Origin of the sequence: Acinetobacter sp. YZS-X1-1, assembly GCF_000804305.1 — a bacterium.
Taxonomy (GTDB): Bacteria; Pseudomonadota; Gammaproteobacteria; order Pseudomonadales; family Moraxellaceae; genus Acinetobacter; species Acinetobacter variabilis.
The window spans coordinates 1-57,671 of the sequence record NZ_JWHB01000018.1; the positions used below are offsets into that span (position 1 = coordinate 1).

49 protein-coding genes and 1 pseudogene (1 of these 50 running past the window's edge) are annotated in these 57,671 nt (G+C 42.9%); 20 read left to right on the forward strand and 30 right to left on the reverse strand.

The window, feature by feature from the left end; translation table 11 throughout:
* Positions 1-29: 29 nt before the first annotated feature.
* The 5 genes and pseudogenes from RJ01_RS10335 to RJ01_RS10355 form a co-directional block, all read right to left on the reverse strand.
* Positions 30-881 (reverse strand): annotated as a pseudogene (locus RJ01_RS10335) (MFS transporter); the annotation flags it as partial.
* A gap of 239 nt (positions 882-1,120) precedes the next feature.
* The gene (gene gcvH / locus RJ01_RS10340) at positions 1,121-1,495 is read right to left on the reverse strand and encodes a glycine cleavage system protein GcvH (RefSeq protein ID WP_034171005.1); all 375 of its coding nucleotides are present in this window, start codon (positions 1,493-1,495) and stop codon (positions 1,121-1,123) included.
* An 82-nt stretch (positions 1,496-1,577) separates the two neighbouring features.
* A complete protein-coding gene (locus RJ01_RS10345; protein WP_034171006.1) occupies positions 1,578-2,606 on the reverse strand; it encodes an AraC family transcriptional regulator in 1,029 nt (342 codons plus the stop codon).
* A 377-nt stretch (positions 2,607-2,983) separates the two neighbouring features.
* On the reverse strand, positions 2,984-4,840 hold the full coding sequence (locus RJ01_RS10350) for an ABC transporter ATP-binding protein (protein ID WP_034171007.1): 1,857 nt from the start codon (positions 4,838-4,840) through the stop codon (positions 2,984-2,986).
* Positions 4,841-5,084: 244 nt separating this feature from the next.
* On the reverse strand, positions 5,085-6,344 hold the full coding sequence (locus RJ01_RS10355; protein WP_034171008.1) for a mechanosensitive ion channel family protein: 1,260 nt from the start codon (positions 6,342-6,344) through the stop codon (positions 5,085-5,087).
* A 407-nt stretch (positions 6,345-6,751) separates the two neighbouring features.
* Between RJ01_RS10355 and RJ01_RS10360 the strand changes: the two genes are divergently transcribed.
* Entirely contained in the window at positions 6,752-7,081 is a 330-nt protein-coding gene (locus RJ01_RS10360) for a hypothetical protein (protein ID WP_034171009.1), read from the forward strand.
* A 317-nt stretch (positions 7,082-7,398) separates the two neighbouring features.
* On the opposite strand, the gene RJ01_RS10365 is transcribed toward RJ01_RS10360, so the two are convergent.
* From RJ01_RS10365 to RJ01_RS10385, 5 genes are all read right to left on the reverse strand, one after another.
* Complete coding sequence (locus tag RJ01_RS10365) at positions 7,399-7,935, reverse strand: DUF2058 domain-containing protein (RefSeq protein ID WP_004785589.1); 537 nt, start codon at positions 7,933-7,935, stop codon at positions 7,399-7,401.
* Between the two features lie 15 nt (positions 7,936-7,950).
* The gene (locus tag RJ01_RS10370; protein WP_005235831.1) at positions 7,951-8,625 is read right to left on the reverse strand and encodes a YoaK family protein; all 675 of its coding nucleotides are present in this window, start codon (positions 8,623-8,625) and stop codon (positions 7,951-7,953) included.
* A gap of 42 nt (positions 8,626-8,667) precedes the next feature.
* Entirely contained in the window at positions 8,668-9,864 is a 1,197-nt protein-coding gene (gene sstT / locus RJ01_RS10375; RefSeq protein WP_034171010.1) for a serine/threonine transporter SstT, read from the reverse strand.
* Positions 9,865-10,177: 313 nt separating this feature from the next.
* The gene (locus RJ01_RS10380; RefSeq protein ID WP_034171011.1) at positions 10,178-11,926 is read right to left on the reverse strand and encodes a SulP family inorganic anion transporter; all 1,749 of its coding nucleotides are present in this window, start codon (positions 11,924-11,926) and stop codon (positions 10,178-10,180) included.
* 206 nt (positions 11,927-12,132) lie between these two features.
* A complete protein-coding gene (locus RJ01_RS10385) occupies positions 12,133-12,453 on the reverse strand; it encodes a metalloregulator ArsR/SmtB family transcription factor (RefSeq protein WP_004785598.1) in 321 nt (106 codons plus the stop codon).
* 291 nt (positions 12,454-12,744) lie between these two features.
* Between RJ01_RS10385 and cysK the strand changes: the two genes are divergently transcribed.
* The 4 genes from cysK (at position 12,745) to RJ01_RS10405 (ending at position 17,301) form a co-directional block, all read left to right on the forward strand.
* Complete coding sequence (gene cysK / locus RJ01_RS10390; protein ID WP_004785600.1) at positions 12,745-13,743, forward strand: cysteine synthase A; 999 nt, start codon at positions 12,745-12,747, stop codon at positions 13,741-13,743.
* Positions 13,744-13,925: 182 nt separating this feature from the next.
* Positions 13,926-16,616: a heavy metal translocating P-type ATPase gene (locus tag RJ01_RS10395; protein WP_034171012.1), complete on the forward strand. Its 2,691-nt coding sequence runs from the start codon at positions 13,926-13,928 to the stop codon at positions 16,614-16,616.
* Positions 16,616-17,050: a Cu(I)-responsive transcriptional regulator gene (gene cueR / locus RJ01_RS10400; protein ID WP_034171013.1), complete on the forward strand. Its 435-nt coding sequence runs from the start codon at positions 16,616-16,618 to the stop codon at positions 17,048-17,050. Before RJ01_RS10395 ends, cueR begins: the two co-directional genes overlap by 1 nt.
* Before the next feature lie 53 nt (positions 17,051-17,103).
* Positions 17,104-17,301 carry a heavy-metal-associated domain-containing protein gene (locus RJ01_RS10405; protein ID WP_034171014.1) on the forward strand — a complete coding sequence of 66 codons (198 nt, stop codon included), beginning with the start codon at positions 17,104-17,106 and terminating at the stop codon, positions 17,299-17,301.
* 53 nt (positions 17,302-17,354) lie between these two features.
* On the opposite strand, the gene RJ01_RS10410 is transcribed toward RJ01_RS10405, so the two are convergent.
* Positions 17,355-17,963 carry a TetR/AcrR family transcriptional regulator gene (locus RJ01_RS10410; protein ID WP_005235816.1) on the reverse strand — a complete coding sequence of 203 codons (609 nt, stop codon included), beginning with the start codon at positions 17,961-17,963 and terminating at the stop codon, positions 17,355-17,357.
* 520 nt (positions 17,964-18,483) lie between these two features.
* Here RJ01_RS10410 and RJ01_RS10415 point away from each other — a divergent pair.
* Together RJ01_RS10415 and RJ01_RS10420 are read left to right on the forward strand one after the other, a co-directional pair.
* The gene (locus RJ01_RS10415) at positions 18,484-20,265 is read left to right on the forward strand and encodes an acyl-CoA dehydrogenase C-terminal domain-containing protein (protein ID WP_034171015.1); all 1,782 of its coding nucleotides are present in this window, start codon (positions 18,484-18,486) and stop codon (positions 20,263-20,265) included.
* 78 nt (positions 20,266-20,343) lie between these two features.
* Positions 20,344-21,519, forward strand: coding sequence for a thiolase family protein (locus RJ01_RS10420; protein WP_171248468.1), 1,176 nt, complete (start codon positions 20,344-20,346; stop codon positions 21,517-21,519).
* Between the two features lie 131 nt (positions 21,520-21,650).
* Here RJ01_RS10420 and RJ01_RS10425 read toward each other — a convergent pair whose 3' ends face one another.
* Positions 21,651-22,739 carry a putative zinc-binding metallopeptidase gene (locus RJ01_RS10425; RefSeq protein ID WP_004785614.1) on the reverse strand — a complete coding sequence of 363 codons (1,089 nt, stop codon included), beginning with the start codon at positions 22,737-22,739 and terminating at the stop codon, positions 21,651-21,653.
* Positions 22,740-23,368: 629 nt separating this feature from the next.
* On the opposite strand from RJ01_RS10425, the gene RJ01_RS10430 reads away from it, so the two are divergent.
* Positions 23,369-24,256: a DMT family transporter gene (locus RJ01_RS10430; RefSeq protein ID WP_004785615.1), complete on the forward strand. Its 888-nt coding sequence runs from the start codon at positions 23,369-23,371 to the stop codon at positions 24,254-24,256.
* A 50-nt stretch (positions 24,257-24,306) separates the two neighbouring features.
* On the opposite strand, the gene pcaD is transcribed toward RJ01_RS10430, so the two are convergent.
* The 12 genes from pcaD to RJ01_RS10490 all read right to left on the reverse strand — a co-directional run bounded on the left by pcaD (position 24,307) and on the right by RJ01_RS10490 (position 35,566).
* On the reverse strand, positions 24,307-25,086 hold the full coding sequence (pcaD, locus tag RJ01_RS10435) for a 3-oxoadipate enol-lactonase (protein WP_034171017.1): 780 nt from the start codon (positions 25,084-25,086) through the stop codon (positions 24,307-24,309).
* Positions 25,087-25,183: 97 nt separating this feature from the next.
* Entirely contained in the window at positions 25,184-26,389 is a 1,206-nt protein-coding gene (pcaF, locus tag RJ01_RS10440; RefSeq protein WP_034171018.1) for a 3-oxoadipyl-CoA thiolase, read from the reverse strand.
* A 163-nt stretch (positions 26,390-26,552) separates the two neighbouring features.
* The gene (locus RJ01_RS10445; protein ID WP_034171019.1) at positions 26,553-27,206 is read right to left on the reverse strand and encodes a 3-oxoacid CoA-transferase subunit B; all 654 of its coding nucleotides are present in this window, start codon (positions 27,204-27,206) and stop codon (positions 26,553-26,555) included.
* Positions 27,207-27,227: 21 nt separating this feature from the next.
* Positions 27,228-27,899, reverse strand: a complete 672-nt coding sequence (locus RJ01_RS10450; RefSeq protein ID WP_034171020.1) for a 3-oxoacid CoA-transferase subunit A — start codon at positions 27,897-27,899, stop codon at positions 27,228-27,230.
* Positions 27,900-27,941: 42 nt separating this feature from the next.
* Positions 27,942-29,156 (reverse strand): benzoate/H(+) symporter BenE, encoded by a 1,215-nt coding sequence (benE, locus tag RJ01_RS10455; protein WP_034171021.1) that lies wholly within the window; start codon positions 29,154-29,156, stop codon positions 27,942-27,944.
* Positions 29,157-29,212: 56 nt separating this feature from the next.
* Positions 29,213-29,998, reverse strand: coding sequence for a benzoate diol dehydrogenase BenD (gene benD, locus RJ01_RS10460; protein ID WP_034171022.1), 786 nt, complete (start codon positions 29,996-29,998; stop codon positions 29,213-29,215).
* A 17-nt stretch (positions 29,999-30,015) separates the two neighbouring features.
* Positions 30,016-31,032, reverse strand: a complete 1,017-nt coding sequence (gene benC, locus RJ01_RS10465; protein ID WP_034171023.1) for a benzoate 1,2-dioxygenase electron transfer component BenC — start codon at positions 31,030-31,032, stop codon at positions 30,016-30,018.
* A 91-nt stretch (positions 31,033-31,123) separates the two neighbouring features.
* The gene (gene benB, locus RJ01_RS10470; protein WP_004785632.1) at positions 31,124-31,615 is read right to left on the reverse strand and encodes a benzoate 1,2-dioxygenase small subunit; all 492 of its coding nucleotides are present in this window, start codon (positions 31,613-31,615) and stop codon (positions 31,124-31,126) included.
* Positions 31,612-33,000, reverse strand: a complete 1,389-nt coding sequence (gene benA, locus RJ01_RS10475; RefSeq protein WP_034171024.1) for a benzoate 1,2-dioxygenase large subunit — start codon at positions 32,998-33,000, stop codon at positions 31,612-31,614. Before benA ends, benB begins: the two co-directional genes overlap by 4 nt.
* 75 nt (positions 33,001-33,075) lie before the next feature.
* Positions 33,076-33,996 (reverse strand): catechol 1,2-dioxygenase, encoded by a 921-nt coding sequence (catA, locus tag RJ01_RS10480; protein ID WP_005235786.1) that lies wholly within the window; start codon positions 33,994-33,996, stop codon positions 33,076-33,078.
* 154 nt (positions 33,997-34,150) lie between these two features.
* A complete protein-coding gene (gene catC, locus RJ01_RS10485; RefSeq protein ID WP_034171025.1) occupies positions 34,151-34,441 on the reverse strand; it encodes a muconolactone Delta-isomerase in 291 nt (96 codons plus the stop codon).
* A gap of 15 nt (positions 34,442-34,456) precedes the next feature.
* Complete coding sequence (locus RJ01_RS10490) at positions 34,457-35,566, reverse strand: muconate/chloromuconate family cycloisomerase (protein ID WP_034171026.1); 1,110 nt, start codon at positions 35,564-35,566, stop codon at positions 34,457-34,459.
* A gap of 115 nt (positions 35,567-35,681) precedes the next feature.
* Here RJ01_RS10490 and RJ01_RS10495 point away from each other — a divergent pair, with 115 nt between their 5' ends.
* From RJ01_RS10495 to RJ01_RS10505, 3 genes are all read left to right on the forward strand, one after another.
* Positions 35,682-36,593 (forward strand): LysR family transcriptional regulator, encoded by a 912-nt coding sequence (locus RJ01_RS10495; RefSeq protein WP_034171027.1) that lies wholly within the window; start codon positions 35,682-35,684, stop codon positions 36,591-36,593.
* A 229-nt stretch (positions 36,594-36,822) separates the two neighbouring features.
* Positions 36,823-38,193: an MFS transporter gene (locus tag RJ01_RS10500; RefSeq protein WP_034171028.1), complete on the forward strand. Its 1,371-nt coding sequence runs from the start codon at positions 36,823-36,825 to the stop codon at positions 38,191-38,193.
* Between the two features lie 112 nt (positions 38,194-38,305).
* On the forward strand, positions 38,306-39,649 hold the full coding sequence (locus tag RJ01_RS10505; RefSeq protein WP_034171029.1) for a DcaP family trimeric outer membrane transporter: 1,344 nt from the start codon (positions 38,306-38,308) through the stop codon (positions 39,647-39,649).
* A 41-nt stretch (positions 39,650-39,690) separates the two neighbouring features.
* Here RJ01_RS10505 and RJ01_RS10510 read toward each other — a convergent pair whose 3' ends face one another.
* Entirely contained in the window at positions 39,691-41,112 is a 1,422-nt protein-coding gene (locus RJ01_RS10510) for a PLP-dependent aminotransferase family protein (protein ID WP_034171030.1), read from the reverse strand.
* 189 nt (positions 41,113-41,301) lie between these two features.
* Between RJ01_RS10510 and RJ01_RS16395 the strand changes: the two genes are divergently transcribed.
* The 5 genes from RJ01_RS16395 (at position 41,302) to RJ01_RS10535 (ending at position 46,518) form a co-directional block, all read left to right on the forward strand.
* Positions 41,302-41,463 (forward strand): hypothetical protein, encoded by a 162-nt coding sequence (locus RJ01_RS16395; RefSeq protein ID WP_162835335.1) that lies wholly within the window; start codon positions 41,302-41,304, stop codon positions 41,461-41,463.
* 258 nt (positions 41,464-41,721) lie between these two features.
* Positions 41,722-43,359: a long-chain-fatty-acid--CoA ligase gene (locus tag RJ01_RS10520; RefSeq protein WP_005235773.1), complete on the forward strand. Its 1,638-nt coding sequence runs from the start codon at positions 41,722-41,724 to the stop codon at positions 43,357-43,359.
* A gap of 318 nt (positions 43,360-43,677) precedes the next feature.
* Positions 43,678-44,700: a flavin reductase family protein gene (locus RJ01_RS10525; protein ID WP_034171031.1), complete on the forward strand. Its 1,023-nt coding sequence runs from the start codon at positions 43,678-43,680 to the stop codon at positions 44,698-44,700.
* Positions 44,701-44,740: 40 nt separating this feature from the next.
* Complete coding sequence (locus RJ01_RS10530; protein WP_034171032.1) at positions 44,741-45,907, forward strand: acyl-CoA desaturase; 1,167 nt, start codon at positions 44,741-44,743, stop codon at positions 45,905-45,907.
* Positions 45,908-46,167: 260 nt separating this feature from the next.
* Positions 46,168-46,518, forward strand: coding sequence for a hypothetical protein (locus RJ01_RS10535; RefSeq protein WP_034171033.1), 351 nt, complete (start codon positions 46,168-46,170; stop codon positions 46,516-46,518).
* A 67-nt stretch (positions 46,519-46,585) separates the two neighbouring features.
* Here the strand turns inward: RJ01_RS10535 and RJ01_RS10540 are convergent, their stop codons facing one another.
* Positions 46,586-47,296, reverse strand: a complete 711-nt coding sequence (locus RJ01_RS10540; RefSeq protein WP_034171034.1) for an HAD family phosphatase — start codon at positions 47,294-47,296, stop codon at positions 46,586-46,588.
* A 405-nt stretch (positions 47,297-47,701) separates the two neighbouring features.
* Between RJ01_RS10540 and mtlD the strand changes: the two genes are divergently transcribed.
* Positions 47,702-49,828 (forward strand): bifunctional mannitol-1-phosphate dehydrogenase/phosphatase, encoded by a 2,127-nt coding sequence (gene mtlD, locus RJ01_RS10545; RefSeq protein ID WP_034171035.1) that lies wholly within the window; start codon positions 47,702-47,704, stop codon positions 49,826-49,828.
* 68 nt (positions 49,829-49,896) lie between these two features.
* Here mtlD and RJ01_RS10550 read toward each other — a convergent pair whose 3' ends face one another.
* Together RJ01_RS10550 and RJ01_RS10555 are read right to left on the reverse strand one after the other, a co-directional pair.
* On the reverse strand, positions 49,897-50,901 hold the full coding sequence (locus RJ01_RS10550) for an ABC transporter substrate-binding protein (protein WP_034171046.1): 1,005 nt from the start codon (positions 50,899-50,901) through the stop codon (positions 49,897-49,899).
* A 10-nt stretch (positions 50,902-50,911) separates the two neighbouring features.
* Complete coding sequence (locus tag RJ01_RS10555) at positions 50,912-51,490, reverse strand: ANTAR domain-containing response regulator (protein WP_004785667.1); 579 nt, start codon at positions 51,488-51,490, stop codon at positions 50,912-50,914.
* Positions 51,491-51,765: 275 nt separating this feature from the next.
* On the opposite strand from RJ01_RS10555, the gene RJ01_RS16320 reads away from it, so the two are divergent.
* Together RJ01_RS16320 and RJ01_RS10560 are read left to right on the forward strand one after the other, a co-directional pair.
* The gene (locus RJ01_RS16320; RefSeq protein WP_152606030.1) at positions 51,766-51,966 is read left to right on the forward strand and encodes a hypothetical protein; all 201 of its coding nucleotides are present in this window, start codon (positions 51,766-51,768) and stop codon (positions 51,964-51,966) included.
* A 478-nt stretch (positions 51,967-52,444) separates the two neighbouring features.
* Positions 52,445-54,610 carry a TonB-dependent receptor domain-containing protein gene (locus RJ01_RS10560; protein ID WP_034171036.1) on the forward strand — a complete coding sequence of 722 codons (2,166 nt, stop codon included), beginning with the start codon at positions 52,445-52,447 and terminating at the stop codon, positions 54,608-54,610.
* 67 nt (positions 54,611-54,677) lie between these two features.
* Here RJ01_RS10560 and RJ01_RS10565 read toward each other — a convergent pair whose 3' ends face one another.
* Positions 54,678-55,286 (reverse strand): MarC family protein, encoded by a 609-nt coding sequence (locus RJ01_RS10565; RefSeq protein ID WP_034171037.1) that lies wholly within the window; start codon positions 55,284-55,286, stop codon positions 54,678-54,680.
* Positions 55,287-55,314: 28 nt separating this feature from the next.
* Entirely contained in the window at positions 55,315-57,351 is a 2,037-nt protein-coding gene (locus RJ01_RS10570; protein ID WP_034171038.1) for a choline transporter, read from the reverse strand.
* 270 nt (positions 57,352-57,621) lie between these two features.
* Here RJ01_RS10570 and betI point away from each other — a divergent pair, with 270 nt between their 5' ends.
* Positions 57,622-57,671, forward strand: the beginning of a protein-coding gene (betI, locus tag RJ01_RS10575; RefSeq protein WP_034171039.1) for a transcriptional regulator BetI. Its footprint extends 529 nt past the window's final position; the window shows 50 of its 579 coding nt (coding positions 1-50); its start codon is at positions 57,622-57,624; its stop codon lies beyond the right edge, outside the window.

Here is a 57,671-nt window from a genome sequence, read left to right on the forward strand (position 1 = left end):
AAACCAATTCTTCAAATGAGGACACGCCCTAATAGCGCAGGATAAATCACATATTGTGGACCTTTGCGATCGTAAATTTTTCCGGTAATCGGACGTAAACTCATCATGGAAATGGCGAATACGACAAAGAATAAACTGGCATAAGCCATCAGGTTTTTACTGGCAGCAAAAGGTGCAATAAAAGATATGATGCTGGCATAAGAGAAAGAAATCAGAGCTGCCAGAACAGCAACAGGCAATGCTTTCTTTTCTACAACATCAGACAACGCCAGTCCTTTTTTCTCAGGAATAGTTTGAATGATGTGCTCAGGCTCTTTGACCGGAATCATTAAGCAGAAAGCAAATCCGATAAAAACTAATGCAATAAGCAGCGTTGTGATCTGAAAATAAGACCAGTATTCGATCAGACTTAAGCCAATCAATGGTCCTAGAACAATACCCAGATTGACTGACATGACGTAATAGCCCATGCCTTCGCCTTTACGCTGTTCTGGAATAAACTGATTCACTACAGGGACACAGACTGTAGTTAAAATACTAAACCAGATCCCATGCAAAAAACGGATGATAAATAAGGTCGTCAGCTGATCGGCAAGCAAATAGGCTAGGGAAAATAGACTGAAAAAGATTCCAGAAACAATCAGGGTTTTACGGATACCCAATTTTTCAATAATTAAGCCGCTAAATGGACGTACCGCAATCGCTGAAATCATAAACAAGGTCATGGCCAGACCAGCTTGGGCTAAGTTTCCGCCTAATTCTTTCAGGATATAAATTGGTAAAATTGTAGTTTGTGCAAAATAGAAAATAAATAAAAACAGGTTATTGGCCAGACAAAGGATAAATGACTTGGTCCATAATGGCACTGCATTGGCGTTCATGATTTTCCTAAAATGATATGCTGTAAGACGCTGGGCTCAGCATGGGAAATTATTGTTATAAATAAGCGCGACCTATTCAGGAGCGAAGTGAATATGATCAAGACTTTAGGAAAAATAAGTGAAAAATACAATGATATTTCATGATAAATACATGAAATTTAATTTGAACTAGGAAATGCGGCGATTGATCTTTAATAAAAAAATCAGCCCGAAGGCTGATTTTCTAAATTTAAACCGGCTTAGAGACCAGCTTCATATTCTGTATTGGAAAGCAGCTTTTCAACATCTGCCATATTGTCCGGTTTGATTTTATAGATCCAACCTTTGCCATATGGGTCGTCATTAATAAAATCAGGATCATCTTCAAGCGTAGCATTGATTTCAACGACTGTACCAGAGACAGGCGCATGAATATCAGAAGCGGTTTTCACTGATTCAACCACGCCAGCCTGTTCGCCCGCAGTAATATGTGAGTCAAGATCTGGTGCTTCTACATAAACCAGATCACCTAATGCATCCTGTGCATGGTCGGAAATACCGGTCACAACAAGATCACCCTCAATGCGTACCCATTCATGTGTACTTGCGTACTTTAATTCTGCAGGATGATTCATTGATAACTCCCTAAAAATCTTAAGATCATTTTTGATATGTTTTATACATTCTTTTTGGCCAAAACAAAAGGTTTATCCTTGCTTATAAATAAGGATCTTTACGCCAGTTGCTCGGGCTACGACCACTCCAGCGCTTAAACGCCCGACTAAAATTGGCCACATCACTATAGCCAAGTTCATCAGCGATCTGCTCCAGAGTAAAGTCTGTACGGGATAATAAGGAAGTGGCATGCCGGTAGCGTACTTCATCCACCAGCGTAGAGAAAGAAGTACCTTCAGCGGCCAACTGACGCTTTAAGGTTCGATCTGACATATGCAGGCGTTCAGCTACGCTTTCAATACTCAGATAATGCTGTTCGGAATGAGTCAGGATATCCCGTACCCGCATGGCAATCCGGTGCCGTTCCCCTAGGGCTGATAATTCGGCTTCACACTGGTTAATCGCAATCTGGCTGGCAATTGGATCAGCATGTACCAGCTTGTTCATCAGGTAACTTTTATCAAAGCTTAAAATTAAATGGGGCTGTTCAAAACGGAACTGATGCGTAGGAAATTTTGCCATAAAGCGCTCAAAACCTTCCGGCTTTTTAAAATCAAAGTCGATTTCTCCGGTTGCATCGTTAACCCCTGTAATAGCCTTAGCCATACTGATCAGACCAATCATCAGGGCAATCGAAATTTCTGTACGAAGCGGTTCAAGCTGAATATCAGTTTGCAGCTGTACCGTTGCCTTAGCGCCAAAGGTCGAGAAAAATAACTGCAGGAAGGGTAAACGTAACTGAATGAATCGGTTCGCCAGCACCAGAGCTTCGGTAATATTATTCGCCGTCATGATGGCATAACCGATAAAGCCATGAATCGAAATCCGCATCTGGGTACCTAAGTGATAACCCAATGTCGGTTCACCAGTGAGTTTCAGGGCATGCTTGACCAGTTCATTGGCCACTGGTGTCGGAATACGGTAATCAGGATCTGCCAACTGTTCACTGGTCAGGCCAAAAGGTTGAAAAAGCGACTCATTATTATACCCCCAGCGGGAAATGACATCGAGAAGCAAGAGACCGTATACACCTGGAATACCTTGGTCTTGGCGTGGAGCTATTGTTTTCATGCGCGATCCGTTGCACTCATTTAAATTTTTTTATTTTCACTTCATATTGGTATGAAAAAGCCATTTTCTTGATAAAAATTGTTGGACAAAGCTGCGGCTATTTCCACAAGAAAATTTCAATCAACTTCAAGCAGAGTAGCCTAATTTAAAGTTGAAAATCAATTTAAACCAGAGATATTTTAGGTATTTAATTTTAAGGCTACAGATTTCTATTAATTCAGAATAGGGCTGTTTTTTGAATAATCTGGAATTTAAAAATGCCTGTGGAATAGTTGATATTCCCATAGAAAGCAAACCAAAGCATTACTATTCAAGTGACTCAAATAGAATGCTTCGGTTTTTGTTGTAGAGCTTAGCTACTACTGAATAGAGAGCAATTATGCTTCATGTAAGTTATCAGATTTGGCATGTTGCTGTACTAAAAAGCCGCCAGTTTGACGTTGCCATAGCTGCGCATAAATCCCGTTTAAGGCAACCAGTTCATCATGCGTACCTTGCTCAGCAATTTTTCCTTGATCCATTACAATCAGACGGTCCATCTGGGCAATGGTAGAAAGACGATGTGCAATGGCAATAACCGTTTTACCTTGCATCAAGTCATCCAGACTATTCTGAATAGCTGCTTCGACCTCAGAATCCAGAGCACTGGTGGCTTCATCCAGAATCAGAATCGGTGCATCTTTCAGGAATACCCGGGAAATGGCAATACGTTGGCGCTGTCCACCAGAAAGCTTCACGCCACGTTCACCCACATAGGCGTCATAGCCTCTACGACCACGCAAATCAGTCAGATTCGGAATGAATTCTTCTGCTTTGGCCTTGCGTACAGATTCAAACATTTCTTCATCAGTCGCATCTGGACGACCGTATTTAATATTTTCAGCAACGGTACGATGCAGCAAAGACGTATCCTGAGTGACCAGCGCAATATTTTTACGCAGACTGTCCTGAGTGACATCGGCAATATCCTGGCCATCAATCAGAATACGGCCCTGATTCAGATGATAGAAATGCAGTAACAATTGAATCAGAGTTGATTTACCGGCACCGGAACGACCCACGATGCCGATTTTTTCACCCGGACGAATGGTCAGATTAAACTGGTCAATGACCGGTTTTTCATTATAGGCAAAAGTGACATTATCGAATTTAATCTCACCGTGTTTCAGTTGCAGTTCTTTCGCATCTTCTTTGTCTTGAATATTGATTCGACGACCTAGAGTTTTCATCCCGTCCTGAATAGTACCGACATTTTCAAACAGGGCAGAGGTCTGCCACATCATAAACTCGGCAATACTATTCAGCTTTAATACCATTGCTGTAGTGGCTGCAATAATCCCTAGCTGCGCCTGACCTTGCATCCAGAGCCAGATCGCAGTTCCCAGCACACCTGCATATAGCACAACACTCAGCATCAGAATGCTGATTTCGTATTGAGCGCCCAGACGCATCTGTTTATACACCGTAACCATAAATTCCTGCATGGAGGATTTGGCATACTGACTTTCGCGACCTGCATGCGCAAACAGTTTTACGGTTTGAATATTGGTATAGGCATCAGTCACACGTCCGGTCATGACTGCACGTGCATCCGCTTGTAAGGATGAAATCTTGCTTAATCTTGGAATAAAATAGCAGGCAGCACAGATAAATAGTAATAGCCAGACCATAAGCGGCAAAATAAGTAAGGGTGAAATGGCACCCAAAACAATATTAATTGTGACGAAATAAATCAGCACATAGGCCAGCATATCGCCCAAAATCACCCAGAATTCCCGGATCGCTAGCGCCGTTTGCATAACTTTGGCCGATAAACGTCCGGCAAAATCATTATGGAAGAAGTCCAAACTCTGTTTGAGCAATAAATTATGGAAGCGCCAACGCAGACGCATCGGGAAATTACTATATAAAATCTGATGCTTGATCAGGGACTGGGCACTGGCAAACAGGATATTAGCCAGCAAGATAATACTTAATAAGGTCAGGTTGCTGGCATGTTGATCTAAAAAAGTTTCTGGCTGACTTTGACTCAACCAGTTCACCAGATCGCCAATTTTTGAATACAGTAAGGCCTCAAAACTGGCTGCACCCGCGGTACATAGCACCAAAATCAGTAAATAACGGCGTACCCCATAGGCTGCTTGCCAGACAAAGGGAAAAAACCTGGTGGGTAAAGGTTGATTCAGGTTTTTGGTGGGATAGGGATCTACCAGCCGTTCAAGCCATCGAAACATTCACGTACTCTTATCATGTATTTTCTTTGCGGAAATTATAAAGGATTCTGCTTTTTAAGTCTGAATTTGAGTGAAATTGCCACAAATGTTTAACCAAATCAAACTTTAGGTTGCAGAGCAAAAACTCATGCCAGATTTATACCAAATAATATGAAGACCAAAAATAAGAGATTGAATTCATTTTAAATACTGAATAAAAAGCCCGAAATAAGAGATTATTTCGGGCTTAAGTTGAGAGGTTAGTTTAAGTGATAATCGGAGATGAAGAACTCGCATTAAAAGATTCCTTAAAATCACTTCCAGAAGGCGCCTGATACACCTTCAATCCAAATTCCGGAATAATCGCCAGAATGTGGTCCATGATATCTGACTGGATATTTTCATACTCTGCCCAAACTGTAGTATTGGTGAAAGCATAAATTTCCAGTGGTAAACCTTCACTGGTCGGTTGTAACTGACGCACCATTAACGAGAAATTTTTGGCAATACCGGGATGCTGTTGTAGATAAAATTCCAGATAAGCGCGGAACGTACCTAAATTGGTCAGACGACGCTGGTTGTATTGTGAATGATGCTGGAGCTGCTGGTTAAATTTATCCAGCTCTTCTGATTTGGTATTTAGATACTGATCCAGCAGGATAAAATTTTTCAGCTTGTTCTGTTCTTCAGCCGTCATGAAATGTACGCTGGTTTGATCAATATGAATTGAACGCTTGATTCGACGGGCACCCGCTTCCTGCATGCCGCGCCAGTTTTTGAATGTATCAGTCACCAGTTTATTGGTTGGAATGGTGGTCACTGTCTTGTCAAAGTTCTGCACAGTCACTGTATGTAATGACATATCAATGACATCACCATCGGCATTTAGGGTCGGCATTTCAATCCAGTCACCAATACGTACCATGTCATAAGATGAAATCTGAACCGAAGCGACCAGTGACAGAATCGTATTTTGAAAGACCAGCATCAGGACAGCAGCCATCGCACCAAAACCGGCAAGTAAGGTGAATACATCTTTTTTCAGGAAAGTGCCTAAAATCATCAAGCCACAAACAATGAAGATGATCAGCTTGACCAGCTGTAAATAACCTTTAATCGGCTTGTTGCGTGACTTGGGATTACGCTGATAAATCAGGTTAAAGATATTCAGTAACTCACCGAGCGCCAGAGCAATGGTCAGGAAAATAAACGCCTGAGCACCCATTTGTACAAAAGTTTGTACTTTATCGGATAAATGCGGGACAGTGGTAATCCCGTTCATGATCACGATTGCCGGAACAATATTGGAAATCCGGCGAATCACACTATGTTCAGCAAAAATCTGATTATTGGCAAAGGGCATTTTGGAAATCAGTTGACGGATGCCACGTACAACAATCTGTTTGGCAAACACATTGGCAAGAATGGCCAGTAAAATCACAATACTCAGTGAAGATAACATTTCCAGCCATGGGTACTGATCGGCCCAATCTCGAATATTCTTAATAAAATTAAACTGTTCCAACTGATCTTTCTCTTTAACTCAAAAAATTTGTTAGAGTTTATAGGTTTAAACGCAATTTTTTAATCTTGGATAACCTTTTAAAACATATCTTTCTTAGAGGATGCGAACTTAATCACTATTCAGACATTTATTTCTTCCTTCAGGTTAATTCAGATTAAATAGATCAATGGAAATTGATTGGTTAATGGCTAGGAAACGTGAAAAATCGATAGAACAGCCTAACTTGGTATTCCTATACTTCTTTTTAAACTTTAAAAAATTAAAAAGGTCAAAGTGAATTAAAAGAATTTGGTATAGCGTTTATTATGTTAATTCAACATAACTTAATGTTTATTTTAAATTTTATATACTTAATTTTTATAGGGGATAGTGCTAGGATTAAAATCATATAATCTTAATCATTAAAAATGAAAAATCTTCAAATAGTTATAGCACAAGCTCTACATTTCTATGAACTGGAACATATTGAGCAATCAATAAGCTATGAAATTAATAACACTATATTAGAGATAGTGGTTAATGATGAATCTTTTGAAAAAATTAATTGTTACTTGTATTCAAAAAAAGATCCGAAAAAAATTCTTAAAAGCTCTATATATTATGTAATAGCACTCTTAGAAAGAGCAAAGTATAGGGTAGAAAAAGCTCAGCAAAATAACGTGAGTCCTTTGCATATCTGCTTATACGTTATTAAGAAAATTGAGGGATTTATTGCATATTTACAGACTAAATTTTAGTTATTAGCGCTTTCATTTAAGGCTAGTTATATGAAAACTGAAGTTTCCAAAGGCTTTGTTGCATAAAGATTTTGTAAGCTTCTGATTTAAATAGGTTTGTATAAATTTCAACCTAAAAATTGAATGAACAAAATCAGTTGGTTATGTATTTATGCAACAAAGCCGTTTCCAAATAAGATTTAAATTGAGTGAAATTTGCTATCTATTAAAACAAGAATATGCAAAAGGCAAGCTGACATAAACTTAATGAAACAGATTAAAAAAACCGGCAAATATGCCGGTTTTTTATTTATGCTTTCCTTTTAAGGAAAATGTGCTTACCACATTAAATCATCAGGAATCACATAAGCTGCATATGGGTCTTCTTCATCAGTGGTTTCTTCATTTTTCTCTGAATTATTCACAATGATAAAGCCTTCCATTTTTGAATTGATGCGATCCGCCAGAGCTTTAGGCAGGAAGGCATAACTCTCATTTTCACGTGCAATCACCAGACTGCCAGCGACCAGTGCATTATAAATCTGCTGGTTGATATAAACTTTCTTGATCTTGCTGTCATCAATAAACTGATAACTGATCTCACCATCCGTATCGCGGATTTTATGCTGATTAATCATCTGCATGATGGCCGCTTTGAGTTCTTTTTCCTGCAACTGGACTTTTTTCGCCTGTTCAATCGCTTGGTCTTTAGCCAGCTTTTCCTGTTTGTCCTGCTCAATCTTTGCCTTGATTTCGGCTTCTTTACTGTCGCCTGTGCGCTTTTCATGTACAGCCTGTTTAGACAGTTTTTTGGCTTTTTTATTATCGACCAGGCCTGCCTTTAACAATTGTGCCTGTAATGCATTTTTAACCATGAGAGTTTCCAGAAATTAGTCGTGTTGATGTCGATAACGTAAATAGATCACCCAATAGGTCAGGCTAAGCAGCAGGCTTAACGCTGTAGGGACTAGGAATGCATTTAATTTTAAATAAGGATAAATCCAGCTGGCAAGTATGCCACCCATTAAAAAGCCGACCAAGATCAGCATATGCAGGATCACTTTACGGGATTCTACTACCAGACCACGCAGGCGATAGCCCATAGCCAGACCTAAATCTGTCAGTACACCAGACAGATGTGTGGTCCGGATAATGGCACCTTTATAGTGGCTGACCATGGCATTTTGTACACCCATCGCGACACAGGCCCATAACAAGGCATAACGCGGGAAATAGGGCAATAATAGCCAGCAAATGAATATAAAAAAAGCCACCAGGCTTAAAGGATAACCATACAGGCGCCCCAAGCGAAAGTGACTATTTCCTAAAATCAGCCCGCTATACATCGAGCCAATCACATAACAGAGCGTAACCAGAATCAGATACAAAATCTGGCGTGGTTGCCAGTCCAGCAGCGCCATCGCCAGCATACTGACGTTACCGGTCATATGTGAAACGGACTGATGCAACACGGTCACCAGTCCTAATACATTAATCATTCCGGCATTTACCGCAAGGAAGAATGCACCCAGTTGAACCCACGATGGTAAACGCTGTAATGGCATGGCAATATCATTAGCAAAACATCTTGATTCTTCAATATAAAATCAATCTGTAGCGCGGTCTACTGCTGTAGTAAATAAAACATCGGTAGATGAGTTGAGTGCAGTCTCCGTAGAGTCCTGCAATACACTGATCACCATACCAATTGCCACCACTTGCATTGCGATATCTGAAGAAATCCCGAACAGACCACAAGCCACGGGAATCAGCAATAGTGAACCACCTGCCACACCTGAAGCACCACACGCAGACACAGTTGCCACGATAGAAAGAATTAGCATAGTGGTGAAGTCAACATTAATACCTAAAGTATTTACTGCAGCTAAAGACAACACGGTAATCGTCACTGATGCACCAGCCATGTTAATTGCTGCACCTAAAGGAATTGCTACGCTTGAAGTAGTCTCTTTCACACCTAAGCGTTTTGCCAAGTCCAGGTTTACCGGAATATTGGCAGCAGAACTGCGGGTAAAGAATGCGGTAATACCACTTTCACGTAAGCAGGTGAACACCAGTGGATACGGATTGCGACGGGTAATGAAACCCACCATTAACGGGTTAATCACCAGGGCTACAAATACCATGGTACCCAGCAGAACAGCTAATAAATGCGCGTAACTAGTCAGAGTATCTAGACCGGCTTCAGCAAAAGTCACGGCAACCAGGCCAAAAATACCCACAGGTGCAAAGCTGATCACCAGACGAATTACATAATTGATTGCATTGGCAGCGTCATTCAGACAGGTTTTAGTCGTATGCGATGCATGACGGAAGGCAATCCCTAACGCAATTGACCATGCCAGAATCCCAATAAAATTCGCTTCAGCAATGGCAACCACCGGGTTCGCCACAAAGCTCAGCACCAGATTTTTGAGAATTTCACCTAGGCTGCCTGGTGGCTGTAAATCACCTTGCGCTGCAATATCCAGGAACAATGTACTTGGAAATAAAATACTGGCGATGACAGCGCTTAATGCTGCCAGGAACATGCCGACAGCATACATCAGCATAATAGGTCTTATCGTTGAATTGGTCTGGCCAACCTGAAAATTTGCAATTGATGCAAGTACCAGAATGAAAACCAGAACTGGCGCGACGGATTTTAGTGCCTTAATAAACAGATCACCCAACAGGCTTAAGGAAGGTGCAGCTTCAGGAAATAACAGAGCCACACCAACGCCTAGAATAATGGCGATGATGATTCGGGAGACTAAACTCAGACGCAATAGGGCAGAAAACATAAGGTTGCCTTGTGAAAATTACGAGGGCTAAATGCGAAAAAAATTTGCGTTATTTTATACTTAAATTAAGGATCGCTTAAAATATATTTTTAGATAATATTTAAGTGACTGAAAATTAATAAATAATTAAGATGGTTTTTTATCTTGATCGTATTATTTCCATACAAAATTCTTAGAAATAGCCAGATTTACTGATTGGTTTTTAATCTTTGTTTTTTAGATGAATATAGAATTTAAATCAATCATTTCCAGTTATATTTCAGTTGAATTCTTTGCATGACAGCATGTCTATCATGCAAAGAATTGAAAAATCTTAAATCATATAATGCTGAGGCTTTTCGAAAATTTCCGGAGCCAGATCCTGAATTGCCTGAAAATGGGTTAGATAAATCCGTCCACTCAAATGTGTCATGAGTTTGGAGGCCTGCAAGCGATCGAATACCGGGCCTTTCACTTCTGCAAAATGCAGACGAATATCCAGTTTGGACAATTCAGCATTGAGCTCTTCCAGCGTTTCCAAGGCACTCAAGTCAATCGCACTGATACTGGAGCAGTTCAAAATCACATGCTCTAACTTGTCATTTAAACTTAACTGATTAATCAGATAACCTTTTAAGGTATGCGCATTTAAAAAACTTAGGTTTTCATCAATACGCAGAGACAGTACCCGATCAGAAGTCATCACCTGATGACGCTGGATATTCCGGAAATGCTGGGTCCCTTCAACCAGACCCACAACAGCAATATGAGGACGGCTGATGCGCCATAGCATAAGAATAAAAGTCGAAATAATCCCGACGATCAGGCCAGTGGTGATATCCAGTAATACCACACCAAAAAAGGTAATCCACATGGCAATGCCGTCAGCTTTGGAATAACGCCAGGCATCGACGAAAGGCTGGAAATTGACCAGTTTCCAGATAGATACAATAATGGTTGCAGCCAGAATGGTCAGTGGTAGATCCTCAAAGAAGCTGGTAAAGAACAGACTGACCACGACAATCAATAAAGAAGACAATACGCCAGCCAAAGGTGTTTTGGCGCCAGCGTCAGCATTAACCACAGTACGTGATAAACTACCGGTTACAGGAAAGGCGGAATTGATTCCGGCACTGATATTGGCTACACCGAGCGCAATCAGTTCCTGGTTGCTATTTAAATTACTACGCTGCTGTAGCGCCGTTGCCTGAGCAATAGAGAGAGATTCCACAAAACTGATCATGGCAATCATGCTGGCACCCGGTAATAAGGTCATCACCAGTTCCCAGTTCCAGTGTGGGAAAGACAAAGGCGGAAAGCCTGAAGGAATTTCTCCGACAGTTTTAATTCCCTGAACTTTTAAGTCTAAAAAAAGAACGGCTGCAATACCGAGAAAAACCAGAATCAGTGGAACTGCCCGAACCAGAAAATCAGTCGAACCGATCCGGCTTTGTATGGCTTGGGATTTTAATAGTTTCGGCAGATAAACCAGTAAACCGATAGAAAGCAGGCCAAAGACCAAACTCGGGAGATGCAAAAGTGGCAAATATTCAATCAGGCTTTTCACCAGCTCGGGAATATTATTGGCTTTTAAAGGTAAATCCACCAGAAACTTGAACTGACCAAAAGCAATCAATAGAGCCGAAGCAATAATAAAACTCTGAATGACGGGATGGCTGATCAGTTGAATTAAAAAGCCGAAACGGAACACACCCAAAAGCAGGGAAATAATGCCGACCATCAATGCCAATAAAGTTGCCGCTTCAATATAGACCGGAGAACCCACTTCAAATAAAGGATTCAGTGTGGCAAAGGTCATCATGGAAATGATCGCCACTGGTCCAATCGATAAAGTCGTACTGCCGCCCAATAAGGCATAAATGATCATTGGCAGAATACTGGCATAGAGTCCCATAATCGGTGGCAAACCTGCCAGCATGGCATAGGCCATCCCTTGTGGTACCAGCATCGCAACGACAATCAGGGCAGCCAATACATCCGATTTTAATTTCACCGGGTTGTACTGACTTAACCATGACCAGGCAGGGAGTTTATTGAGCAGTCTAGACTTAAAATTTGGCATATACAGGTCTAAATCACAAATATAGATATATTATGCACAAATTCTGCTAAGAAGTCTTAGGATATAAATAGGTGATCATTCACATTTTAAAAAATGAATGAGGAGACAAAGGATCTAGGCAAAAGACTTAAAACGCTCAATAGAGAAAATTTAAATCAGGTAGATCGCTTTAAAATAAAACAGGACGAATGAGGTAAATTACAGCTTTAAGCGACTGCTTGATTTACACAGTAGATTTGATAAAGCTTGTTTAACATTTCTACCAGATTCTGGTCTTTGATTGAATAATAGATCTGTTTACCGTCTCGACGGGTATTTACCGCATCGCTTTTACGCAAAATCATGAGCTGCTGAGACAGGGTTGGCTGTCTGATCTCGGTAATCTCTTCAATTTGAGAGACATTCAGTTCATTTTGGGAGAGATGACATAAAATGAGCAGTCGGTCCGTATTGGCCATTAACTTTAAAATACCGACAACCTGTTGAGCTGAATCCCGCATCGCGGCAATTTCAAGATCGGTTTTCATTTACTATGTCCATTTATACAATTACAGCCCGCGAATTATACGACTCGAACATCGTGAATTGATGGATAGAAAGCGTGAATTACTATGGTTTTTAATGAATTGTGTTATCAAGAATAGTTATAATTTACTAATTAAAATATAAGATAATTTTATCGTGTTCCGGTTTTTTGCGAAGAAGATTTTTCATTTCAAACTGCTATCGTGATCCCATCTTGTTTCAGGCATCTACAAAGCCGGAAAATGCTTGTATCATGTAAATACATCTTGGCGAATAATATCAAGGATATTCTAATGACTACAGATTCAGCTTTTCCAACACCTGCCAATTTAGGTATAGCGGTTTATAGCAATAATGCAGAGGCGATTGGTAATACCCCTCTGGTTCGTATCAATCGTGCCATTTCTGGTGGAGCGACTGTACTTGCGAAAATTGAAAGCCGTAATCCGGCATTTTCGGTGAAATGCCGTATTGGCGCAGCCTTGATTGCTGATGCAGAAAAGTCAGGTAAATTGAAGCCGGGCATGCACATTGTCGAGCCAACCAGTGGTAATACCGGTATTGCGCTGGCATTTGTAGCAGCGGCTAAAGGCTATGATATTACCTTAACTATGCCATCAAGCATGAGTATAGAACGCCGTAAAGTGGTTAAGGCTTTAGGTGCCAATCTGGTACTGACAGATCCAGCCAAAGGTATGAAAGGTGCCGTAGAAGAAGCACAACGTTTGGTGAATGAAAATCCTGAACTGTATTACCTGCCACAACAGTTTGAAAATCCAGCCAATCCGAAAATCCATGAAGAGACTACCGGTCCTGAAATCTGGGAAGCGACTGGAGGTAATGTCGATATTCTGGTAGCGGGTGTAGGCACAGGCGGTACGATTACCGGTATTTCACGCTTTTTTGAAAAAGTGAAAAACAAGCCGATTTATTCAGTTGCTGTAGAGCCGGCTGAATCTGCCATTATTGGTCAGGCAAAACGTGGTGAGACACTCACTCCAGGACCACACAAAATTCAGGGTATTGGCGCGAACTTTATTCCAAAGAACCTGGATCTGGATCTGGTCGATGAAGTGATTGCCATTACCAGTAGCGATGCAGTGGAATGGGCACGTAAAACTGCAACTCAAGAAGGTATCTTGGTCGGTATTTCAAGTGGTGCTGCAATGGCTGCAGCTGCGCAATTGGCTGCACGTCCTGAAAATGCAGGCAAAAATATCGTAGTGATTCTGCCAGATGGTGGTGAACGCTATTTATCTTCAATTCTTTTTGAAGATATTTCGGCTGAGTAAACTATTAACCAAGCAATTTCTTTAAATCTCAAAAAGCCTGAAGTCATCTTCGGGTTTTTTTATTGGACTTTATGCCTTCATATAATGAAAGATCAAGAATTTAAAGCAGAAGCTTGACCTTCCCATTATGGTAATGTTTAAGCTATAGCATAGGCAGTGAATGGGTAAATGGAGAGCGCAGAATGAATACACCAGCAACCACACAGTTGTACGAACAGCAGGTACAGATTTCAGGAATGACCTGTGCCTCTTGTGTCGCACGTGTGGAAAAAGCCTTAAAGAAAATTGAAGGTGTGGTGGAAGCGAATGTCAATCTCTCCACTGAACAAGCTTTTTTAAAAAGTGAACAACCCATTCCTGCAACGCAACTCGTTAATGCTATCAATAAAACCGGTTTTGAAGCCGTGATCCAGCAGTTTGATTTAAATATTGAAGGCATGACCTGTGCCTCTTGTGTAGCTCGTGTTGAAAAAGCCTTGAAAAAAGTCGATCAGGTACTGGATGCGCAGGTTAATCTGGCAACCGAAAAAGCTCATGTCACTGCAATTCGTCCTCTCGCTGTTTCTCAATTGATCAAGGCTGTACAAAAAGCGGGCTTTGATATTCAAACCGACCGAATTGAACTGGCTATTGAAGGAATGACCTGTGCCTCCTGCGTAGCACGTGTAGAAAAGGCCTTGAAAAAAGTCGATCAGGTAAGTGAAGCACAAGTCAATCTCGCCACTGAAACAGCTTCGGTCAAGGCGCCGCGTAGTCAGCTTCCAGCTTTAATTGCTGCCGTCGAAAAAGCTGGATATAACGCTCATGCAAAATTAGATGCACAGGCTACCGATACCCAGACGGCATTTCAGGAAAAGAAAACCGCTGAAACTGAACAGCTAAAACGTGACTTATGGTTGGCGCTAATTTTAGCTGTTCCGGTGTTTATTCTGGAAATGGGTTCACACCTGATTCCGGCTTTTCATCACTGGATTGCACATACGCTAGGTACCCAAAACAGCTGGTATATCCAGTTTCTGCTGACTACTCTGGTCTTACTGATTCCAGGACGGCGGTTTTATCAGCATGGGATTCCGGCATTGTTGCGACTGGCACCCGATATGAATTCTCTGGTTGCCGTGGGAACAATAGCCGCTTATGGATTTTCCTGTATTTCCACGTTCTTTCCGCAATTATTGCCGCAAAGTACTGTACATGTGTATTTCGAAGCGGCGGCTGTGATTGTTGCCTTGATCTTACTGGGACGTTATCTGGAAGCTCGAGCCAAAGGTAAAACCTCTGAAGCGATTCAATATCTGGTTGGCTTGCAGCCAAAAACTGCTCGAGTACAACAAAATGGAACCTGGGTTGATCTGAAAATTGCTGATGTACAGCAGGGCATGCTGATCGAGATTCGTCCGGGTGAGAAAGTCGCAGTTGATGGTGAAGTCGTTTCTGGTCAAAGTTATATCGATGAAGCCATGATCAGCGGTGAACCTTTAGCGGTGGCTAAACAGGCTGGAGATCGGGTGATTGGCGGAACGGTAAATCAGAATGGTACCTTACAGATCAAGGCGACAGCAGTCGGACAAGATTCAGTTCTAGCTCAGATTATTCATATGGTGGAACAGGCACAAGGTGCAAAGCTTCCCATTCAGGCGGCAGTCGATAAAGTGACCTTATGGTTTGTGCCTGCTGTGATGCTGCTCGCGACTTTGACTTTTATTGTCTGGTTCCTGTTGGGTCCTGAACCGAATCTGACTTATGCACTGGTCAATGCTGTTGCAGTACTGATTATTGCCTGTCCTTGTGCAATGGGCCTGGCTACGCCAACATCTATTATGGTCGGCACCGGCCGGGCAGCAGAGCTGGGTGTCTTGTTCCGTAAAGGCGAAGCATTGCAACTCTTGCAGCAAACCAGAGTTGTGGCGGTGGATAAAACCGGAACCTTAACTGAAGGGAAACCAGCCCTAACCGATTTTGAAGTGACATCTGGTTTTGAGCAGCAAACAGTATTGCAAATGGTCGCAGCAGTGGAAGCCAAGTCTGAACATCCCATTGCCCATGCGATTGTGGAAGCTGCGAAAGCACAACAGCTGCAACTACCTGAAGTCAGTGATTTTGATTCAATCACTGGTGCAGGCGTGAAAGCTCAAGTTTCAGGTCAGCAAATTCATATTGGCGCAGAGCGCTTAATGCAGCAATTGGGTTTAAGTGTCGATATTTTTAAAGAGAAAGCACAACAGTTAGGCGAGCAGGGACGCACGCCTTTATATGTCGCGATAGATCAGCAGTTGGCTGCCATTATTACTGTGGCTGATCCGATTAAAGCCACAACCTATAGTGCGATTCAGGCCTTACATGATCAAGGCTTAAAGATTGCCATGATCACCGGTGATAACCAGCATACTGCACAAGCCATTGCTAAACAGTTGAAAATTGACCATGTCATTGCTGAAGTTTTACCTAATGAAAAAGTCGATGCGGTACATCAACTCCAACAGCAACATGGCATCGTCACTTTTGTCGGTGACGGGATTAATGATGCACCTGCCTTGGCTCAGGCCGATGTCGGGATGGCAATAGGAACTGGTACGGATGTCGCAATTGAAGCAGCAGACGTGGTGCTGATGTCTGGAAATTTACAGCATGTAGCAACCGGTATTGGCCTAAGTCACGCAACCATGCGCAATATCAAACAGAACCTGTTTTGGGCCTTTGTTTATAATATTGCCTTGATTCCGATTGCTGCAGGTCTACTATATCCATTCTTCGGTATTTTGTTATCACCGATGTTTGCAGCAGGTGCAATGGCCTTATCCTCAGTCTTTGTGGTCAGCAATGCGCTTCGTTTAAAGACTTATCAGCCGATCCAGTTGAAGGAGGCAGTGTAATGAATATTGGACAGGCCGCGAAACGCTCCGGGATCTCGGCCAAAATGATCCGTTACTATGAAGATATCGGTTTATTACCCAATCCTAAACGTAGCGACTCGGGTTATCGCGTCTATAGTGACGATGACATCAAGACTTTAAGTTTTATTCAGCATGCGCGTGAATTGGGTTTTTCTTCCGAGCAGATGAAAGAGTTGCTCGGCCTGTGGCTGAACGATGCCAGACACAGCCGTGATGTCAAACAGTTGGCGCAAAAGCATATCGAGTTACTGCAACAGAAAATTGCGGATATGCAAAATATGATGAAAATTTTGCAGCAATCGGTTGCGCAGTGTGCTGGAGATGAACAGTCTGATTGCCAAATCCTGAAACAGATTGAGCAGGGTGTGTCACATGGGAAAACTGCGCATACGCCTATCAAAGCAGATCAATAGACTTGAACTTATATCACTTAACCCAAATTTAAACTGATCAAAGGGAGATCAAGATGAAATTCCGTATTGAAAATATGACTTGTGGTGGTTGTGCGCGTAGTGTGACTGCGACCATTCAGGAGCTGGATGAAAATGCTAAAGTAAATGTTGATGTGGTCAGTAAAATGGTGGAGGTTGAATCCAGTGCAAGCGAATCTGAGATTATCGCGGCATTAACTGAAGATGGCTTCCCGCCTGAAACTATAGCTTGATATTCACTATTTAAAAGATAATTCTAAAATGCCTAATCATGATTAGGCATTTTTTATGAAACTGCCGATATTTTATCTGGCGTCATCAATGCCTGATTAATATACAGTTTAATCAAGCGTTCACGCGAACCAATCGCTTTTTGATAACTGGTCGAATTTAATAATAGTGAAGCGCCATATGTTACCGTCCAGATATAAGATAAATAATCCCGGATCGACATGGCACTGTCTAAAGACACCAGATAATCATGAGTCATATCTTTAATGCGGATAATCCGTTCTTCACGAATACGATAGAGTTCCTGAAATAACTCTTTCAGGTTTTTTTCATTATTAGTTAAACGCTCTTCAATGACATGCAGCAAAATAGTCCGGTTTGAATTGAGCATGTGATAAAGCATATATTGCGAAACATAATTTTTAATATCGTTATTATATTTATCAGAAATTGCCAGAATTCTTTTTTCATTCAGAATGATGAGTTCTAAATATAACTGGTTTTTGCTTTTAAAATGCTTGTAGATGGTTCCTTTGGCGATGTCCAGTTCTTCAGCAAGTTCACTCAAGGTGATGTCCTGATTATTATCAAGCAGTAGACTTTCTGCCATGCTCAGGATCTTCTCTTTACGAAGAAGGAAGTTCTGCTGTCTTACAGTCGTCATCTTCTTGACTCATCATTTTCGAAAAGGAATATATTAAGAATATGCTATTTTCGCAGCTATAGCTATAAAACTAAGGTCGTGATATTTATCTAAATTTGTATATTTATTCAATATTTCTTGTAGAAGAAAGTCATATACAGCTGCATTAAAAATATTGTCAAGAAAATTGAACCCTTGAGATCAACTTTGTTAAATAAAATTCCATTTTCAATATATTTGATTTATGGTTTTAGGGCATAAAGCTGAATCATATTTTTGTTTTAAACCCAGACCAGACAAGGTTTAGCGAAGTGAAGCCAGAGTCATTTTAACAGCTTAAATTTTTTATTCATCAATGGATTTAAGTTTTAAGGATTCAGTAAATACCAGAGGTATAAAGTTTTTGATTTTAAATTTTATATCGCTGATTTATGAATGACATGCATGGATTCGAGCAAAAAGCATCAAAATATTTTCTCGAATCCATAATGAAAAAATACTCAGTAACAGGATTGAGTATCACCAGTGAAGGAATGGGAAAATGCCTATTTATAATGCGCCGCTAAAAGACATGGAATTTATTTTAAATGATGTGTTTCAGGCCGAAAAATTTTGGCAAGACAATGAAAATCTTGCACATTTAGATATGGCAACTGCAAATGCAATTCTGGAGGAGATGGCTAAGTTTTCCAAGAATGTGATTCTTGATCTGAACCGTCCTGCAGATGAAGAAGGTGGTGCTCAGTTCAATAATGGTGAAGTCAAAACACCTGCAGGTTTTAAAGAAGCTTTCAAACAGTTTGCTGAAGGCGGCTGGGTCGGGTTGGGCGCGCCTGAAGAATGGGGCGGTCAGGGCATGCCAAAAATGCTGACTGTTCTTGCAGACGAAATGATCTGGAGTACTAATCCATCTTTCATGCTTTACCCGCTGTTAACCGTGGGGGCTGGCATGGCGATCAATGACCGTGCTTCGCAGGAACAGAAAGAAACCTATCTGCCAAAATTCTATACAGGTGAATGGTCAGGCACGATGTGTTTGACTGAGCCACATTCAGGGACAGATCTGGGCATTATCAAGACCAAGGCTGAACCCAATGAAGACGATTCATACAACATTATCGGAACTAAAATCTTCATTACCAGCGGTGAACATGATCTGAGTGAAAATATAATTCACTTGGTATTGGCCAAAACACCGAATGCGCCAGCAGGTTCACGCGGTATTTCCCTGTTTATTGTCCCAAAATTCCTGGTCAATGCCGATGGTTCACTCGGTGAGCGCAATGCAGTCGCTGCCGGTTCGATCGAACATAAGATGGGCATTAAAGGTTCAGCAACTTGTGTCATGAACTTTGATGGTGCCAAAGGCTATATGGTGGGCAATGAAAATGAAGGTCTGGCGGGCATGTTCGTGATGATGAACTACGAACGTTTGTCGATGGGGATTCAAGGCATTGGCGCGGCAGAATTTGCTTATCAGAATGCAGCACAGTATGCGACCGACCGTTTACAGGGCCGTGCATCAACCGGTGCAAAATCACCAGAAAAACCAGCCGATTCAATTCTGGTGCATGGTGATGTACGCCGTATGTTGCTGAATGTACGTGCTAATAATGAAGCTTCACGTGCTTTCGCAGTCTATGTCGGTCAGCAGCTGGATATTACCAAATATTCCACTGATCCTGAGGCAGTACGTAAAGCAACCGATCGTGTGGCTTTATTAACGCCTATTGCCAAAGCTTATCTCACCGATAAAGCACTGGATGCTGCACTGGAAGCACAAATGTGCTTCGGTGGTCATGGTTATATTCGTGAATGGGGCATGGAACAATGTATCCGTGACCTGCGCATTTCACAGATCTATGAAGGGACCAATGGCGTGCAGGCGATTGATCTGATCGGCCGTAAAACCACAAAATGCAAAGGTGCTTATATTGCAGAATATATCGCGGAAATTCGCGATTTAGCCGAAGGTCTGGATGATGCCTTAACGATTAAAAAGGCAACCTTAGATACCTGTCAGCAACTGGAAGATATCACCAATTTTATTGTTGAGCAGTCTCAGCAGAATCCTGATTTCGCCAACTCGATTGCTGTGGATTATTTGCACGCTGTAGGTCTGCTGAGCTTTGTTTACATGTACGCACGTATCAGTAAAGCGGCGGCTACCAAAGAAGAGAGCTATTTCCAAAATAAACTGGTACTGGCAAATTACTATATTGCTAAAGTACTCCCGGATTTGAGTGCGAGAATTCAACGCATTCAGGCAGGTGCTGAGCTGGTGATGCAATTACCAGAAGAATATTTCACTGCACAGGCCTAAACCCGCAAATATTGCGAAGGACAAACACTGCACAGATATCACTTTACAGTGTTGATAACGATGATGTTAAAGGATGAGATTAGAATGATTGTAATTGTAGAAGCTGTACGTACCGCGATGGGCGGTTTTCAAGGCTCACTTTCTAGCTGTACCGCACCAGATTTAGGAGCTGTAGTGATCAAGGAAGCGGTGACACGTGCAGGTCTGGCAGCCAATGATATTGATGAAGTGATCATGGGCTGTGTACTGCCGGCAGGTTTAAAACAGGGTCCGGCACGTCAGGCCATGCGTCAGGCAGGTTTGCCAGATTCAACCGGTGCGACTACGATCAATAAAATTTGTGGTTCAGGCATGAAAGCGGTGATGCAAGCTGCGGATGCGATCAAGGCCGGTTCTGCAGAAATCGTAGTGGCGGGCGGTATGGAATCCATGTCGAACGCACCGTACTTAATGGATAGAGCTCGTGCCGGTTTCCGTATGGGCCACGGGAAAGTGACCGATCATATGTTCCAGGAAGGTCTGGAAGATGCTGAAACAGGTCTGTCGATGGGAATCTTGGCACAAGAAATGGCGGACAAAAAAGGCTATACCCGTGAACAACAGGATGATTATGCGATTGGCTCTTTAAATAAAGCCGTGACTGCCGTTCAGCAGGGCTTCTTCAAAGATGAAATCGTGCCAATTACAGTCAGCACGCGTAAAGGCGATGTGGTGGTTGAGCAGGATGAACAACCACTGAATGCCAAAGCAGACAAAATCCCATCTTTACGTCCGGCATTTAAAAAAGACGGTACGATTACTGCGGCAAATGCCAGTTCAATTTCCGATGGTGCTTCCGCATTGGTTGTAACATCGAGCGAGATTGCAGTACAGCGTAGCCTGAAACCTCTAGCGAATATTCTGGCTTATGCCAGCCATTCACAACATCCATCAGAATTCACGATTGCACCGGTGGGGGCAATTGAAAAAGTACTGAAGAAAACTGGCTGGAATGCAGCTGATGTGGATCTATGGGAAATTAATGAAGCTTTCGCGATGGTAACCATGGCAGCGATTGATGCCTTTGAACTGGATCCTGCCAAAGTGAATATTAATGGTGGTGCTTGCGCTCTAGGTCATCCACTGGGCTCTTCAGGTTCCCGTATCATTGTGACCCTGATTCATGCCTTGAAACGTACTGGCGGCAAAAAAGGTATTGCAGCGCTATGTATCGGTGGCGGTGAAGCAACAGCGATTGCGGTAGAACTGGTTTAAGTTTATTTAGATTAGATGGCGATGCTTTTGGTAATAAGCTAAGAGTATCGCTTAATTTATTGAAATAGTATTAAGCCCAAAATAAAGCCTGTGGATCACGGGCTTTATTTATATTGTATTAGATAAATATTTTAGTTCTGAATCAGACGTGGGTTATTAAAAACTTTATCCAATATATGCCGATGAATGAAACGCAGTTTATCTTTCACAGCTTCAGTCAGCTTAAAGGGGTAAGCATCCTCCAGACCCATACTGCGGTTTAAGGCATTTAAATTAAAGGTCAGGGTGACCCAGTTTTCCAGGATATGTTCAAAATCCTGTCCACCAATCGGGCATTCTTTAAAGTCCATACTGGCCAGATTTCGGCCATTACCTTCCACGCGTAAGCCAGCATAAAATGCCGTTTCCAGCGTTTCCATGATATGCAGATAATGCGACCAGGTTTCAGCCCAGTCTTCCCACGGGTGTGCGGTGGCATAGGGACTAATATATTTTTCATGCCAGTTAATAGGCGCACCCTGATTATAGTGCCTCTCTAGTGCTTCACTATAATTTTGCCGCTCATCTCCAAAATAATGGCGAAGTTCATCCAGTAATTCCGGATGTAGGTGCTGGATGAGATTAAAATAAAAATGCCCACTTTCATGACGAAAATGCCCTAATAAGGTTCTGTAGTTTTCACCCATATTGACCCGGGTGGTTTCACGATAAACCACATCGGCCTCAAAGGCATTTAAGGTAATTACACCATTGGCATGGCCGGTAAGTACTGGCTTGTCTTTTTCAGGAAGAAGAAAATCAAAACGCAAACCCAATGGATCATCATCCGAATGTTTTGGACGAGGCATAATGTTCATACGTTGGGTCAGATACAGAAAACGGCGTTTGGCTTCCTCCAGCCGATACCAGTAAATCATGTTTTCGGCATTTTCCAGATTTGGAATTACATGAGTCAGCTGGCAGGATTCGCAAAAATCTTCCTCATCATCTGCAGGGATCATCCAGTTACATACCTGATGATGGGTATAGTTATAACAAGGTTTATAACGGGAATGTTGATACTTTTTAGCAACCGGAACCCACTCCTGAGCATTCAGCTTTTTAAATGTCGTCATTTCTTTTTCGGAGGCGATATAGCCGATAGAGGAAAGGCAGTGATCACATACGAATTTGGCGAAAAAGATCTGCTTTTCGCAAACTGGACATTCAAAATATTTCATCGATACTCCCTGCGAAATGAATGAATTACAATGGATTGCTGAAACTCTGTAATTTATATTCAGATTGCATTGCGGAATTTTATCCTGTTTAAAAATTCATCATAAAAATTTCTTAAAAAACACTATGTTGATTAATTGTAAAATGCATGTGATCGATTATTCATTAGATTATAGTTTAGTGACTGTTTATAGAAGAAAAGCTGACAGAAATAAAAAAACCGATGAACTGACTTATGTATTTTTTTCTTAAATAAAAACGAGAGTATCAATTTAAAAAAACTGAATAATGCAAACTATAAAAAATTAGAGATCAAAAATTATTGAAAAAAATTGATTGAATAGCGTTTTTCATAAAACCTAATTGGTATACTGATGAAACATCTTCGGTCTCTTAAAATAGAAGAGCCTTTTATTATAAGTTAATCAAAGATGAGGAGTTACTTTCTTATTTTTTAAGCATAGTTGGAATCTGAGAAATCAATTTCACCCTTATTAAACTGATAAATTTTAATTATTTTTGAATTAGAAAATTAAACTTTTAGCTATTAGCCATTATATCATTTTTAATTAGTCATAGATTGTACTAAGGCATAGAATTAATTCACTTTTACGGCATTAATGATCAGGGTATGGCAATCAGCTGGGTTTTCTTTACTTTAATGGCTGCATTTATGCAGGCCTGGCGAAATGCCTTTCAAAAACAGCTTAGTACCACTGTCGATATCTGGGGCGTGACGCTGGCGCGTTTCCTGTTTGGATTGCCTCTGGCTGGACTTTATATCGCGACTTTATACCACTTCAAACCGGTAGAAAGTGTAGTGCATTTTACCCCGAAGTATTGGATCTATATTCTGATTGCCGGTATCAGCCAAATTCTGGCAACCGCCTTGATGGTGCAGCTGTTTAAACAGAAAAATTATGCGATTGGCGTTGGACTGGCAAAAAGTGAAGCGATTCTGGCAGCCATTATCGGAGTGATTTTCCTGTCAGATCATCTTTCTGCACTGGCATGGATCGGTGTGCTGATCGGCGGTTATGCGGTATTCCTGCTGAGTAAGGGCAATCAGATCACTGGTTTATCCACCAAGACTTTAGCCATCGGCATCGGCAGCGGTTTGAGCTTTGCTATTACTTCACTCTTGGTACGTGAAGCCAGTCTGGAACTAGCGATGTTGCCAACCGTGCATCGTGCTTCATGGGTACTGATTTCAGTGATTGGTTTCCAGTGTATCAGTATGCTGATCTATTTAAGCTTGTTTAGCCGCACAACCTTAGTTGCCATGTGGCAACGTTTGGGACTTACGTTTAAAGTCAGCTTCTGCAGCTTTATGGCCTCCCTTGGGTGGTTTACCGCCATGAGTATGATGAGCGTGCCAATCGTGAAAACCTTGGGACAAATCGAAATCCTGTTCAGTTTGCTGATTTCAGCTTATTTCTTTAAAGAAAAACTGGCGCGTGCCGAGCATTGGGGCTTGGGACTGGTGGTGATTGCAGCGATGCTGGTGATCTGGGCTTAACGAATAAAAGAAAAGCCACGATATATCGTGGCTTTTTTATAAGAATAAATTTAAGCAGCAAGAAAAGTTTGTACGGCCTGATTAAAGGCTTCCGGCTGTTCAATATTGGAAATATGCGAAGCATTAATTTCAAACAACCGGCTATTCGCAATACGTTGCTGCATAAACTGGCCATCTGCAACAGTCGTCACAGGATCCTGCTGACCCGCAATAATCAGCACAGGGATTTGAATGCTGCTAAGTTGTTCGCGGACATCCGCCTTAGCCAGAGCTTCACAGCAGTTTGCATAGCCTTCTGGGCTGCCAGCTCCGAGGTCGTTTGAAAGTTCTGCAACGACTGCCGGGTTGCTCTGGATAAAGGGATCGGTAAACCAGCGTAATGCCGCAGTTGCAGCAATCGGAGCAAGACCTTGCTCACAGACAAGCGCAGCACGGTCTTGCCATGCCTGTTTCTGGCCAATTTTGGCTGCAGTATTGCAGACAATCACGTGGCTAAAAAGTTCTGGCTTATGAATCGCCAACCATTGACCGGTTAAGCCACCCATAGAAATACCACAGAATGCTACTTTTGCAATATTCAAATGATCCAGAAGATTCACGACATCCTGACCCAACTGTTCCAAGCTATATGGGCCTTGTGGCGCAGATGATGCACCATGACCACGGGTGTCATAGCAGATTACGTAATGATCCTGCTGGAAATGTTCAATCTGTGGCTGCCACATGCTGTATTTGGTGCCCAGTGAATTGGAAAATATCAATGCAGGTTTGTTGGCATCCCCAAAAGTCTGGTAATTAATCTGGGCATCATTTGATGTAAATGTTGGCATTTGTTATTCCTTTTATTTCCTTCTAAAAGTTCCTCCCTGAACAAGGCATAAGCACTGCTTAAGCCTTGTGCAAGAAAGGGAGGTTAGGAGGGATTTTTTAAACACGTTCAATAATCAGCGCGATACCTTGACCCACACCAATACACATAGAGCAGAGGGCATATTTACCGCCAGTCTGTTCCAGCTGGTTCAAGGCAGTGGTCACCAGACGGGCACCGGAAGCACCGAGTGGATGACCAATTGCAATAGCACCGCCATTTGGGTTTACATGCGCAGCATTATCTGGAAGGCCAAGGTCACGAGTAACGGCCAGTGCCTGTGCAGCAAAGGCTTCATTCAGTTCAATGACATCCATCTGATCTAGTGTCAAACCGGTCTGGGCCAGTAGCTTTCTAATCGCTGGTGCCGGACCAAAGCCCATAATGCGTGGTTCAACACCGACAACCGTTGAGCCAATAATTTTGGCACGCACTTCTAGGCCATATTCAGCAACAGCTTCATCAGAGGCAATCAGGAGTGCCGCTGCACCATCGTTAATGCCAGAAGCATTGCCGGCAGTCACCGTACCATCCGCTTTTACAACTGGTTTTAGCTTAGTTAAACCTTCTAATGTTGTAGAAGCACGTGGATGTTCATCTGTATCAACAACCACAGGTTCGCCTTTACGCTGAGGAATAACTACCGGAATGATTTCATTTTTAAAGAAACCTTTGGCCTGCGCCGCTGCAGTACGTTGCTGGCTGGTCAGGGCAAACTTGTCTTGATCTTCACGGTTGATATTGAACTGTGCTGCCACATTTTCCGCAGTTTCCGGCATGGTTTCAACGCCATACAGTTCCTTCAGTTTCGGGTTGATAAAACGCCAGCCCATGGTAGTGTCTTCAAGCTTGTGAGTACGGCCATAAGCGGTTTCAGACTTACCCATCACCAGCGGTGCACGTGACATGGATTCCACACCACCAGCCATAATCAGATCGGCTTCACCGGCTTTAATGGCACGAGCCGCAATGGCTACCGCATCGAGTGATGAACCGCAAAGACGGTTGATCGTAGTTGCCGGTACCTGATAAGGCACTCCTGCGAGCAAAGCGGACATACGACCCACGTTGCGGTTATCTTCACCGGCCTGGTTGGCACAGCCATAGATGATGTCATCCACTTTTTCCCAGTTGATACTTGGGTTACGTTCCATCAAAGCCTTAATCGGAATCGCACCCAGGTCATCGGCACGGACAGGGGCCAGGCCACCGGCATAGCGGCCGAATGGGGTACGGATGGCATCGATAATATATGCATTTTTCATTGTTTCTATTTCCAGTTCTCTAATCCCTCCTGACCTCCCTTTGATAAAGGGAGGAGAGCTTCCGTCATATATTTTCGAAAGTCCCCCTTTCTTGCACATTGACTTAAAGCAGTGCTTAAGTCTTGTTCAGGGGATATAGGGGGATTTAATTTTCCTTTATTACTTAATCCTGTGTCGCATCAATCAATGTTGCACCCGTCATCGACTGCAATTCTTCAAATGACAGACCTTCAACTTTTTCAATCACTTTCATGCCTTCAGCCGTGACATCAATCACACACAGATCGGTATAAATACGGTCTACACATTTCAGGCCAGTGGCAGGATAAGTCAGTTCAGCCACGATCTTCGGTTCATCTTTTTTAGTGACATGATCGGTAGTGATAAAGACTTTCTTGGCACCGACGGCCAGATCCATCGCGCCACCGACAGCAGGAATTGCATCCGGTGCACCAGTATGCCAGTTGGCCAAATCACCATTTTCAGCGACCTGGAATGCCCCCAAGACTGCGATATCTAAGTGACCACCACGCATCATCGCAAAAGAATCCCCATGATGGAAAAATGCACCTCCAGTCAGCATAGTCACAAATTCTTTACCGGCATTAATCAGCTCAGGGTCTTCTTCACCTTTGGCAGGTGGCGGACCGAAAGCCAGCAGGCCATTTTCAGAATGCAGGAAAACATCCTTGTCTGCTGGTAGATAGCTGGCAATCTTGGTCGGCAGGCCAATACCAAGGTTGACATAGGCACCATCCGGAATGTCCTGGGCAACACGTTCAGCAATCTGGTCACGGGTCAGTTTGTTATAGCTCATCAATCTTCTCCTTATCCGTAATTACTGTGCCGGTTGAACTTGAACAACGTGTTGAACAAAAATTCCCGGGGTGATGATGTGCTCTGGATCCAGTGCACCCAGTTCAACCACTTCAGAAACCTGAGCAATGGTCACATCTGCTGCCATTGCCATGATCGGGCCAAAGTTACGCGCAGATTTACGGTAGACCAGATTGCCCCAACGGTCGCCTTTAGAGGCTTTAATTAAAGCAAAGTCAGCTTTAATTGGATTTTCTAAAACGTAGTCTTTACCTTCGTAGTTCATAGTTGGTTTGCCTTCCGCCAGCAAGGTACCAAAACCGGTAGGCGTGTAGATTGGACCTAAGCCCATACCTGCTGCCTGAATACGGCAAGCCAGATTACCTTGTGGTACCAGTTCCAGCTCAATTTTTCCAGCACGATAGAGTTCGTCAAATACCCAGGAATCAGACTGACGCGGGAAAGAGCAGATGATTTTACGGACAGCGCCAGCTTTAAGCAGTTTTGCCAGACCATAATCGCCATTACCGGCATTGTTGTTGACAATAATCAGGTCTTTAATACCCAGTTCGATCAGGCCATCAATCAGTTCTGCTGGCTGACCTGCTGTGCCAAAGCCGCCGATCATGATGGTCGAACCATCCTTGATCTGGGAAAGTGCTGCTTTCAGTGATAATGAACTTTTATCTATCATAATCTTGTCCTTGCATGTCCTAATCTGATGAAGGGCTATTACTTATTTTGAATCTGAAGCAACAGCAGTGAGGGTAGCAGGCCTTTTCTTTGTCAGGAGAAAATGAGCCAAAAGGCCGATACAGATGCCCCAGAAAACTGAGCTCAGGCCGAGTACACTCATGCCTGAGGCAGTTGCTAAAAATGTAATTAGGGCGGCTTCGCGCTGCTGTTCGGTTTGCATGGCAACTGTCAGGTTGGTCGAAATCGCACCCAATAAGGCCAGTCCAGCCAGTGCTGCAATCAGTTCTTTCGGGAACAGACTGAACAGCATCACGATACTGCCTGCAAACAGGCCACCTAAAATGTAAAACAGGCCATTACATACACCTGCGATATAACGTTTTTCTGGTAATTCGTGCGCATCTTTACCTATGCAAAGTGCTGCAGTAATTGAACCCAGAACTGTGGTAATACCACCAACCCAGGCCACTGCCAGAGAGGTAATACTGGCTATGGTAATAATGGGTTTGGCCGGAATTTGATACCCGCTGATTTTTAATAAGCTCATCCCCGGCAAAAACTGACCAGACAGGCTGACCAGAATCAGGGGGAGTGCCAGGTTAAAGGTCGATGACCAGGTCCATTCCGGCTGAATCAGTTGCGGAATGGCCAGATTGAAGTCCATGCTGACTGGCTGAAACTGACCGAGAATCAGGCTTAAACAGACACCAGCCGCCAATACCCATAACATGGCATAACGGGGATTCAGCCGTTTGGCGACTAAAAACACCAGCAACATGCCAAGTACGATCACGGGCATATTGTCTGTGGCACTAAACAGGCCCAAACCGAAATTCACCAGAATGCCGGCCATCATTCCTGCGGCAACCGCTTGTGGAATCAGCGCCAGCAATTTATCGAAATAGCCACTAATGCCAATTACAAACAGCACCACAGCCGTAGTGATATAGGCTGCAATCGCTTCATTCAGTGAAATATCGGGAAATAAGGTCACTAAAAGCGCTGTACCAGGAGCTGACCAAGCCATCACAATCGGCACTTTGAACCTGATGGATAAATAAATACTGGAAACAGCAGCACCTATGGAAATCCCCCAGATCCAGGAAATCATCATGGCTGCAGACACTTGTGCCTGCTGGGCCGCCTGGAAAAAAATAATCAGGGGACCGGCATAAGAAATCAGTACTGCTAAAAATCCTGCAACAGTGGCTGAAATCGACCAGTCATTTTTTAAGGTTTGAAACAGGTGACTCATTGGCAATATGCCTCCTTGCGTCTAGCAATGATCCTGTTGATCTGTTGTGATCTGGATTAACCCAGATCGCCACCACCGACAGGTACTACCGTACCGGTCATATAGGACGATTCATCCGAAGCCAGGAATAAAATGGCATTCACTTGTTCCTGAATCGTGCCGTAACGTCCCAGGAAAGTACGGTCAATAGTTTGATCCACCACTTGCTGCATCCATACTTTTTCAGTTTCCGTTAATGGATTGGCATTACGTGGAACCTTACGTGGCGGTGCTTCCGTACCACCCGTTGCAACGGCGTTGACACGAATCCCGTCTTTGGCATGTTCAAAGGCAAGAGCAGCAGTCAAGCCGTTAACTCCACCTTTAGAAGCCGAATAAGGCACCCGGTTAATGCCACGGGTTGCAATTGACGATACGTTTACAATGGTGCCATGCTGCTGCTTGATCATTTGCGGTAGCACTGCACGGCAGCACCACATGGTTGGGAACAATGAGCGGTTCACTTCTTTGATGATTTCTTCTTCAGAAAATTCTTCAAAAGGTTTCATCCAGATCGCACCGCCAACATTGTTGATCAGCACATCAATACGTCCATAGGTCTCTAGTGCTTTGCCCATGACAGCTTCGGCACCGGCATAGGTTTCCAGATTAGCCTTGACGATAATGGCATCACCGCCAGCCGCTTCGATTTCTGCCAGGGTTTCCTGCACATAGTCCGAAATATCGGCCAATACTACTTGTGCGCCTTCAGCAGCAGCCTGGATGGCTACACCGCGGCCGATGCCTTGGGCAGCACCGGTCACGATCACGACTTTATTTAAAAATCTTTGACGTTCGGTCATGTCGAAATATCCCTCAATCAGTTGGCAGAGAATTTTTCAAACAGGAAGCTGGCAGGTTTGACGCCTTCCGCATCCAGCCAACCGCGAACTGCTTCAACCATTGGCACCGGACCACACAGGTAGATATCGACATCGCCACCATTTAACCATTCATTTTCAATATGACCGGTCACATAACCTTTACGCTCATGTGTAGATTCTGGATTTGCGACCACCGTGCGATATTCGAACCATGGGAATTTGTCCTGTAGTTCATTCAGCTTTTCAATTGCGACCAGGTCAAAGTCATTGGTCACTCCAAAGACCAGACGTACTGGATGTTCAGACCCTTTTTCTTCTAGAACTTGCAGCATAGACAGGAATGGGGCAATCCCGGTACCGCCTGCTAGCATCAATACTGGACGGGTCACATTACGCAGATAGAAGCTGCCGAATGGACCGGTAAAGATCATTTTGTCACCCGTTTTTGCATCAGCGCTGAGGAAACTCGACATTTTGCCGTTAGGGACATTACGAACTACAAAACCAGTTAAACGGTTACCCGGTTTAGAGCTAAATGAATAAGAACGTGTTTCGGTGCTTCCAGGAATACCGACATTGACATACTGACCGGCCAGAAAATGGATATCTGGTTGACCATCATCGAGTTGAATATCAAAGGTAATTGTGGAATCAGACAGATTTTCTACACGGGCCAACGTACCTTGAAATGCGTGAATCTCGGTTTTGCAGACATCAGATGAGGCCTGGATCTGGAACACGGCATCCGAAGTCGGCTTACATTGGCAAGCCAGAATAAATCCTTCTGCAGCTTCTTCTGGAGTTAGTGCATCTTCAATATACATTTCTTCAGGCATGTCATACGCACCTGATTCACAAAAAGCGCGGCACGTTCCACATGCACCGTCACGGCAATCTAGAGGGATATTGATCTTTTGACGGTAAGCTGCATCGGACAGGGTTTCGCCTTGGGCAACACTAATAAAACGTGTAACGCCATCTTCAAATTGGAGTGCAACATTGTGGTTTGACATGGCTGAATATCCTATATAAATCTTTGAAACTTAGCCTTTCAGCCATATTTCCCTGGCTGAAAGGCTTTTTGACCTTGCTGTCGAAACAGTCTTAGAGGTGATAAATGTCGATAACCTGGTTGATGTAATCGTTTTTCAGCACCACGTATTTGCTTAAAATCTGTGGTTTTTCGCCTGAAAAATCGATCACATAACGAGACATACCGAAGTAGCTGTAACTGGTTTTGTAACGGAAACTCAGGGTATTCCAGTTAAAGCGCACAGTGACCTTGTCACCATCACGTTCCACAATTTCAATATTGCAGATGTTGTGGCTGGTACGGGTATCCGGCATGGTGGCAGATGAACGTTCTGTCTTGATCCGGAACACCCGGTCTTCCAGGCCCTGACGGTCAGGGTAGTAGATCAGTGAGATTTCAGACTGTGGATCCTCAGTCAGACGGTCATCATCATCCCAAGCTGGCATCCAGAAAGAAGCAGTAGGGGCGTAGCACTGTAACCAGTCATCCCATTGCTCATCATCTAAAAAGCGGGCTTCCTGATACAGGAACTGTGCAATATTTTCTAAAGTGATGTCGCTCATGCGGTTTCTCCTTCAGTGCTTGCAGCAATTTCTTTTTCGGTCGCAATGCCTCTTTTGATCAGTTCTAGCCAGTACTGGTGTTGTGCCAGATATAAGCCTTCATCTTCAGTTTTAATGCCGGACAGTTTTGGTTTCAGGCCAATTTCATTGGCTGCATCATCGGGCCCTTGAATCCAGTGCTTAGAACCACGACACATGTCATTCCATTCCAGCGCGATCCCGGCATAACCAGCCTGACAGGCACGGAATTCTTCCAGATCGTCCGGCGTTGCCATACCAGAAGCATTAAAGAAATCTTCATACTGACGGATACGGCGAGTGCGTGCTTCCGGCTCTTCACCGACAGGACCGATACAGTAAATAGTCACTTCAGTCTTATCGACAGAGATCGGACGCAGGACACGGATTTGTGAGCCAAACTGATCCATAAAATAAACGTTTGGATAGATACACAGGTTACGTGAACGTTCGATCATCCATTTCGCCATCGCTTCACCGTATTTCTCAGTGTATTCGTCTTTCTTGGCGAAGTTTGGGCGGTCTTCCGGGTTAGCCCATTGTGTCCAAAGCAGCATGTGACCATGTTCAAAGCCATATGAACCACCGCCTTGTTTACCCCAGGCACCTGCGCTCATGGCACGAATATTATCGCCAGCTTCTTTTTCCTTACGTTGCTGAGTGGTCGCGGCGTAGTTCCAGTGCACAGCAGAGACGTGATAACCATCGGCACCGTTTTCTGCAGTCAGCTTCCAGTTACCTTCATAGGTATAAGTCGATGAACCACGTAAAACTTCCAGACCTTGTTCAGACTGACCCACGATCATATCGATAATCTTGGTAGCTTCGCCCAGGTATTCTTCCAGAGATGGAACATCAGGATTCAGGCTGCCAAACAAGAAGCCTTTGTAATTTTCAAAACGGGCTACTTTTTTCAGGTCATGAGAACCGTCTTGGTTAAAGCAATCTGAATAGCCTGCATCAGCTGGATCTTTCACTTTTAACAGCTTGCCCGAGTTATTAAATGTCCAGCCATGGAATGGGCAGGTATAGGTTGCTTTATTACCACGTTTGTAGCGGCAGAGCTGTGCACCGCGGTGTGAGCAGGCATTGATCATGGCATTCAGTTCGCCATTACGATTACGTGCAATGATGATTGGTTGACGGCCAATATGGGTTGTGTAGTAATCGTTGTTATTCGGAATTTGGCTCTCATGGGCCAGATAAACCCAGTTTCCTTCAAAAATGTATTTCATTTCCAGATCAAATAGGGCTTGATCAGTAAATACGGAACGGTGCAGTTTAAATTCACCAGATTCAAAATCATCGACCAGTAATTCATCAATACGGTCTAAATGGCTGGTGTTAATTACAGGAATACGAGGCATGTCCAGTCTCCGACTTTCCAAGGAGGGGAAGTCATCGGGATGTTGCTCAGACTGACATCCCGATTCCATTTTGAATTAAGCGCTTGCGCGACGACGTTCTACTTCAGTGCTTGGCGCTGCAGCTTGGTCTTTCACCAGTTCAATATTGAACTGGATATGTTTGAATGGACCATTTAAACCGCGGCGTGCGATTTCAGCTTCATCGGTCACATCATCAGCAGTTGCGACCAGACCATCACGTGTGGCGAATGCAAAGTCATCCCACAGGTATTGATCACCTTCGATGTTGAACTGTGTGGTTAACTTGCGGTAACCCGGTGCAGATACGAAGTAATGCACATGAGATGGGCGGTTACCGTGACGACCTAATTTGTCCAGTACGAACTGGGTAGTACCTTCAGGTGGGCAGCCATAACCGACCGGCATGGTGGTCAGAGCAACATATTTACCGTCTTGATCGGTAAAGATAGAACGGCGCAGGTTAAAGTCAGATTGCGACTTGTCAAAGAAAGAATAGTTGCCCAGGCTATTGGCATGCCAGACTTCAACTTTTGCACCTTCAATGATGTTACCGTCAGTATCGGTCACTGTGCCTTCAATAATCAGGGTCGGAATTTTGCCTTCTTCAGAACCGTCATCCATACGCGCAAAACCAACTGACTCAGGTGCACCTGCAACATACAGCGGGCCTTCGATGGTACGTGGTGTACCACCTGTAATGCCTGCTTTGGCATCTGCTTCATCCGCGCGTAAGTCTAAGTAATGTTCCAGACCAAGACCTGCAGCCAGTAAGCCTAATTCATTAGCTTGACCTGCATCAGTAAAGTATTCCAGACCTTTCCAGAGTTCAGTCTGAGAAATATCAAGATCTTCAATAGCCTGGAAAAGATCACCTAATAAACGTACAACAACTTGTTGTACACGCTCATCGACTGGTCCTGTCGCTGTATCGACATTCATTTTTTTAACCAGTGCATCAATTTCTTGGCGGTTCATACTATTGCTCCTAAAGTATGTTTTCATATTTTAGTGGCGCATGTTTTAGCATTCATTTGGCTGGCTAAATCTTGCTGGCCACAAGTCCTTTTGGATTACCCTCAGGTGTATGGGTGGGGAGGATTTTTTTTATTTCCATTCCCGAATTTATTCATTACTTGTCATCATCCCGAATCGATGATGGATGGCGGTTCAATGCGATAACTTCGATGTTCATATACGGGTAGAGTGGCAAGCCCTGTAGCAAGTTGTGCAACTCTTCATTGCTTTCAACATCAAAAATACTGATGTTTGAATACTGCCCGGTGATACGCCAGATATGACGCCACTTACCCTGACGTTGCAGATCCTGTGAATAGGCTTTTTCGACAGCCTTAATTTCATTGGCCTGTTCAAACGGCATATCTTTTGGAATGTTGACGTCCATTCGTACTTGGAAAAGCATGGGATTCTCCTGGAATTATTGACGACGCAAGTTGTCAATTTTGTTTTCATCCAGCTCAATACCCAGACCTGGTCCTTTCGGAATCTCAAGTTCAAAGTTTTGATACTGGAGTGGGGTTTTTAAAATATCTTCAGTCAGTAGCAGGGGGCCAAACAGTTCGGTGCCATAAGCGAGACTTTCAAAAGTCGAGAAGGCATGGGCAGAGGCGATGGTGCCCACCGGGCCTTCCAGCATGGTGCCGCCATACAGGTCGATACCAGCCAGCTGTGCCACTTTTGCAACTTCACAGCCTTCAATCAGGCCACCAGACTGCGCCACTTTGACTGCAAAAACTGATGAGCCATGCTGACGTGCGATCTGATAAGCAGATTGCGGACCCATCAAGGATTCATCCGCCATGATGGCGATATCAAAACGCTGAGTCAGACGTCGCATTGCATCCAGATTGTCAATGGCGCACGGCTGTTCAATCAGATCAATGCCGCCGTCCTGGAGTAACTGAATACCTTTAATCGCGTCCAGCTCTGACCAGGCACGGTTGACGTCTACACGGATTGAAATGTCTTTGCCCAATGCCTGTTTAATGGCAAGCACGTGTTCAACATCCTGTTCCACTGGACGAGAACCAATTTTCAGTTTGAAAATATTGTGGCGTTTGGCCTCAATCATTTTCTGGGCTTCAGCAATGTCTTTCTCGGTATTGCCAGATGCCAGTACCCACAGCACTGGTACGCTGTTACGTAAACGTCCACCTAGAATTTCACTCAGTGGCTGGTTCAGACGTTGTGCCTGAATATCCAGTAGCGCAGTTTGAATGGCACATTTGGCAAAACGGTTACCATTAATATTCTTTTTGATGGCTCGTAATGTCTGTGCAACATTCAAACCCAATAATGTTTTCAGAAGCGGTGCAAAGTAAGTCTCAATATTCACTTTGACACTTTCTGGGCTTTCTTCACCGTAGCCTAAACCACCAATAGTGGTGGCTTCGCCCCAACCCACATAGCCGTCTTCGGTGGTGATTTTGACCAGGACCAGTGTCTGGGTTTGCATGGTTGCGACAGCCATCTTGTGAGGACGGATCGTCGGTATTTGAACCAGCAAGGTTTCAACTGACTTATACATAATTACGCTTCACATTCTTGCTTTAATGTTTTGACTTGATATACCTTAAAAGAATAATCTTAATTGGTCTAAGATAGATTTAGCATTTTTTTATACTTTAAAGGTATGCAGGAATATGGAACTCAGGCATTTGCGTTACTTTGTCGCAGTCGTCGAAGAACAAAGTTTTACCAAGGCGGCAGAAAAACTGTTTATTGCTCAACCACCTTTAAGCAGACAGATACAAAATCTGGAACAGGAACTGGATATTCAGCTCTTTGAAAGAGGTAGCCGACCGCTTAAGACCACAGAAGCAGGTCAATTCTTCTACCAGCATGCGGTTAAACTTTTGTCTAATGCGGAAGAAATCAAATCGATGACCAAGCGGATTGGTATCGCGGATCGCACCATCAGTATTGGTTTTGTTGGCTCGTTATTGTTCGGTTTGCTATCGCGTATTGTGTTTTTATTTAAGCAGCAACATCCCCAGCTCAAAATTGAGATGGTTGAAATGAATACTTCAGAGCAGATTCAGGCACTTAAGGAAGGGCGGATTGATGTCGGTTTTGGACGCTTGAGAATTTCAGATCCAGCAGTGAAACGGGTGTTGCTGCGTGAAGAAAGACTCATGGTCGCTGCGCATTCCAGCCATTTTTTCTCGCAACGAGATGGCGTGAACCTGGCTGAACTGGTGGATCAGCCACTCTTTTTATACCCGAATAATGGTAAGGCTAATTTTTCTACCCAGGTGCGCGGTATATTTTCTGAGTATGGACTAGAGCCGAAAAATATCCGTGCAGTTAGTGAATTGCAACTGGCGCTGGGTTTTGTGGCTGCTGGAGAGGGTGTTTGTGTCGTGCCGGAAAGTGCCCAGAATATTCGTCTGGCTCATTTAAACTTTATCCCTTTATTAGATGAATTTGCGGTCAGTCCGGTCTTTATGGCGATTCGTAACATGGATGAAAGTGAATATATTCGTTATCTGTTTGATGCGGTCTATCAGGTCTATGATCTTGAAGCGATTAAATATGATCGTGCGGTGTTTTAAACAAGATTAAAAACTTTTTAGATGCTATATAAAATAGGTGAAATTATTATTTAATGACTGAATTAAAGTCGTTTTATTCGGATGAATATCATTAAGGCATAGTAAATAAAGCCTTTTCTTGAAGGCAGACTTTATAGGTATAGAAGCATGCCTATTCAGTTTTGGACATTTATGGACATCTTCTGCATTGTGAATCTCATAAATTGAACTTCACAATTAGGAGGTGAAGATGTCTACAAATAAAGTGAATATAAATACGCTGATCGATGAAGCAAAGTTCACACCTTTTCAATGGGGCGTCCTGATCTGGTGTTTGCTGATCATTATTTTTGACGGTTATGACCTGGTGATTTACGGCGTAGCGTTACCGCTACTGATGCAGGAATGGTCACTCAGTGCAGTACAGGCCGGCATGTTAGCCAGCACCGCCTTGTTCGGTATGATGTTTGGAGCCATGAGCTTCGGGACCTTATCGGATAAACTGGGACGTAAAAAAACCATCATGATCTGTGTCGCGATCTTTAGTGGTTTTACGTTTATCGGTGCCTTTGCAACATCACCTGTCGAATTCGGAATTCTACGTTTTCTTGCCGGACTTGGTATTGGTGGTGTGATGCCCAACGTTGTTGCCCTGATGACGGAATACGCACCGAAGCGGATTCGCAGCACGCTGGTTGCTTTAATGTTTAGTGGTTATGCGATCGGCGGCATGACATCTGCCTTACTTGGCGCATGGCTGGTGCCACAGTTTGGCTGGAAAATCATGTTTTTACTTGCGGGCACTCCTTTACTGTTCCTGCCGATACTCTGGAAATATTTACCAGAATCATTGATGTATCTGACTAATAAGCAGCAGACTGCTCAAGCGCAAAGCATTATTCAGAAAATCTCACCAACACAGGTAATTGGATCTGACACCCAGTTTGTCCTGAATGAAGTGCAAAAAGGCGATGAAGCACCTTTAAAAGCATTATTCCAGCAAGGCCGTACATTTAGTACCTTTATGTTCTGGTTGGCATTTTTTATGTGTCTATTAATGGTTTATGCACTGGGCAGCTGGTTACCAAAACTGATGATCCAGGCTGGATATTCACTGGGTGCCAGCATGATCTTCCTGTTTGCCCTGAATATTGGCGGCATGATCGGAGCTATTGGTGGGGGTTATCTGGCAGACCGTTTCCATATCAAAAAAGTACTAACAATCATGTTTCTTTGCGGGGCAGCTTCTTTAATCCTGCTCGGTTATAACAGTCCGCAATTCGTGCTTTATAGCTTGATTGCAGTGGCCGGTGCAGCAACCATTGGTTCTCAAATCCTGCTCTATACCTTCGTGGCACAATATTATCCATCGACGGTGCGTTCCACCGGCATGGGTTGGGCTTCCGGAATTGGGCGTATCGGTGCGATCGTTGGACCGGTATTGACAGGTGCTTTACTCACCATGAATTTACCGCATCAAATGAACTTCTTTGCAATTGCGATTCCCGGTTTGATTGCTGCGCTGGCAATTTTCCTGGTGAACTTAAAAATGTCTGTAGAAGGTCAAGCCCTTGCTACACCTGATATTCGTACTGATTCTCTCGCTGAAAAAGCAAGTTAATGGATTAAATATCAATTAATAAAGAAAACACTTCTAATGATAGAGATCGCCATCGTAAGCGGCGGTGATCTGTTGCTAGAATCGAGACGCATAATAAAAAAGTGAGTTTAGGATGAACACGGAACAATTATTTAATAATCAAACAATCACATTAAAACGCACGGTTCTGATGAGCATGATGGCAATGAGTTTAGGGGGCCTTAGCTTGTCTACCCAGGCACAAACTCCAGCTCAGTCCAATCAGCAGGAAATTGAGCAGTTGCGTCAAGAGGTTCAAGCTTTACGTGCCTTGATTGAACAGCAGCAGACTCAGACAGCTGCTGTGACTGCACCTGTAGCGGCAACGCCGGCACCTGCAAATACAGCAGTAGCTCCTACTAGCAAACCTGTGATGAAAATTGCCAGTGGGGCCGAGTTTAATTTATACGGTAATATCCGTGCTGATGCCTCTTATCAGGCTGAAGGCGGTGCAGCGACACGTATCTATAACCAGATTAATGCGGTACCTCTTGAAGGCACAGGTGAACGCAGTGATGAGTTTAAGTCCACGCTTTCAGCCACCCGTTTAGGGATGGATTTTAAAGCGCCCGTGGGTGCTGGGGATAAGGCCTTAAGTGGTAAGATTGAGGTCGATTTCCTGGGTGGAGCTGGTTTTGATAACCTGCGTATCCGTCATGCCTATATCAGCTATGCTGACTGGTTAATTGGTCAAACCTGGTCAAACTTTGCAACTCCGGACTATATACCTGAGACGGTAGATGCACTGGTTTATGCCGGTGGTTCAATTAAACGGACACCTCAGATTCGTCATACCAGTACTTTGAGTCCAGCGACCAATCTGGTGCTTGCAGTAGAAGATCCGAAAGATGCGACCATTACGGGAATCAAACAGCGTTTACCTGCCTTAACAGCACGCTTAAACCACAAATTTGCGGATAATCTTTCTGTCAGTGCGCGTGCGATGGGGAATGAAAAACGCGTGAATGAAGATGAAAAAACTGCATGGGGTGTAGGTTTAGGCGCGAAATATGAGTTTGTTCCAGGCACCAGCCTTAAGGCAGATTATTATCATGTCAAAGGTGATAGCAGTTTTGTCTCTTATGCTAATCCAGGTGTCGTTACAGCTGCTAATGGAGATCTTCTACAGAGTGAATTCGACTCAATTACAGTCGGTCTAACGCAGCAGTTTAATGATAAATTGCGTGGCACAGTAGGCTATGGTTATATGAATTTCGACCAAGATAATGGATATCTTGCTGCTCCTGGCCTGAATCTAACAGCAGTGAACAAAGACCTTTGGCAGGCTTGGGCCAATGTGTTCTATAACCCTACAAAACCGCTGAGTTTTGGCCTGGAATATGTCTATGGCGAACGTGAAGCATTGGGTGCTGCACTAAATGGCAGTACAAAAGGTGAAGATAACCGAGTGAATGCCGTTGCAATTTACAGTTTCTAAGCTCTATCGATTTTACATAAGAAACCTTAAGCGTGGATGAATTAATCCGCGCTTTTTGCATGATTCAGGATCACCTTTGCCAGCACATCGACAGCGTTTTCTATCTCAGAGGTCCAGTCAAATGAACAGTTCAGGCGAATATAATTCTGGCTGGTATGTTCCGGTTTAAACAGCAAAGCGGGGGCAATGGCAATATTATACTGAATCAGCTGTTCATATAAAACTTGGCCATCCAGCTGTTCCGGCAATTTGATCCAGAGAAAATACCCACTAGAATAATAATAAATTTCACAGACTGAATCTAAACGCGCTTTAAGTTCCTGATAAAACTTTTGCTTATACTTTTCCAGCTGCTGTTTTAAATGGCGCAAATGCTTTTCATAATGATGATGGGACAGAAAATCAACCAGTGCATTTTGTAATAGCGGACTAACAGTTAACGTACTCATGAGCTGTAAATGCTGGATTGCATCGGAAAATGGGCCAGCGAAAACCCAGCCGACCCGCGCACCCATGCCCAAGGTTTTGGAAAATGAAGAGCAGTGCAGTACCCGTTGATGTTGATCAAAATATTTTACGGAAACCGGTTTATAAGCGCCGTAATTTAGTTCCTGATAGACATCATCTTCAATCAGATATACCTGATATTCATTCAACAGTTCCGCAATTCTTTGCTTGATCTCTGAATTTACCGTAAAGCCAATCGGATTATGCACATTCAGCATCAGCCAGCAAACTTTGATCGGGTACTGTTTAAGTGCTTGTTCAAATGATTCCAGGTCAAAACCAAAATGTGGATGTTCAGGGATTGTGATGACTTGCAGGCCTAAACGTTCAGCCGCCTGCCAGGCACCATAAAAAATGGTTTGCTGGAGCAGGATAAAATCACCAGGTTGAGTCAAAGCCTGTAAAGACAGATTAAGGGCTTCCAATGCACCAGAAGTAATGACAATGTCATCCGAAGTGCAGTTTATGCCTTGTAACTGATAGCGGTTGGCAATCAGTTGGCGTAATTCCTGATTACCCGGTGGCATATGATTTTGATGGCTATAACTGCTTTTTCTTTTGCTATGCTGCGCCAGAATCTGCATAAACCGGCTGTTATATAACAGTTCAGCATTTGGAAAAGCTGAACCAAAAGGCGCAATATTTGGGGTTTGCAGTGACTTTAAATAATTAAATACCACAGAGTTGATTTTAATTTTGGAATTTAAGCCAATTTGTACCGCAGGTTCTTTGCTGTTATAGGTTTGAGGTCGCTTCGCAATATAGTAGCCAGATTTATCTTTGGCATAGACTAATCCTTGCGATTCAAGCACCTGATAGGCATTAAGCACCGTCATCAGGCTATAGCCGGACAGTTCAGTCTGTTCCCGCAATGAAGGTAATTTGTCATGCGCCTTCCATGCGCCATTTTCAATCATCTGGCGAATATTCTGGGCCAGCTTTTCAGATTTGAACATAAGAAAATAAGATCTAAACTGTACTAATATAATCAGGATTATATTATGAATAGGTTGTTAAAATATAACAAATGAAGAAAAACAGTGGCTAACTGTTATATTTTTTTTAATGAATATTGTATCTATACAGCTGATTTAGGTCTGCTGATAATAAAGCTCATAACGCCAGACCAACCTATGGGTGATCATATGAATTCAGAAGACAACAAAGCACCAAAATATGCGGATAGCAGTATTTCTGATGCAGCATTCAAGAAGATGATTCTCTGGTTTGCACTTTATGCCGGTTTATTCTGCCTAGGCGTTATCTTTGTAGTAAATGCAGACAAAATTATGATGAGCGGCTTTTAAAATTCTCTCCCTGAACACTATCATCGCCCCAATCTAAATTGGGGCTTTTTTTATGGCACACATTACCAGTTTTATTTTCTGCTTTTTTCTGCATCCACTTTATGACTTTGTCACAATTTGACACTCACAAAGTCATATTTCCTTGCTAGATTCAGACTGTTTGATGATAAAAATGAATACAGGCTTTTCGCCAGCGCATCATACAGAAATAACAACGATATAACAGATGGACAAATAGCAAGGATAAAGGAGTGAAGCATGCTCGGAAATATGATGTTCCAGCCCTTACTGATCAGCAGCATGATTGAACATGCCGGCCGTTATCATGCCGATACCGAGATCATTTCTAAAAATACTGATACCAGCATTAAAAAGACCAATTGGGGAGAAATCCGGGAAAACTCGAAACGTTTTGCCAATGTATTACAGCAATTCGGTCTGACACTCGGCGACCGGGTTGCAACCATTGCCTGGAATAATCATCGACATCTAGAATCTTGGTATGCCATTTCGGGAAGTGGACTGGTTTGCCATACCATTAACCCGCGCTTATTTCCGGAACAGCTGGTATTTATTATCAATGATGCTGCCGATCGGATACTGCTGTTTGATAAAACCTTTGCACCTTTGATTAAAGCCGTCAAACCGTTATTAAAAACTGTAGAACAGTATATCTGTCTGGATGCTGAAGATTCCGCGATTCGTGAAGCCATTCCGGAAGTTCAGTTTTATGATGATTTGCTTGCCCAGCAATCTGCAGAATTTGACTGGCCTGAACTGGATGAAAATACAGCGAGTTCACTGTGTTATACCTCCGGTACGACCGGAAATCCAAAAGGGGTTTTATATAGTCATCGTTCAACAGTATTGCATAGTTACGCCATTATCATGCCGGATTCCCTGAATGTGGCAGCGCGTGACATCATGCTGCCGGTGGTACCAATGTTCCATGTCAATGCCTGGGGAACCCCATATGCCGCTGCCATGGTCGGTTGTACCTTGGTGCTGCCGGGGCCGGGCCTGGATGGAGCCAGTCTGGTCAATCTGATTGATACGTATAAAGTATCTGTAGCTTTAGGCGTTCCAACGATCTGGCAAGGGCTGATTGCGGCTGCCCAGCAAAGTGGTTCAAAACTGGAAAGCCTGAAACGGAATGTGGTCGGTGGTTCTGCCTGTCCACCGGCGATGCTGAAAACCTTTAAAGAGCAGTTTAACTGTGAAACCATTCATGCCTGGGGGATGACTGAAACCAGTCCACTCGGTAGTGCCAATCAGCTAAAAACCAAACACCTTGATCTGGCGGATGAAGAAAAAATGCAGATTCGTCTGTCTCAAGGTCGTCCACCGTTTGGCGTTGATTTACGTTTAACCGATGAAGAAAAAGGAACTCAGGAAATTGCCCGAGATGGTGAAACCATAGGGAATCTACAAATTAAAGGGCATTGGATCATTGATCATTATTTTGGCAAGGAAGAATCTGCACTCACAGCAGATGGCTGGTTTGATACCGGAGATATTGCTACCTTAAATGAAGATGGCTTTATGAAGCTGTGTGATCGCTCCAAAGATCTGATCAAGTCAGGCGGTGAATGGATCTCTTCAGTCGATCTTGAAAATATGGCCATGGGACATCCTGAAATTGCCATGGCTGCCGTGATTGCGGCACAGCATCCTAAATGGGATGAGCGTCCCGTTCTAATTGCAATTAAAAAGCCAGAGAGTCATGTGAGTGAAGCCGAAATTCTGGATTACTATGCGGACAAGGTCGCAAAATGGCAGATCCCGGATCGCGTAATTTTTGTAGATTCTATTCCATTAAGTGGAACCGGCAAGATGCTGAAAAAAGACCTGCGTGAACTTTATGGTTCTATCTTGCTGGAACAGGCCGTAGGTTAAGCTATTTTTTTAAAAGGTAAATTTTTGCCTTTTTAACTCACCCAATATTTAAAACAGAAACTGATCTCTTATATAGAGGTCAGTTTTTTATGTGTTTTTGCTAAAAATATACAGACCAAAAAAGCAATTTATTCAGTTCATACAGTTTTAACAGCACTTTCTGGCTAGGATTGTCTTACAAAAAGCTCAACAATGGTTTTTAAACACATAATTTGACCTAGATTGACATGGTGTGAGCTTCAGAATTCTTTATTCTAGACTACATAATAAATAGACAGTTGTACATTAATGCTGTCTGCGGAATAGAGGGGGATAAAAATGACAAGTATGACAACCTACAAGCCGCATTGGATTCGTGAAGATTTCATTGATTTTGTTGGTGAAAAAATCCATCCAACCTGGGCACTCAAAAAAGTCAAAGCATCGATCGTGAATATTCAGGCGGTCAGCCCGGACTTTTTCAAAATCCAGTTACGTCCAAATTATAACTTTAATCGCGGGTCATTTCAGGCGGGTCAAAATATCGCGGTGACTCTGCGTCTGGATGGAGTACGTCATGAACGTCATTATTCTATCGTGACCATTTTAAAAAATGGTGATGTGATTATTGCAGTCAAGCAGCAAGGTAAAGTGTCACGTGCCCTAACTTTATTGCAACTGGGTGCAGTGGTCGAGCTGTCTCAGCCACAGGGCGAATTTACCTTATTAAACTCTCCTAAACCGATTCTGTTTCTGGCATCAGGCAGTGGCCTTACAGCAATTTATTCCTTATTGCAAAAAGCAGTCGTGCAGTTTCAGCATCCGATTGATCTGATCTATTTTACCCGTGATGATGCATTTCATGCCGAGATCAAAACCTTGGCGTTAATGCATCCTCATCTGAAATATCATCATTTTAATACAGTCGAGCATAAGCAGCATCTGAGCCAGCAATTGCTAAACAAGCTGGTACCAGATTTTGAACAGCGTGAAATCTATGCCTGTGGTTCCGCGGGAATGATGAAAACTGCACTCAAGATTGCCGATAAACTGGCGGTGAAATCCAGCTTTCATTCTGAATATTTCCAGATTGCAATGGATGAAAAAGCGAAAGCACAGCCTGTACAGTTTTTAAGATCGCATCAGGAATTCCAGGCAGAATCTAATCTGCTGGAAAGTGCAGAACAGGCGGGTCTTCGTCCAGCGCATGGTTGTCGTATGGGCATTTGTAATACTTGCTCATGTACCAAAGTCAGCGGTTCAGTGAAAAACATGCTGACGGGTGAGATCGACCACGGCAGCAATACTCCAATCAAACTTTGTATTTCACAGGCCGTCAGTCCTGTGGTGATTAATTTATAAGCTATTTTAACCATTACTAAACGAATAAGAAGGTGCTCCCATGAATATGCAAATTGATTTTAAAAAACACAGTAAATCTCAATTTTTAAGCCCGGAACAGGTTGAAGAGTTCGGCGCCAAGGTTGATGCTATCCGCCGTGAAGTAATGGAAGATTTGGGCGAGAAAGACGCAGAATATATTTATAAAATCCGTAATTTTGTACGTTATAGCGAGATTGCTTCCCGCGGCATGTTAATGTTTGCAGGCTGGTTGCCACCAGTATGGTTAGCGGGCACAGGCTTATTGGGTATCTCGAAAATCGTGGAAAATATGGAACTTGGCCATAACGTAATGCACGGCCAGTTCGACTGGATGAATGATCCAAGTTTGAATGGTTCGACTTATGATTGGGATACTATTTCCACTGGGGATGACTGGAAATACACGCATAACTATATTCATCACACTTATACCAATATTGTCGGTATGGATCACGATGTCGGTTATGGTCTGATCCGTGTCAGTGAATCTCAGCCGTGGGAACTACGTTTTATCTGGAATATTCCTTTAACCATTCAGTTGATGGTGTTCTTTGAATGGTATGTGGGTGTACAGCGTTTGCATCTGGAAGATGTGATTGCCTATAAAACCAAAACCTGGAAACAGGTCTGGGAAGAAGCAGCACCTTTACGCAAAAAAATGCGTCGTCAGGTCCTGAAAGATTATGTATTTTTCCCGATTATTGCCGGTCCAAATGCGATTCCAGTATTTACGGGAAATGCGGTTGCCAATGTGATTCGTAGCCTATGGGCGTCTGCGGTGATCTTCAATGGGCATTTCACTGAAGATGCAGAAACCTTTGAAATGGACAATACCGACAATGAAACCCGTGCGGAATGGTATCTGCGTCAGATCCGTGGTTCGAGCAACTTCAGTGGTGCGAACTGGTTACATATTCTGAGTGGGAATTTAAGCCATCAGATTGAGCATCATCTGTTCCCAGATATGCCAGCAAACCGTTATGCGGAAGTTGCACCAAAAATCAAAGCCTTATGTGCCGAATACGGGATTCACTATAACGAAGCCAGCTTTGTGAAGCAGTTCTCGACTGTATGGGTCAGACTGGCGAAATGCTCACTGCCAAATGAATGGAATCAGCAAATTGCAGAAAAAACTCATGCAGTTAAATCGGTGTTTCGTTACTTTAAATCTAAGCTTGTAAATTAATTTTTTAAGGTTTCTCTATTATCCAGTTTGGTACTCCTCAATAGATTTGGATGGTCTATTGAGGATTTTTTTTATCTGTTAAAAAGTGCTCAGTTCACACGAATTTATGAATGAAATATGAAGATGTTTTTCAAAAAATGACGAAGCCGGGATAGATTTACTACGGCTGAAACGCTTCGCCTACAAGCTAAGCGTTTACCTCAAGAAGGTTCTTTTTATAATGGCCGCGTTCTATCATTCAAGCATTCAAGGTCTCAGTTTTGAAATATCTTAAATATTTTTCAGGCATCTCACTGTTATTGCTGTTAACCGCGTGTAATACCCCGGAAACTCCAGCACCAGATTATCAGGGGAACTGGAAAAATACACTGGAAAACTCTAAATTGGAAAATATCCTGGTGATTTCCAAAAATGGTGAAAACTATTTCATTACCAATACTATTAAAGATAAAGAAAGCGGCAAAACCGACAAGAAAAATCCAATGCCTGCTTCAGTCGCTGATAATGGTCTGCTACAGATTAATTCAGGTACAGGTGTCGTTGATTTCGAGATTGACGAAAAAACTGGCAATCTGGTCGGTTCAGGTTCCGTCTATAAAAAAGCCAAATAATGCGCTAATCTAATCATTCAGAGATAACACGAAAAATGCCATGATCAGGGAAGATTCATGGCATTTTTTAGTTCACCAATTTTACGAGACCAGCAAAATCTTCTACAAAATAATCTGCCTTGGCTTTGATCAAATCCATTTTATGCGCAGAATACTGGTCGTAAATTGCCACTACATCAATTCCCGCATTGTTGGCAGCTTCCACCCCAATTAAAGAATCTTCAACAATCAGGCAATCTTTAGCTTCAATTTCAAAATGCTGGAGCGCATTTAAATACACTTCTGGATGCGGTTTGATATTCTCAACATTTTCGCGAGTCAAAATAATCGCAAAATCATTATCAAAACTGATTTTCTGATTAATCTTCTGATTATTGTCCTGATAACGCTGCACATTGAACAAGCTGGTGGTAGTCGTAAGTGCCAATTGTATCCCTCGCTGTTTCAGGGCTTGAATCAGCAGCTCAGCTTGCGGTTTGAGTTCAATCACATGATCAAGAAAATGCCGTGAAATACCGTAACGGCGATTTTTAACCTCTTCCTTGCTTGGCTTGAAACCATAGAGGTCTTTTAAATAGCCACAATATTCCAGATAGGGATCGGGCATATGTCTAAAGACTTTCAGTTGCAGATCACGCAGTTGCTGAATCTGATCCAGACCGACTTCGATCCCTGACAATTCCTGAATCAGGGCAGCATCGACCTGGTTCCAGATTCCCACTGAATCAATCAAGGTTCCATCCAGGTCAAAACACACCAGCTTTTTATCTTTAAACATGTCACACCCATTTTTCTTTCACCGCCATTATCCCGTTTTTGGATAGAGATAAAAAGTCCAGTTTGGATGCATATCCAGATTGCTTTTATCAATAAATTCCTAAAATTAACTTATTTTGAGCATTTTAAGTATTACTAATAATAAAAATCGTAATACCAAATTGGCACGTCATTTGCATTTATCTACACCTCCTAATTTGAATATTTATTTTTTATAAGAAACAATTTGCTAGTTACTTTTTGTTACCTAACGGTTATATAAGAAAACTTAAAACTATTTAATTTAGTCTTTATTGATCAATTTATAGTCAAAAATATTTCATATCTTTACATTGGTTTATTTAATCTCTTATTTTCCTTAAGGTATTTTCCACTTCTTAACTCATTGAATTATAAAAGGGGAACAATGCTAGGATTTAAAAATCAAATCGTACACGGCGCAATTTTCGATATGGATGGAACCATGTTTGATACTGAACGTTTGCGCTTTCAAACCTTGCAACAAGCTTCACGTGAGCTGATCGGCGTCGAATTTTCTGAAAACTATTTAATGCAGTGTTTGGGCTTAAGTGCCCGTAGTGCCGAGCAGCTGGCCAAAGAGCGTTATGGACAAGATGTTCCTTATGCCGAGATCCGCCAGCGCGCCGATGTACTGGAACTAGAACATGTACGCAATTATGGTGTTCCAATTAAAAAAGGTTTATTACAGGTGTTGGAACGCCTACGCAAGGCAGGCCTAAAAATGGCGGTGGCGACTTCGAGTCGACGTGCGATCGCAGAAGAATATCTGATCAATGCCAATGTCTATAAATTTTTTGATGTGCTGGTGTGTGGTGATGAGATTAAACAGGGGAAACCTCATCCAGAAATTTTTATCAGCGCAGCCGAAAAAATCAATTTAAGTTCGGCTCAATGCCTGATGTTTGAAGATTCTGAAAATGGCCTACGATCTGCTTATGACGCAGGTGGCATGACGGTACTTTTCAAAGACATTAAAACGCCGAATGAATCGATGCTGGCACAAGCCCAATATTATTATGAAACGATGGAAGATTTTCTGACAGATCTGAACCAGTTTGTTCCGGTTCTGGAAATGCCAGAACTTGAGACTGCATTTCCGCAAACGCTGAATCAGTTAACAGTTGGGATTCACGGCTTCGGTGCGATTGGCGGTGGTTATCTGGCTCAGGTGTTATCACACTGGGATGGTTATACGCGTCCACGCAAAATTATTGCCTCAACGCGTAATCCACTCTATCAGTCTGCCGTAAATGCATTTGGCACTTATTGCATTCGTTATGGTCAGAACTCTTTTGATCAGCGTATTGAAAATATGATTGTGATTGATGCGCATGATCTGGAGCAAATGCAGAACATGTATATTGAATCCAGTCTGGTCGCAGTCTGTGTCCCTGAGGAAGCTCTGGTTTCTGAAGCAGAAGTAATTGCACAGGGTTTATATGCGCGATACTTGGCCTACGAGCAGCAGGAACAGCCGCTGACGCTGTTAATTATCCTAAATAAAATCGGGGCCAAACAGCTGGTGATGCAGCAGATTCTGAGCCGTCTGAAACAGATTACGGATGAACAGACAGCGCAGCACATTATGGATCAGCATTATTTCTGTGACACAGTGGTGAACCGTATGGTCTCCAAACTGTCCGATCAGAAACTGTACCGTCAGCTGCGCATCAAATACAACATGTTCAAGCAGTATCAGCTGGATGAAGATCTGTCCGTAGTGGATCTGGATGATTCTACAGCCCTGAATGCAGACCAGGAACATCAGGCGGGCTTGTATATTGAAGACCTGCGCCGTAATTTCCAGCCGAGTCATATTCTGCAGTCGATGGATCTGATTCTGTTTAATGCCGAAACGGATATGCCAATCTATGTGGAAAATAACAGTCCATTATTGGCCAAAATGCGCCAGATGATTCTGGTAGATGATATTGCCAATATCCAGCTGATTAAAAACCGATTATGGAATGGTGTGCATGCGATGATGGCTTGGTATGCCAGCCTGCGCGGTCATCAGACTATTGGCGTGGCCATGTCAGATCATTCGGTCAGAAAATTTATGCAGCAGGCTTTAGCGCAGGTCAAGCATGGCCTCTGTTACCAGATTCCTAAGCATGCTTCAGATCTGGAACGTCTGGCACAGAGTTTCACTGAATCCTGTGCCTATGCTTATCAGGATCCATGTGCACGTGTAGGGCGTGAACCTTTAAGAAAGCTGGAACACAATGAACGGGTTATGGGTTCATTATCGACCTTGCTTAAATATAGCTTGCCATTTGATGTGGTTTTAAAAGGCGCAGTGCTGGGTTATATCTATGCTCTGGAACAGGGTGAATGCGAGCAGCAGGAACTGTTGATGCATTTACAGATACAGTTAAGACATATGGCATTAGAGCCGCAGCTATATGAGACCTTGTATGATGAAATGTCACAATTCATCAATCAGACTATCGCCGGAAAACTATCCTTGCAGAAATTCATGCAACTGGATTTACAGCAAGCGCTCAGTTAAATATCAGCAGTAAATAAAAAAGACCCAGAAATTTCTGGGTTTTTATTGGAAGTTTATAAATTTATAATTTATACAGCCGTAGATTCTTGCTGATAAATACAGGATTGGGCAATTTGTCGCTGATCATCTGCGGACAGATCAATATTTTCCCATTTTTCCATCTGCTCTAATAGCCAGATAAAATCGGTAAATTGAGGCTCAACACTTTCACCTACAAGGTTACGGATAATATTCTGAATCTTATGGAAGTCATAAACGTGTCGAGAAGCTGAACATTCAAACTGGATAATCTGATAATCCACCAGCATGTCCCAGACTTCAGAAAGATCCGTAACATGCTTTAAATCCATCTGGGCTTTTTTTACAGCCGTGACTAAGGCCTCAACAGTCAGTGGATGCAACTCGCCCCATTCCTGAGTTATCGCCAGCACTTTGTCTGCCACTTTAGGAATGACATTCTGACTGGCTGCAACAATCAGGCTATAACCTTCAAGCTTGGCCTGAATATTCCAAGGTTCACCCACACAAAAACCATCAAAAATCTGTGCTGCAATCCCTTTGACCATTAAAGGGGGCGGTGAAGTCTTAAGCAATATATTTTTGGCATATTGCGGATCACTTAAGGCCAGCCATTCTCTTAAACAGTAATGATGAATGGAATATTTATAAACATGAGCCAGACCTACCTTGTGTTGCTGCTTTAAGGCACTGACCAGCTTTTGTGACGTGATCTGTTCATTATCTTCAGGCTGAATGCCCAGTGCATAACACAGATCCTGTCTTAAGCTGATAAATGCCTGATTGATACTGAGTATTAATGGAGTCTGCAAAGCGACTTGTAACTGGTCTGCGCCCAAAGCAGCCGCGGGAAGCATGGCAGACAGGCAATGGGCTGCATCCAGAAAGCCATAGGCCAGACGGTCGCGTAAGCTGGACCAGGAGGCTTCACGGATCAGATTTACTTTTAAACCCTGTTCAGTAAAATAACCTTGTCGCTCCGCCCAAAGAATAGCAACACAATCAAGCAGTGGAATATAGCCAATATTGAGTTCTGTTTTTTCTATTGTTGTCATTGAATGCTCCTTATTGGCCAGATAACAGTTTTTGTGCATCAAGTAAGCGCCTTGCCATATCGCCAATGGTAATCCGGTGACTCATGGCATTTTTGCGCAACAGGGCAAATGCTTCTTCTTCGCTCAGTCCATGCAGCTGGATCAGCAGGACTTTGGCTTTATCAATATCCCTACGATCACTTAATTTTTCCTGAGTTTCCTTCAGGTCATGTAACAGTTTTTTATGTTTCTGAAATTGTTCAATCGATATTTCTAGAATATTTTCCAGTTTGGTCGGATCGATCCCGTCCACAATATATGCCGTGACGCCGGCATCAATGGCATTTCTGATGGTGTCCTTGTTGGAATTTTGGGTAAACAGAACCGTAGGTAATTCATACTGACTCACGCAGCTTTCGATAATATCGCGATGAGGATGATCCATATTTAACAGAATGACATCGGCATGCAGGCTTTTGATATCAACAATGTTGAGGTCATTCAGAATGACACAGGCCACTACATGAAAATCATGCGCAAGCAAAGAAGCCTGAATAAATTCAGCGCGTTCTGGATCATCATCAATCAGGGCAATTCGTAATTTAGACATGCAAGATTTTTAGCTAGTACATCGGGGAATATTCTATGAAGACTTATGCAAAAAACATACCATGCAATTTGGTGCAAAAAATTAGGAGATCAGGTTAAAAGTGTCATAAAAATAGTGCAGAAGAACTTAGAAGGCCGAATTAACCTGACTAAAATAAGGCGTTCTTGAAATAAGCGCACTAAAATAAGGAGTTTTAAGGCGAATAATAATATAAAAATATTGGAATAATAATTGCTTATTTTTAATCCACTATAAAATAAAAAGGTGGAATAGACATGAAATTACAACTTATACCATCACTGCTAGTAATAGGAACTCTTTTGATGGCGGGTAATGTGATGGCAGAAGATGGTGGTTTACGTTTTACCGAGAAAACTCTGGCCAAAGTGGCAGAAATGAAAACCAAGAAAAAACCAGCCGACACCCAGCAAGCTGCACCATTACAAGCGCAAGTAATTGCAAATGACTCTAAATAATAACCAGAATACATGAAGAAACTCTCCAGCAGAAGGGTTTCTTTTTTTGGCTGAAATTTATAAGCCATAGTTCAAAAAATAAGAATTCTATTTTCTAGTTATAACTTAGATTTTGGTTTAGAAACCTGTCTATTAAACTGATCTTAATGAATCAGAATATTGTTTATATCTTCGAAATTTTTAATTTAAATCATTTTTTGCCAACTCGAATGAGATGGTTACAATAAAAAAATACATATATATAAATTACAAATACTTAATAAATTAGATGTCAGAACTTGTTTGAATCTGTCTGCGATCTTGCAAAGTATTGACAGATTATTCGTATAGAATAAATTAAAATATTGCCGCACCAGTCAGATATTTTGGCAGAAAATATCTGCTTAATTTTGCGTGCTTCATTTATGCTACAGCTTAAATTTTAAGCCAAGCCCTTAAGCAGATCAGGATCACTTATACAGGATTGTATAAATTCGCCATGAATATGACAAAAATTCCTCTCAAGAAAAATCCGCTTAGCCTGATGATATTATCGGCATTTTCAGGCCATCTTTATGCTGAAACTACGCTAATGCAGGATAGTGTTCAGCAGTTGGACACTATTGTGGTGACCACTGAGCAAAATACAAATTCTCAGAAACAGACTGAGGCGGAACTTGCCAGCGTTTCGGGAGGAACCAACTTTGTTTCAGATCAGCAGTTACAACATCAGCGTCTGGGAACCACTGCTGACGTCTTCCGTCTCCAGCCCGGTATTTATGCCCAATCGCCGGGCAATGAAGGAGCCAAAATTTCTATCCGTGGTTCCGGCATTAACCGTACTTCTGGTGCACATGCATCCGGAACTTATGTCATGATCGATGATATTCCCTTTACCGGACCGGGTGGTACGGCTTATGAACTGCTTGAACCGTGGTGGATTGATCATGTTGGGGTGTACCGTGGTGCCAATGGTTTAAAACAGGGCGGATTGTCCTTAGGTGGAACAGTTAACTATAAAAGTAAGACTAGTGCAGAGCAGAATGGCTCTGAATTAAAATACGAAGCGGGTAGCCATGGCTATCAGAAATACCAGTTTAGTACTGGCCGACAACTCGACAAGTTAGATTATTATCTGGCAGTGACGGGTTCACAGTTTGATGGAATTCAGGATCATGCCGAAGGTGATGGTAAAGGTTTGGCTTTGAATCTGGGTTATCAAATTAGTCCGGATATTGAAACCCGCTTTTATGCCCGTTACCGTGAAAGCAAACACTTAACGCCGGGACGCATTACCCAGGAACAGCTCAAGAATAATCCTGGAGCAGCCAATGATTTTAATCTGGCTGTAGATGCCAAGCGGATTCAGCCGGGCAGTACCTGGCTGGCAAATACTACCACCTGGAACTTGCAGGATGATGCCAAACTGACCGGTAGTCTGGCTTATCATCATTATCCATTGGATTTACGTGAAAGTAGTTATCGTACCAATGTCGATTATGAAGATATTAGTGCAAGAATCCAGTATGAGAAACCTTATCAGTTATTCGGTCTTGAACATCAAGGAAAAGTTGCTTTTCGAAGTACCACGCACCGTCCGAATAGTGGTGTAACCGAAACAATTCGACGCGATACTACAATTGATGGCACGTTTTATCCGGCAGATACCGTAACACGCCGTTATACTTATCGTGGTTCAGACAATGTGCTGCAATTTGATCAGGAAACCCAGTTGAATGATCAGTTTAAGCTTGATCTAGGATTGGCAGCAGCCTATACCCACCGTGAGAGTGAAGTGACTTATCCTGTGGCTAGTCCTGAAGTTAGCCGCTATGAATGGAATTTCGCACCGCGTATTGGCCTGACTTATCAGCCAAATGAGACGCTGCAATGGTTTGCCAATTTAAGCCGTAGTATTGAACCGGCACATCCATGGGCGATGGCATGGTCTTCGCCATATTATTTTAATGGTGGGGTCGCTTCAGGGCGGGTACGTGAACCTATTTATCTGGACACGCAAACTGCAAATACTTTAGAACTGGGTGGCAGGGGCCAATCAGCCTGGGGTGATTGGGCACTGAGCTACTATTATTCCAAAGTTAAAAACGAGTTATTAACCTCAGAGTTGATCAAAACCTATGAGGATGGATCGGAACGACCTTCTGAACCAATTGCTGTAGAATCCAATGCAACTCCAACCCTTCATCAAGGTGTGGAACTCAGTCTGGATACACTATTCTATGCATCACAGCAGGGCGAGTTTCGTTTACGTCAGGCTTATACCTTGAGTGATTTCCAATATAAAAACGATCCTTTATTTGGCAAAAACCAGTTGCCAGGAATTCCAAAACATCTTTATCAGGCACAGCTCAGTTATGCCTTGAATAACGGTCTTTATGTGGGTCTAAATACAGAATATGCATCGAAGATGGCGCATGATTATGCCAATAGCCGCTTTAGTGATGATTATCAGATTTGGGGTATTGATCTGGGATATGCGCCAGAAGATCAGTCATGGAGTGCCTGGGTTAACTTTAAGAACATCACCGATGAAAAATATGCAGCAGTGGTGATCCCAGGCTATGACGACAAAGGTGCGGACGCAGCGCGATCTTCGCCGGGTGAAGGTTTCTCTACTTATGCCGGTGTGTCATTTAAATTTTAATTATTTAAAAATTAAAAAAAGAGCGGGATATTTCCCGCTCTTTTTATTTACCCAATAAAATGATTGATCAGGTTTCTAATATTCCGGTAACGCCTGTCACGATCATATCGATGGCAATCGTACCAATCAGAAGCGCAGCAACACGACCTACAATATCGACATATAAATCAATGTAGTTGGAGTATTTATGCTGCAAATGATCATGCAGATATTTCATCAGGATCAGCAAGCTACAGGTTAGAAACAGGGTAAAGAAAATCACCAGAATGGTTTGCATTAAACTGAGCTGTATACCTGTGATCACAGAAGCCGAAATGGTGCCCGGACCGATCATAAACGGCATGGCAATTGTGCCCGCCAGATGACTGGGCGCTCCACGCATCACGCCAATCGTATCAGCACCTTCAAAGACATAACGATAGCCAATTACTAGAAAAATAATACCGCCAAAAATCTGGAAGGACTCAAACCGCACATGCAAGACTTCATTAAAGAAGGCTTCACCAGTTTTCGCAAAAATGATGAAAACAATAAAGCTGATCAGGCTGCCCTGAATCAATGCCATATTGAAGACCTTTGCTTCGGAATTACGGATAATTCCGAGCATATAGATACTCATCAAAAATGGATTGAGTAACGAAAAAAACAGGGCAAAGGCATTCAAACTTTCTGACATCATTGCGTCCTTCAGTAGTTGAGAGATCCTAGATTTCACGATCCGGGAAAAGTGGACGTTTACCTGGGCTGATCCGGTTAATGTGCAGATACATCATATGGCGTTCATATTTATCCAGGATGTCATTGATCACCTGTTCCTTACTGTAACCGACCAGATCGTTACCCTGAGAGCCTTCAAACAGATAACTTTCCAGACGATAGTAATAGCGTTTGGTTCGTTTACCACGTGAACTGAAATTTGGCGTGTCATAGCGTACCGGCCATATTTCATAAACAAAGTTTTCTTCTTCATCGAGCTGAATAGTCAGATCCAGATGATACAGTTCAGGTTCTTCCTCAAGTGATTTTTCCTGAATATTGACTTGAATACCTTTATCAATTAACTCGGTTGCAACGGCCTCGATGGCTGGTTTGCAGACATTGTCCAGCATGGTCCGGGTCTGGGACAGGCTTGGATGTAGCATGACCCGGCTCAGACGCTTCTTCCAGTTCAAGATATCCACATTACCGACCACAGGTGCCGCATTCAGGCTGGTACTGGCCTGACGAAAATCCTCCAGACGCAAGGACTTATATAGCCCCGCCATCACAAAGAAAATGACGAAACTAAAAGGCAATCCCATAATAATGGTAGTGTTTTGCAATGCAGTAACACCGTTAGCCATTAGCATAGCTAGCGTCAACAGACCAATTGCAATTGCCCAGAACACACTCAGCCAGCGCGGTGAATCATGCTCAATATTAGTGAATTTAGTGGTGAAGTTCCCCAATACTAATGCCCCTGAATCCGCTGAAGTCACATAGAACAACAACCCTGTAATGGTGGCTACACCTGCGATAAATGTGAAACCTGGATACTGTGCCAGCAGATCATAAAAACCATGTGCCGGATTTTCTAAAACAGTTGTCGCAAGCTGAGTATTACCATCAAAAATCACGCTGTATAAAGCACTATTACCGAAAATAGACAACCAAGTGAGGGTAAATAACAGAGGAATAACCAAAGTCCCGGTGACAAATTCACGAATGGTACGACCACGAGAAATACGGGCCAGGAACAGACCTACAAATGGCGACCAGGCAATCCACCATGCCCAGAAGAACAGGGTCCAGCTATTCATCCATTCTTTAGGCTGCTCAAAAGGAAAACTGCTTAAAGAGAGTTTCGGGAACTGGCTGAGATAATCACCAAAATTCTGAATTAGAGCCGCTAATAAAAACTCTGTATTTCCCATAAAGAGAATAAAGAGCAGCAACCCGATTGATACATAGATATTAATTTCAGACAGAACCCGAATACCTTTATTGACACCCGCAGTGACGGAAATAATAGTAATAATGACTGCAACACCAATTAATGCAGTTTGAATCCAGATATTTTCCGGCAAGCCGAACAGGACATGTAAACCATAATTTAATTGGACGACACCAATACCGCAGGTGGTGGCAATACCAAAAATCGTACCGAGTACTGCAGCGGTATCTACCGTATGGCCAATCGAGCCATTAATTCTTTTTCCAAAAATAGGATAAAGCGCAGATCGAATTGTCAGTGGTAAATTATAGCGATAACTGAAATATCCCAACGCAACCCCAATCAGCGCGTACATGCTCCAGCCGGTCAGACCATAGTGAAACAGGGTCCAGACCATAGACTGACGCGCGGCTTCAAAGGTTTCAGCTTCACCGACTGGAGGGCTCATATAATGAGACAAGGGTTCAGCGACCGAGAAGAACATCAAGTCAATCCCGATCCCGGCTGAGAACAACATGGCCGACCAGCTCAGCAGGCTGAATTCGGGTTTAGAATGTTTGGGACCAAGCTTGATTTCGCCATAACGTGAGCAGGCGATAAAGACAATAAAAACCAGATACAGCGTTGCCGCCAGCAGGTAATACCAGCTAAAGGTACTACTGACCCAGTTTAAAATATTAATAATGACTAGATTGGCTTGTTCATTAAATAAAATCGTGATGATAGAAAACAACAGAATAAGCGTCGCCGAACAATAGAAGACTACCTTATTCAGACTATCTTGCACCTCTTCGTTTTTCTTTTGCATAAATCTCTGACCATCGTTTTGTTGCCGAATGATCTACAGTGCAGTGTGATTTAAAAGCAAAAGCTGGCCCTAAAGCTTCCTTGTTTTCGTGAATTACAAACTTTTGCAAATCCAAAACAAACTGCGCTGTACATCAAGGGTGAGCTGGTACTATAATTTTTATTAATTGAACGTTCAATTAAAAAAGCGTTTAGGAATTGTTACATCATTCCGCTATTTGCTTTAGCAGAGTGATTTTGTATTGCTACATCCGTTATTCAGGTTAGTCCTATGCCAAAAGTTGGTATGCAACCGATCCGTCGTCAGCAACTGATCGATGC

Bases quoted from the DNA above. Each gene is read 5' to 3' on its own strand.
- pcaF (WP_034171018.1), bottom strand. From the start codon at position 26,389: ATGAAAAATGCATATATTATCGATGCCATCCGTACCCCATTCGGCCGC.
- RJ01_RS10570 (WP_034171038.1), bottom strand. From the start codon at position 57,351: ATGCAAAAGAAAAACGAAGAGGTGCAAGATAGTCTGAATAAGGTAGTC.
- pcaD (WP_034171017.1), bottom strand. From the start codon at position 25,086: ATGCCAACATTTACATCAAATGATGCCCAGATTAATTACCAGACTTTT.
- RJ01_RS16320 (WP_152606030.1), top strand. From the start codon at position 51,766: ATGAAATTACAACTTATACCATCACTGCTAGTAATAGGAACTCTTTTG.
- RJ01_RS10560 (WP_034171036.1), top strand. From the start codon at position 52,445: ATGAATATGACAAAAATTCCTCTCAAGAAAAATCCGCTTAGCCTGATG.
- RJ01_RS10365 (WP_004785589.1), bottom strand. From the start codon at position 7,935: ATGGTTAAAAATGCATTACAGGCACAATTGTTAAAGGCAGGCCTGGTC.
- RJ01_RS16395 (WP_162835335.1), top strand. From the start codon at position 41,302: ATGAATTCAGAAGACAACAAAGCACCAAAATATGCGGATAGCAGTATT.
- RJ01_RS10410 (WP_005235816.1), bottom strand. From the start codon at position 17,963: ATGACGACTGTAAGACAGCAGAACTTCCTTCTTCGTAAAGAGAAGATC.
- RJ01_RS10345 (WP_034171006.1), bottom strand. From the start codon at position 2,606: ATGAAAACAATAGCTCCACGCCAAGACCAAGGTATTCCAGGTGTATAC.
- RJ01_RS10385 (WP_004785598.1), bottom strand. From the start codon at position 12,453: ATGAAAACCGATCTTGAAATTGCCGCGATGCGGGATTCAGCTCAACAG.
- RJ01_RS10555 (WP_004785667.1), bottom strand. From the start codon at position 51,490: ATGTCTAAATTACGAATTGCCCTGATTGATGATGATCCAGAACGCGCT.
- benE (WP_034171021.1), bottom strand. From the start codon at position 29,156: ATGAGTCACCTGTTTCAAACCTTAAAAAATGACTGGTCGATTTCAGCC.
- cysK (WP_004785600.1), top strand. From the start codon at position 12,745: ATGACTACAGATTCAGCTTTTCCAACACCTGCCAATTTAGGTATAGCG.
- RJ01_RS10380 (WP_034171011.1), bottom strand. From the start codon at position 11,926: ATGCCAAATTTTAAGTCTAGACTGCTCAATAAACTCCCTGCCTGGTCA.
- RJ01_RS10510 (WP_034171030.1), bottom strand. From the start codon at position 41,112: ATGTTCAAATCTGAAAAGCTGGCCCAGAATATTCGCCAGATGATTGAA.
- RJ01_RS10500 (WP_034171028.1), top strand. From the start codon at position 36,823: ATGTCTACAAATAAAGTGAATATAAATACGCTGATCGATGAAGCAAAG.
- cueR (WP_034171013.1), top strand. From the start codon at position 16,616: ATGAATATTGGACAGGCCGCGAAACGCTCCGGGATCTCGGCCAAAATG.
- RJ01_RS10530 (WP_034171032.1), top strand. From the start codon at position 44,741: ATGAATATGCAAATTGATTTTAAAAAACACAGTAAATCTCAATTTTTA.
- RJ01_RS10450 (WP_034171020.1), bottom strand. From the start codon at position 27,899: ATGATAGATAAAAGTTCATTATCACTGAAAGCAGCACTTTCCCAGATC.
- RJ01_RS10520 (WP_005235773.1), top strand. From the start codon at position 41,722: ATGCTCGGAAATATGATGTTCCAGCCCTTACTGATCAGCAGCATGATT.
- benA (WP_034171024.1), bottom strand. From the start codon at position 33,000: ATGCCTCGTATTCCTGTAATTAACACCAGCCATTTAGACCGTATTGAT.
- mtlD (WP_034171035.1), top strand. From the start codon at position 47,702: ATGCTAGGATTTAAAAATCAAATCGTACACGGCGCAATTTTCGATATG.
- RJ01_RS10360 (WP_034171009.1), top strand. From the start codon at position 6,752: ATGAAAAATCTTCAAATAGTTATAGCACAAGCTCTACATTTCTATGAA.
- RJ01_RS10505 (WP_034171029.1), top strand. From the start codon at position 38,306: ATGAACACGGAACAATTATTTAATAATCAAACAATCACATTAAAACGC.
- catA (WP_005235786.1), bottom strand. From the start codon at position 33,996: ATGAACCGCCAAGAAATTGATGCACTGGTTAAAAAAATGAATGTCGAT.
- RJ01_RS10395 (WP_034171012.1), top strand. From the start codon at position 13,926: ATGAATACACCAGCAACCACACAGTTGTACGAACAGCAGGTACAGATT.
- RJ01_RS10370 (WP_005235831.1), bottom strand. From the start codon at position 8,625: ATGCCATTACAGCGTTTACCATCGTGGGTTCAACTGGGTGCATTCTTC.
- RJ01_RS10490 (WP_034171026.1), bottom strand. From the start codon at position 35,566: ATGTATAAGTCAGTTGAAACCTTGCTGGTTCAAATACCGACGATCCGT.
- benD (WP_034171022.1), bottom strand. From the start codon at position 29,998: ATGACCGAACGTCAAAGATTTTTAAATAAAGTCGTGATCGTGACCGGT.
- RJ01_RS10350 (WP_034171007.1), bottom strand. From the start codon at position 4,840: ATGTTTCGATGGCTTGAACGGCTGGTAGATCCCTATCCCACCAAAAAC.
- sstT (WP_034171010.1), bottom strand. From the start codon at position 9,864: ATGTTTTCTGCCCTATTGCGTCTGAGTTTAGTCTCCCGAATCATCATC.
- RJ01_RS10495 (WP_034171027.1), top strand. From the start codon at position 35,682: ATGGAACTCAGGCATTTGCGTTACTTTGTCGCAGTCGTCGAAGAACAA.
- gcvH (WP_034171005.1), bottom strand. From the start codon at position 1,495: ATGAATCATCCTGCAGAATTAAAGTACGCAAGTACACATGAATGGGTA.
- RJ01_RS10540 (WP_034171034.1), bottom strand. From the start codon at position 47,296: ATGTTTAAAGATAAAAAGCTGGTGTGTTTTGACCTGGATGGAACCTTG.
- RJ01_RS10430 (WP_004785615.1), top strand. From the start codon at position 23,369: ATGGCAATCAGCTGGGTTTTCTTTACTTTAATGGCTGCATTTATGCAG.
- benB (WP_004785632.1), bottom strand. From the start codon at position 31,615: ATGAGCGACATCACTTTAGAAAATATTGCACAGTTCCTGTATCAGGAA.
- RJ01_RS10525 (WP_034171031.1), top strand. From the start codon at position 43,678: ATGACAAGTATGACAACCTACAAGCCGCATTGGATTCGTGAAGATTTC.
- RJ01_RS10565 (WP_034171037.1), bottom strand. From the start codon at position 55,286: ATGTCAGAAAGTTTGAATGCCTTTGCCCTGTTTTTTTCGTTACTCAAT.
- RJ01_RS10550 (WP_034171046.1), bottom strand. From the start codon at position 50,901: ATGACAACAATAGAAAAAACAGAACTCAATATTGGCTATATTCCACTG.
- RJ01_RS10445 (WP_034171019.1), bottom strand. From the start codon at position 27,206: ATGAGCTATAACAAACTGACCCGTGACCAGATTGCTGAACGTGTTGCC.
- benC (WP_034171023.1), bottom strand. From the start codon at position 31,032: ATGTCAAACCACAATGTTGCACTCCAATTTGAAGATGGCGTTACACGT.
- catC (WP_034171025.1), bottom strand. From the start codon at position 34,441: ATGCTTTTCCAAGTACGAATGGACGTCAACATTCCAAAAGATATGCCG.
- RJ01_RS10405 (WP_034171014.1), top strand. From the start codon at position 17,104: ATGAAATTCCGTATTGAAAATATGACTTGTGGTGGTTGTGCGCGTAGT.
- RJ01_RS10415 (WP_034171015.1), top strand. From the start codon at position 18,484: ATGCCTATTTATAATGCGCCGCTAAAAGACATGGAATTTATTTTAAAT.
- RJ01_RS10425 (WP_004785614.1), bottom strand. From the start codon at position 22,739: ATGAAATATTTTGAATGTCCAGTTTGCGAAAAGCAGATCTTTTTCGCC.